Origin of the sequence: Clostridium pacaense, from assembly GCF_020709765.2 — a bacterium.
Taxonomy (GTDB): domain Bacteria; phylum Bacillota; class Clostridia; order Lachnospirales; family Lachnospiraceae; genus Enterocloster; species Enterocloster hominis.
Map to the genome: position 1 here is coordinate 57,672 of NZ_JAJFEB020000005.1, position 57,671 is coordinate 115,342.

At 51.0% G+C, this 57,671-nt stretch carries 50 protein-coding genes and 1 other RNA gene (2 of these 51 cut by a window edge); 13 read left to right on the forward strand and 38 right to left on the reverse strand.

Translation table 11 applies throughout. The features are described from left to right. From ssrS to ybaK, 5 genes are all read right to left on the reverse strand, one after another. Positions 1–89, reverse strand: a non-coding RNA gene (gene ssrS, locus LK536_RS40230) — 6S RNA (it extends 88 nt beyond the left edge of the window). A gap of 93 nt (positions 90–182) precedes the next feature. Then, the gene (locus tag LK536_RS40235; RefSeq protein WP_227796010.1) at positions 183–1,508 is read right to left on the reverse strand and encodes a pyrimidine-nucleoside phosphorylase; all 1,326 of its coding nucleotides are present in this window, start codon (positions 1,506–1,508) and stop codon (positions 183–185) included. A gap of 30 nt (positions 1,509–1,538) precedes the next feature. After that, positions 1,539–1,952, reverse strand: a complete 414-nt coding sequence (gene cdd / locus LK536_RS40240; RefSeq protein ID WP_008716771.1) for a cytidine deaminase — start codon at positions 1,950–1,952, stop codon at positions 1,539–1,541. Beyond that, positions 1,918–2,613, reverse strand: a complete 696-nt coding sequence (deoC, locus tag LK536_RS40245) for a deoxyribose-phosphate aldolase (RefSeq protein WP_227796009.1) — start codon at positions 2,611–2,613, stop codon at positions 1,918–1,920. The genes cdd and deoC overlap by 35 nt, the downstream gene beginning before the upstream one ends. A gap of 98 nt (positions 2,614–2,711) precedes the next feature. Then, on the reverse strand, positions 2,712–3,179 hold the full coding sequence (ybaK, locus tag LK536_RS40250; RefSeq protein WP_040379488.1) for a Cys-tRNA(Pro) deacylase: 468 nt from the start codon (positions 3,177–3,179) through the stop codon (positions 2,712–2,714). 200 nt (positions 3,180–3,379) lie between these two features. Between ybaK and LK536_RS40255 the strand changes: the two genes are divergently transcribed. Continuing rightward, positions 3,380–4,474: a DUF362 domain-containing protein gene (locus LK536_RS40255; RefSeq protein ID WP_227796008.1), complete on the forward strand. Its 1,095-nt coding sequence runs from the start codon at positions 3,380–3,382 to the stop codon at positions 4,472–4,474. Positions 4,475–4,525: 51 nt separating this feature from the next. On the opposite strand, the gene LK536_RS40260 is transcribed toward LK536_RS40255, so the two are convergent. The 10 genes from LK536_RS40260 to LK536_RS40305 form a co-directional block, all read right to left on the reverse strand. Further along, positions 4,526–5,272: an alpha/beta fold hydrolase gene (locus tag LK536_RS40260; RefSeq protein ID WP_227796007.1), complete on the reverse strand. Its 747-nt coding sequence runs from the start codon at positions 5,270–5,272 to the stop codon at positions 4,526–4,528. Between the two features lie 89 nt (positions 5,273–5,361). Next, positions 5,362–7,080, reverse strand: coding sequence for a DEAD/DEAH box helicase (locus tag LK536_RS40265; protein ID WP_025487004.1), 1,719 nt, complete (start codon positions 7,078–7,080; stop codon positions 5,362–5,364). 365 nt (positions 7,081–7,445) lie between these two features. Continuing rightward, on the reverse strand, positions 7,446–7,949 hold the full coding sequence (locus LK536_RS40270; protein WP_227796006.1) for an L-2-amino-thiazoline-4-carboxylic acid hydrolase: 504 nt from the start codon (positions 7,947–7,949) through the stop codon (positions 7,446–7,448). Between the two features lie 4 nt (positions 7,950–7,953). After that, complete coding sequence (locus LK536_RS40275; RefSeq protein WP_227796005.1) at positions 7,954–9,201, reverse strand: Zn-dependent hydrolase; 1,248 nt, start codon at positions 9,199–9,201, stop codon at positions 7,954–7,956. Then, positions 9,194–10,135: a nucleoside hydrolase gene (locus LK536_RS40280; protein WP_120058067.1), complete on the reverse strand. Its 942-nt coding sequence runs from the start codon at positions 10,133–10,135 to the stop codon at positions 9,194–9,196. Before LK536_RS40280 ends, LK536_RS40275 begins: the two co-directional genes overlap by 8 nt. Further along, a complete protein-coding gene (locus LK536_RS40285) occupies positions 10,107–10,733 on the reverse strand; it encodes a nucleoside hydrolase (protein ID WP_008716787.1) in 627 nt (208 codons plus the stop codon). Before LK536_RS40285 ends, LK536_RS40280 begins: the two co-directional genes overlap by 29 nt. 17 nt (positions 10,734–10,750) lie before the next feature. After that, entirely contained in the window at positions 10,751–11,680 is a 930-nt protein-coding gene (locus LK536_RS40290; protein ID WP_227796004.1) for an ABC transporter permease, read from the reverse strand. Positions 11,681–11,682: 2 nt separating this feature from the next. Beyond that, a complete protein-coding gene (locus LK536_RS40295) occupies positions 11,683–12,744 on the reverse strand; it encodes an ABC transporter permease (RefSeq protein ID WP_008716790.1) in 1,062 nt (353 codons plus the stop codon). Then, positions 12,744–14,252 carry an ABC transporter ATP-binding protein gene (locus tag LK536_RS40300; protein ID WP_227796039.1) on the reverse strand — a complete coding sequence of 503 codons (1,509 nt, stop codon included), beginning with the start codon at positions 14,250–14,252 and terminating at the stop codon, positions 12,744–12,746. Before LK536_RS40300 ends, LK536_RS40295 begins: the two co-directional genes overlap by 1 nt. Before the next feature lie 66 nt (positions 14,253–14,318). Next, positions 14,319–15,494, reverse strand: coding sequence for a BMP family ABC transporter substrate-binding protein (locus tag LK536_RS40305; protein WP_227796003.1), 1,176 nt, complete (start codon positions 15,492–15,494; stop codon positions 14,319–14,321). Positions 15,495–15,782: 288 nt separating this feature from the next. On the opposite strand from LK536_RS40305, the gene LK536_RS40310 reads away from it, so the two are divergent. Further along, the gene (locus tag LK536_RS40310) at positions 15,783–16,580 is read left to right on the forward strand and encodes an IclR family transcriptional regulator (protein ID WP_227796002.1); all 798 of its coding nucleotides are present in this window, start codon (positions 15,783–15,785) and stop codon (positions 16,578–16,580) included. A gap of 98 nt (positions 16,581–16,678) precedes the next feature. Here the strand turns inward: LK536_RS40310 and LK536_RS40315 are convergent, their stop codons facing one another. Next, positions 16,679–17,569, reverse strand: coding sequence for a DMT family transporter (locus LK536_RS40315; protein ID WP_227796001.1), 891 nt, complete (start codon positions 17,567–17,569; stop codon positions 16,679–16,681). A 122-nt stretch (positions 17,570–17,691) separates the two neighbouring features. Between LK536_RS40315 and LK536_RS40320 the strand changes: the two genes are divergently transcribed. Next, positions 17,692–18,363, forward strand: a complete 672-nt coding sequence (locus tag LK536_RS40320; protein ID WP_227796000.1) for a cyclic nucleotide-binding domain-containing protein — start codon at positions 17,692–17,694, stop codon at positions 18,361–18,363. Between the two features lie 74 nt (positions 18,364–18,437). On the opposite strand, the gene LK536_RS40325 is transcribed toward LK536_RS40320, so the two are convergent. From LK536_RS40325 to LK536_RS40375, 11 genes are all read right to left on the reverse strand, one after another. Further along, the gene (locus tag LK536_RS40325) at positions 18,438–19,394 is read right to left on the reverse strand and encodes a TIGR03943 family putative permease subunit (RefSeq protein WP_008716801.1); all 957 of its coding nucleotides are present in this window, start codon (positions 19,392–19,394) and stop codon (positions 18,438–18,440) included. Between the two features lie 10 nt (positions 19,395–19,404). Beyond that, a complete protein-coding gene (locus LK536_RS40330) occupies positions 19,405–20,595 on the reverse strand; it encodes a GTP-binding protein (RefSeq protein WP_506092125.1) in 1,191 nt (396 codons plus the stop codon). A 636-nt stretch (positions 20,596–21,231) separates the two neighbouring features. Next, on the reverse strand, positions 21,232–22,818 hold the full coding sequence (locus LK536_RS40335) for an endonuclease NucS domain-containing protein (RefSeq protein WP_227795998.1): 1,587 nt from the start codon (positions 22,816–22,818) through the stop codon (positions 21,232–21,234). Positions 22,819–23,555: 737 nt separating this feature from the next. After that, on the reverse strand, positions 23,556–24,593 hold the full coding sequence (locus LK536_RS40340) for an NAD(P)H-dependent amine dehydrogenase family protein (protein WP_474912777.1): 1,038 nt from the start codon (positions 24,591–24,593) through the stop codon (positions 23,556–23,558). Between the two features lie 98 nt (positions 24,594–24,691). Beyond that, positions 24,692–25,531, reverse strand: a complete 840-nt coding sequence (locus LK536_RS40345; RefSeq protein WP_008716809.1) for a MerR family transcriptional regulator — start codon at positions 25,529–25,531, stop codon at positions 24,692–24,694. A gap of 382 nt (positions 25,532–25,913) precedes the next feature. Further along, positions 25,914–26,570, reverse strand: a complete 657-nt coding sequence (locus tag LK536_RS40350; RefSeq protein WP_008716811.1) for a potassium channel family protein — start codon at positions 26,568–26,570, stop codon at positions 25,914–25,916. A 35-nt stretch (positions 26,571–26,605) separates the two neighbouring features. Further along, a complete protein-coding gene (locus LK536_RS40355; RefSeq protein WP_120058061.1) occupies positions 26,606–27,973 on the reverse strand; it encodes a TrkH family potassium uptake protein in 1,368 nt (455 codons plus the stop codon). Between the two features lie 191 nt (positions 27,974–28,164). Continuing rightward, positions 28,165–28,986, reverse strand: coding sequence for a metal ABC transporter permease (locus LK536_RS40360; protein WP_008716815.1), 822 nt, complete (start codon positions 28,984–28,986; stop codon positions 28,165–28,167). Beyond that, positions 28,983–29,771, reverse strand: a complete 789-nt coding sequence (locus LK536_RS40365; protein WP_227795997.1) for a metal ABC transporter ATP-binding protein — start codon at positions 29,769–29,771, stop codon at positions 28,983–28,985. Before LK536_RS40365 ends, LK536_RS40360 begins: the two co-directional genes overlap by 4 nt. A gap of 32 nt (positions 29,772–29,803) precedes the next feature. Further along, positions 29,804–30,973: a metal ABC transporter substrate-binding protein gene (locus LK536_RS40370; protein ID WP_331472172.1), complete on the reverse strand. Its 1,170-nt coding sequence runs from the start codon at positions 30,971–30,973 to the stop codon at positions 29,804–29,806. After that, on the reverse strand, positions 30,966–31,838 hold the full coding sequence (locus LK536_RS40375) for an HAD family hydrolase (protein ID WP_488473297.1): 873 nt from the start codon (positions 31,836–31,838) through the stop codon (positions 30,966–30,968). Before LK536_RS40375 ends, LK536_RS40370 begins: the two co-directional genes overlap by 8 nt. Position 31,839: 1 nt before the next feature. Here LK536_RS40375 and LK536_RS40380 point away from each other — a divergent pair, with 1 nt between their 5' ends. Beyond that, entirely contained in the window at positions 31,840–32,730 is an 891-nt protein-coding gene (locus LK536_RS40380; RefSeq protein WP_227795995.1) for a DegV family protein, read from the forward strand. A gap of 3 nt (positions 32,731–32,733) precedes the next feature. On the opposite strand, the gene LK536_RS40385 is transcribed toward LK536_RS40380, so the two are convergent. Together LK536_RS40385 and LK536_RS40390 are read right to left on the reverse strand one after the other, a co-directional pair. Continuing rightward, on the reverse strand, positions 32,734–33,546 hold the full coding sequence (locus LK536_RS40385) for a DUF368 domain-containing protein (RefSeq protein WP_227795994.1): 813 nt from the start codon (positions 33,544–33,546) through the stop codon (positions 32,734–32,736). Positions 33,547–33,605: 59 nt separating this feature from the next. Further along, on the reverse strand, positions 33,606–33,773 hold the full coding sequence (locus tag LK536_RS40390) for a DUF6783 domain-containing protein (protein ID WP_329602233.1): 168 nt from the start codon (positions 33,771–33,773) through the stop codon (positions 33,606–33,608). Here LK536_RS40390 and LK536_RS40395 point away from each other — a divergent pair. Beyond that, complete coding sequence (locus LK536_RS40395; protein ID WP_329602226.1) at positions 33,711–33,899, forward strand: DUF6783 domain-containing protein; 189 nt, start codon at positions 33,711–33,713, stop codon at positions 33,897–33,899. The two genes, LK536_RS40390 and LK536_RS40395, sit on opposite strands and share 63 nt — an antisense overlap. A gap of 29 nt (positions 33,900–33,928) precedes the next feature. On the opposite strand, the gene LK536_RS40400 is transcribed toward LK536_RS40395, so the two are convergent. Continuing rightward, the gene (locus LK536_RS40400; RefSeq protein ID WP_025486985.1) at positions 33,929–34,237 is read right to left on the reverse strand and encodes a hypothetical protein; all 309 of its coding nucleotides are present in this window, start codon (positions 34,235–34,237) and stop codon (positions 33,929–33,931) included. A 254-nt stretch (positions 34,238–34,491) separates the two neighbouring features. Here LK536_RS40400 and LK536_RS40405 point away from each other — a divergent pair, with 254 nt between their 5' ends. After that, positions 34,492–35,739: a diguanylate cyclase gene (locus LK536_RS40405; protein ID WP_227795993.1), complete on the forward strand. Its 1,248-nt coding sequence runs from the start codon at positions 34,492–34,494 to the stop codon at positions 35,737–35,739. Positions 35,740–35,741: 2 nt separating this feature from the next. On the opposite strand, the gene LK536_RS40410 is transcribed toward LK536_RS40405, so the two are convergent. The 6 genes from LK536_RS40410 to ileS all read right to left on the reverse strand — a co-directional run bounded on the left by LK536_RS40410 (position 35,742) and on the right by ileS (position 46,553). Beyond that, positions 35,742–38,159, reverse strand: a complete 2,418-nt coding sequence (locus tag LK536_RS40410; RefSeq protein WP_227795992.1) for a homocysteine S-methyltransferase family protein — start codon at positions 38,157–38,159, stop codon at positions 35,742–35,744. A 2-nt stretch (positions 38,160–38,161) separates the two neighbouring features. Then, positions 38,162–39,202, reverse strand: coding sequence for a threonine aldolase family protein (locus LK536_RS40415; RefSeq protein ID WP_227795991.1), 1,041 nt, complete (start codon positions 39,200–39,202; stop codon positions 38,162–38,164). 38 nt (positions 39,203–39,240) lie between these two features. Further along, complete coding sequence (locus tag LK536_RS40420; RefSeq protein WP_227795990.1) at positions 39,241–39,891, reverse strand: vitamin B12 dependent-methionine synthase activation domain-containing protein; 651 nt, start codon at positions 39,889–39,891, stop codon at positions 39,241–39,243. 9 nt (positions 39,892–39,900) lie between these two features. Beyond that, a complete protein-coding gene (metF, locus tag LK536_RS40425) occupies positions 39,901–40,779 on the reverse strand; it encodes a methylenetetrahydrofolate reductase [NAD(P)H] (protein ID WP_227795989.1) in 879 nt (292 codons plus the stop codon). A 123-nt stretch (positions 40,780–40,902) separates the two neighbouring features. Further along, on the reverse strand, positions 40,903–43,356 hold the full coding sequence (locus LK536_RS40430; protein WP_227795988.1) for a glycogen/starch/alpha-glucan phosphorylase: 2,454 nt from the start codon (positions 43,354–43,356) through the stop codon (positions 40,903–40,905). Positions 43,357–43,418: 62 nt separating this feature from the next. Then, a complete protein-coding gene (ileS, locus tag LK536_RS40435) occupies positions 43,419–46,553 on the reverse strand; it encodes an isoleucine--tRNA ligase (protein ID WP_120058055.1) in 3,135 nt (1,044 codons plus the stop codon). 547 nt (positions 46,554–47,100) lie between these two features. On the opposite strand from ileS, the gene LK536_RS40440 reads away from it, so the two are divergent. The 7 genes from LK536_RS40440 (at position 47,101) to LK536_RS40470 (ending at position 55,365) form a co-directional block, all read left to right on the forward strand. After that, entirely contained in the window at positions 47,101–47,601 is a 501-nt protein-coding gene (locus LK536_RS40440; protein WP_025486981.1) for a MarR family winged helix-turn-helix transcriptional regulator, read from the forward strand. Beyond that, the gene (locus tag LK536_RS40445; protein WP_025486980.1) at positions 47,598–48,224 is read left to right on the forward strand and encodes a cytidylate kinase-like family protein; all 627 of its coding nucleotides are present in this window, start codon (positions 47,598–47,600) and stop codon (positions 48,222–48,224) included. The genes LK536_RS40440 and LK536_RS40445 overlap by 4 nt, the downstream gene beginning before the upstream one ends. Before the next feature lies 1 nt (position 48,225). Then, the gene (locus tag LK536_RS40450; RefSeq protein ID WP_227795987.1) at positions 48,226–49,953 is read left to right on the forward strand and encodes an ABC transporter ATP-binding protein; all 1,728 of its coding nucleotides are present in this window, start codon (positions 48,226–48,228) and stop codon (positions 49,951–49,953) included. Continuing rightward, complete coding sequence (locus tag LK536_RS40455) at positions 49,950–51,794, forward strand: ABC transporter ATP-binding protein (protein ID WP_227795986.1); 1,845 nt, start codon at positions 49,950–49,952, stop codon at positions 51,792–51,794. The genes LK536_RS40450 and LK536_RS40455 overlap by 4 nt, the downstream gene beginning before the upstream one ends. Positions 51,795–51,860: 66 nt before the next feature. After that, a complete protein-coding gene (locus LK536_RS40460; RefSeq protein ID WP_025486977.1) occupies positions 51,861–52,541 on the forward strand; it encodes an HlyD family secretion protein in 681 nt (226 codons plus the stop codon). 21 nt (positions 52,542–52,562) lie between these two features. Next, entirely contained in the window at positions 52,563–53,735 is a 1,173-nt protein-coding gene (locus tag LK536_RS40465) for an efflux RND transporter periplasmic adaptor subunit (RefSeq protein ID WP_227795985.1), read from the forward strand. 172 nt (positions 53,736–53,907) lie between these two features. Beyond that, positions 53,908–55,365 carry a nicotinate phosphoribosyltransferase gene (locus tag LK536_RS40470; protein WP_227795984.1) on the forward strand — a complete coding sequence of 486 codons (1,458 nt, stop codon included), beginning with the start codon at positions 53,908–53,910 and terminating at the stop codon, positions 55,363–55,365. Between the two features lie 931 nt (positions 55,366–56,296). Here the strand turns inward: LK536_RS40470 and LK536_RS40475 are convergent. Next, entirely contained in the window at positions 56,297–57,052 is a 756-nt protein-coding gene (locus LK536_RS40475) for an SIR2 family NAD-dependent protein deacylase (RefSeq protein ID WP_227795983.1), read from the reverse strand. Positions 57,053–57,177: 125 nt separating this feature from the next. Then, on the reverse strand, positions 57,178–57,671 hold the final stretch of the coding sequence (locus LK536_RS40480; RefSeq protein ID WP_025486974.1) for a galactokinase. 802 nt of this gene lie beyond the right edge of the window; only the last 494 of its 1,296 coding nucleotides appear in the window; the start codon falls outside the window, past its right edge; the stop codon is at positions 57,178–57,180.

A 57,671-nucleotide genomic window follows, 5' to 3' on the forward strand; every position in this document is an offset into this window, starting at 1 on the left:
GAGGCCTGACATCCGTTTAAAAATATTGGAATCCCTTGTGTCTAATGTAGGTTCAAAATTGGTAAGAGTGTCGAACATTCCAGGTAATTACAGACGTTCATCATTTATCTTGGTGTTATTATACCCCAAACATCAGCGTTTTTCAAGCTGATTTTTCTGAACATTTATGGAAGTTTTTCCAATCACCCAAACCTTTCCACCCCATATTCAGAAACTCTTGCGTATATAAGGGTTTCCGGCCCCGGCGCATCCTGGCTGATGGTACAGGATGAGAGGAATTTATCCGCGCCCGCCTGTATCCGCTCCTGGCTGTCCGCGTAAAGGACCGCAAGGACATCCCCGGGCATTACCTTTTCGCCGTACTTTTTCTTTAAAATGATTCCGGCCCCATAGTCAATGGCGTCTTCCTTTGTATTGCGTCCGGCTCCCAAAAGCACGGAGGCGATTCCGATGCCTTCTGTGTCCATATGGGAGATATAGCCTTCCTCCGGCGCTTTTACCTCATATGCACAGGATGGGGATTCAAACTGTTCCGGCTTCCATATGAAGCTTTCATCGCCGCCCTGGGCCTTTACCATTGAAGCCAGGCACTTAAGGGCACTGCCGTCATGGATGGATTCCTCCGCCATCCCCCGGCATTCCTCCACGGTCCCCTTGCCGGCCATATGAAGCATGTTGGCCGCCAGCTCCAGGCATACCCTGGTTAAATCCTCTGGTCCCTCTCCCTTTAATGTGCGGATGGCCTCGGTCATCTCCAGGGAATTGCCGATGGCGTATCCCAGGGGGATATCCATATTGGTAATCAGGGCGCAGCACCTGCGGCCTGCCAGGCATCCGATGGAAACCATCTTCTGCGCCAGGCTGATGGACTCCTCCAGGGTCTTCATGAATGCGCCGCTGCCCGTCTTCACATCCAGCACGATGCTGTCGCTTCCGGCAGCCAGTTTCTTGCTCATGATGGAGGACGCGATAAGCGGTATGCTGTCCACCGTGGCAGTCACGTCCCGCAGCGCATACAGCTTCTTATCCGCAGGCACCATGTTGCCGGACTGTCCAATCACGGCAATGCCGTTCCTGTTCACGATATCAAAGAATTCTTCCCTTGGGATGGCCGTCTTAAATCCAGGTATGCTCTCCAGCTTATCCACGGTCCCTCCCGTGTGTCCCAGGCCCCGGCCGCTCATCTTGGCCACCTTCACGCCCAGGGAAGCCACCATGGGACCTGCAACCAGCGTTGTCTTGTCACCCACGCCGCCGGTACTGTGCTTATCCACCTTGATTCCCTCAATGGGAGACAGGTCCACCATGTCCCCGGAATGGGCCATCTCTAATGTAAGATATGTGATTTCCTGGTCATTCATTCCCTGAAAATAAATTGCCATCAGCATGGCTGACATCTGGTAGTCCAAAATCCCTCCATCCACGAATCCCCTGACCATATAGGCAATCTCATCCTTTGTAAGGGCGCCGCCCCGCTTCTTGGTCTCAATTAAGTCATACATCCTCACAGTATCCACCGCCTTTCACAGCACCAATCCTTATTTCTCCAGGTCATCCGGTCCAAAGCTGTCCGGCAGAAGCTGTTCCAGGGTATATTCCCTGTAATCCTCCGCGCTTTTTGCCACCAGGATCCGGAAGGTGGACGGATTACAGAATTCCCTCATCACCTGCCTGCACACGCCGCAGGGCGTACAGTAATCCTTTATCACCCCATCCGGCCCGCCGCAGATTGCGATGGCCGCAAAATCCCTTCTGCCCTCGCTCACCGCCTTAAAAAATGCACACCGTTCAGCGCATACGCTGGGCGTATAGGACGCATTCTCAATGTTATTCCCTGTAAAGACCGTTCCGTCCCCGCAGAGCAGGGCCGCAGAGACATGAAAATGCGAATAAGGGGCATAGGATCTGGGCAGCCCGTCAATAGCTGCCTGTATCAGCTTCTTTCTGTCCATCCGCGCTCCCCCTTTCCGCCTTGGCCAGCTTGACAATCCGGCTGGTTCCCAGACGTTCTGCGCCCAGGTTGATGAATTCCTCCGCATCCTCAAAGGACTTAATCCCTCCGGCAGCCTTCATGCGCACGCATTCCCCGATATGCCCAGAGAACAGCCTGATATCTGCAAACGTAGCCCCTGCCTTGGAAAACCCGGTGGATGTCTTGATGAAATCCGCCCCTGCCTGGGTGACGATTCCGCACATCTTGACCTTTTCCTCGTCCGTAAGGAGACAGGTCTCAATGATTACCTTCAGGATACGGCTGCCGCAGGCAGCCTTCAGCTGGGTAATCTCCTCTTTTATCCGGTCATATGCCTTGTCCTTTAAGTCACCGATATTGATGACCATGTCAATCTCATCCGCGCCGTTGGCAATGGCATCCTTTGTCTCAAAGACCTTGACCGCCGTTGTATTATAGCCATTGGGGAATCCGATGACCGTACATACCGCCATCCGGTCCCCCATATATTCCTTTGCCCGCTTCACATAGGACGGCGGTATGCATACGCTGGCCGTTCCATACGCCATGGCGTCGTCGCAGATTTCCTTAATCTGGCTCCATGTGGCGTCCTGCCCCAATAATGTGTGGTCTACCCTGCTGTAAATCTCTTTTCTGTCCATAGGTTCCTTCTCCTTTTTACATTAACTTTAATCGGCTGTTTCCTGTTAAACAGCCTGATTTTGTCTTAGATATTTCCATTATAATACAATCCGCATTCCTAAACAAGGGAAACAAACGTCCCCTCCACATACGCCCTCAGCGCCTCCGGTTCCAGCGTGACCTGGACGCCCCGCTGTCCCGCGCTCACCATGACGGTATCATATAGCTGCGCCATCTCTTCTATATAAGTAGGGAAATGCTTCTTCATCCCAATGGGGGAACAGCCGCCCCTGATGTAGCCGGTCACTGCCAGCATATCCCTGACGTGGATCAATTCCACCTTCTTTTCCCCTGCTGCCCTGGCCGCCTTCTTTAGGTCCAGCTCCTCATCCACAGGGATGCAGCATACAAGGTAACCCTTTTTCTCGCCCTTTAACACCAGGGTTTTATACATCCTGTCATGTTCCACTCCCAAAAGGTCCGCTGCATGGCTGCCCGACAGGTCGTTTTCATCCACCTCATAGGTTCCTGTCCCATAGGCAATCCCAGCCGCATCCAAAAGCCTCATCACATTTGTCTTAACCATCAAGCCCACTCCTGTCCTTCATTTACATTCCAACCCATCATAACCCTTTTTTGTATATCAGTCAATGCAGTCCGTCATATACAAGGCATATCCCCACATTCGCATTCCGCCTATTCACAAAATGGGATGTAACATTTATAATAGGAGAAGAAACGTCTGTGTTACATCAAAACAAGCGCAACCAGAAAGGACCTTAACATATGGAAAGAAACGATATCATCATCATTCATGGCAAGGATTATAAAAATATGGCAAAGAAGGTGCTGGAACAGGCCGATGTGGCCGGGGATATCGGTAGCAGGGATAAGAAGGTGGCATTAAAGCCCAACCTGGTCACGGCCAAGGCCCCGTCCAGCGGAGCCACCACCCACAGCGAACTCCTGGCCGGGGTCATTGAATACCTTCAGGAGCACGGATTCAAGGATATCACTGTGATGGAAGGCTCCTGGGTAGGCGACCGTACGGGAGAGGCGTTCCGGGCAGCCGGATATGACCGGGTATGCCGCCATTACAATGTTCCCTTTGAGGACCTGCAAAAGGATACCTGGAAGGAGTATGACGCTGCCGGAATGAAGATCAAGCTCTGCGACAAGGCTGCTGTGGTAGACTATATGATTAACATGCCGGTACTCAAGGGCCATTGCCAGACCACGGTTACCTGCGCCCTCAAGAACAACAAAGGAATCATCCCTAATTCGGAAAAACGCCGTTTCCACACCCTGGGCCTTCATAAACCCATTGCCCATCTGAACACCATCGTCCCCGGCGGCTTCATCCTGGTGGACAATATCTGCGGGGACCTGGATTTTGAGGAAGGCGGCAATCCGGTTGTGATGAACCGTGTGCTGGGCTTTAAGGACCCGGTGCTCTGTGATGCGTTTGTATGCGGCTGTATGGGATATCCGGTGGAAACAGTGCCTTACATCACCCTGGCGGAGCGCCTGGGTGTCGGAAGCACGGATGTTGCCCACGCCAACACGGTCTACTTAAACCAGGCGTCTGAGGCGGACGGCCAGTTCCGTATGACCCGGCGGGTTGAAAACCTGGCTTCCTACGCCAGGCCATCCGATGCCTGCAGCGCCTGTTACGGTTCCCTGATTTACGCCCTGGACCGTTTAAATGACAGCGGATACCTGAGGAAGGGCCTTGCGCCCATCTGCATCGGCCAGGGATATAAAGGAAAAGAAGGCGCCATCGGCATCGGCCAATGCACCTCCTGCTTTGCAAAAACCCTGGGCGGATGTCCGCCAAAGGCAGCTGATATCGTGGACTTCTTAAGTGAGAACTGGAAATAAGGACCGGGAATAAGCATCGGGAATAAGCACTGGAAATAAGCGTTCCCTGACCTACAGTCCCTTTTCCCGCAGCCATCCGACAATATGGCCTGCATAGGCCCTTTCCTTTTTCAGCAGTGTAAAATGGTCCGCTCCCTTGACAAACACCACCTTTGCATCCGGGATCTGTTCCCCCATCCACAGGGTATGGCGGGGACGTATCATGTCGCGGCGTCCGGTAAGGAGCAGTACAGGGGCCTGGATCAGGGACAGTTCCGCTGCCGTAAGATGGGGCCAGTTGGCCATCAGTCCATTTAACTGACGGCCTGATACTGCACGTTCCTTCACCCTCCGGGGCATGGGCAGCTTCTCCACCACACGCCAGAACTTATAACCGGCCTTTACCTGGGCATAGGAGACAGCCGTCATGCCCTTTGGCAGCGCATTGCCGCTGACAGCCACCACGGCCAGCACCTTATCCGGATACCGGCTTGCTGCCTCCAGGGCCACGTTGGCGCCGTCGCTAAAGCCCAGGATGACTGCCTTTGGCACATGGAGCACATCCATCACCTGCATCACGTCATCTGCCATACCGGAAGTGGTAAGCTCCTGGGTCCGGACCGTATCCTTCAGTTTCGAAGCCCCATGCCCGCGGCTGTCCATAAGGATGACCCGGTAATACCGGCTCATAAGCTCTGCCAGCCGCCCGAATATCTGGTGGCTTTCACCATTTCCATGAAGCATCACAAGAGGCACTCCCTGCCCCAGCTCCTTATAATATAATGAAGCAAAGCGGTTGTCCGCGTAACCTTCCTTCATCTGCATGACCTCCAAAAATTAATATTTCCAAAAGCAGATAAGGCAGAGACTGTGTAACCTCACACAGCGCTCCGCCTTTATCTTATGGTCTATCTTCTATTACTGTTCGCTTTTTCCACATGCACATTCCTGCCTTTAATCTTAGCATGGGACATGGCCTTCAGCACTTCGTCCGCATACTGTCCAGGCACATCCACAAATGTGTATCCGTCATACATGTCAATGCTTCCCACCATACGGCCCGGGATTCCTGATTCGCCTGCAACAGCGCCCAGGATATCTCCTGGCGTGACCCTCTGGGCCTTGCCGATGTTGATGAAAAGCCTTGCCATCTGACCATCGCCCTCGCCCAGGACATAATCGATGGCAGCCCTGTCGGTTGCCCCCCTGCGGCCCCGTCCGTAAGCAGAGGAACTGCCTCTCTCACGTCCGCGTCCGCGGCCCATGCCTCTTCCAAAGCTGTCCAGGTCATCCAGTGAACGGGCCGGCATGGTGCAGTCAATGACATCTTCATTGTCATCGCCCATATTCATCTTGAGAAGGGCTGCAGCCAGGTCCATGGAAGTGTAATCCTCTTCTATCAGCTTTTTCTCAATGATGTTCACCATCTTGGTCAGGTCATTATCGTTCAGTATATCCATTACCTGGTCCAGTACCTTCTCCACCTTGATTTCCGTAATATCATTCAGGGACGGGATGGCCTGGGGAATGATCTTGGTCTTACAGTAGCGCTGGATGTCACGCAGCTTATACACTTCCTTGCCCACAACCAGGCTGAACGCCTTGCCTTCGCGTCCCGCCCTTCCGGTACGGCCGATCCTGTGCACATAGTACTCGTCATCCTGTGGCACATCATAGTTGAATACCGCTTCCACGTCGCCTACGTCAATACCCCGGGCCGCCACATCCGTTGCTACCAGGATATCGGTGCGTCCATTGCGGAAACTGCCCATGACGCGGTCACGCTGCACCTGCTTTAAATCCCCGTGAAGGCCTTCTGCAAAATATCCCCTGCCCTGAAGCGCCTGCACCAGTTCATCTACCTGCCTCTTTGTATTACAGAACACAATGGAAAGCTTTGGCGCATACATGTCTAACAGCCTGCACATGACCTCCACCTTGTTCTTTGGCTTTACTTCATAATAATACTGGGTCACTTTGGGAACGGTCAGTTCCTTTTTGATGACCCGGACCGTTACGGGATCATCCTGGAACTTCCTGGCAATATCCGCAATGGCCTGAGGCATGGTTGCTGAAAACATCAGGGTCTGCCTCTCTTCGGGAAGCTGGCTTAAGATGGTTTCCATATCCTCTAAAAATCCCATATTCAGCATCTCGTCCGCTTCATCCAGCACAACGGTGTGCACATGGTCCATCTTTACGGTCTTACGGCGCATATGGTCCATCACACGGCCAGGTGTTCCCACCACAATCTGTGTGCCGTCCTTTAAGGAACGTATCTGCTTTACAATATCCTGCCCTCCGTAAATGGGAAGCACCTTTGTGCCATGCATGAACTTGGCCAGACGGCGCATTTCCTCCGCCACCTGGATTGCCAGCTCCCTTGTGGGAAGCAGTATGATGGCCTGGAGCTTTTTCACCTTTGGGTCCACCTTCTGAAGAAGGGGGATTCCGAATGCCGCCGTCTTGCCGGTACCGGTCTGGGCCTGGCCAATCATGTCACGGCCCTCCATGGCTACCGGGATGGCCTGGGCCTGGATAGGTGAAGCCTCCTCAAATCCCATTTCCGTAATAGCACGGATAATTCTTTCGTCTAATTGTAACTCGTCAAACTTAACTGTCTCCATATAACTGATTATGTCCTTTCTTCCTCTGTCCCTCTCCCTCATGGAAAGCAGACAGGCCGCCTTGTGCATTTCCCCCACATTACCGCCAGAACCATATCTCCCGGTGTGGCGCCGTATAACCTTATACAGCCCCATACCCGCACCCCTGCTCAGGAAATATGACATGTGATGCACCGCAATATTAAGAGCGTTTCTTCACGAAACGAACATCCTTTTCACACAAAAAACGAGAGGTAATACAGGCACGTCGCGGCCTTTCATCCTCTCGCTTCCTACAATAGTTAACTATAACAGATATTGGTGCAGCTGTCAATGTTTTTACTTATTTTTTTCCTGATGCCGTACATAGGACAGATATACTTAAATCATCTCATCTTAAAACAGAAGGTACATTTATGGTCATCATACATCATCTTATCATGCACACACTCAAGCCTTTCATTATATCCGCGCGCAATGGAGGGATCTATGTTTTCGCAATAAATGCGGCCATAACGTTCCTGCCCTTCCTTCATCCAGGTCTCAGCAAATATGCACCTGTCAAATTCCTGGCGCACCTCTTCTTTCCCATATGTATTCTCATAGCCAAACAGGCCGCTCCGCTCCATATCGTAATTCACAAGATAATTCTGAAGGTCGTTTTCATTTCCCCTCTGCCTGGCCCTTCTGGCAATATCCTTTCCCCGCCCTTCACCAAATTCCTGTACGGATTGGGCCATGAGTTCACGTCCCTCATCCCCCAGCCTCTCTTCTACGCGCCTGGCTATAATAGAAAACATTCTTGCAAACAGAATATACATGGACACCGGTTCATCTATTTCCTGGCTGTGATCTTGTGTACCATCTGTTTTTTTCTTATCTGACTCCATTTCCTTAAATCTCCTTATCCAATCTTATTATCGTACGTATCAAGGCCTCCGTTACCTTTTCCAGGGCTTGCTCAGATACATATTCCTCCACATTATGGCTGACGCCCCCGGCACACGGGGAAAATATCATGGCCGTTGGGCATATGGATGCAAAGTTCATGGAATCATGGCCCGCTCCGCTGTCCATAAGCAGGTAATCCTCGTCCATGTCCAGACAGGACTTCCTGATTGCGTCAATTATCTTTTCATCTAACGGCGCAGGAGACTTTCTTGTAAATGATTTTATTTCCACGGATAATCCCCTTTTGCCGGCAGCCTCATCCAGATACCTGTGGACCTGCCTTTCAATCGTTTCCCCGATGTCCTGGCGGCTGAAGCGTATGTCCACCGAGAATATGGTTTCCTGTACAATGCTGTTGCCGGACCCGGGAAGCAGTTTCATCTTCCCAATCGTGATGGTGGCCTCGTCATTATATTCCTGCTCCACAAAACGGCTGGCCTTCAGACAGACCTCATAGGCGGAAAGGCTGCTGTCCCTTCTTAAACTCATGGGCACCGTACCGGGATGTCCGCCTTTTCCCTTCAGCCTTACTTCAAAATTGATGATTCCCCTTATCTTCCTGACAATACCGATTTCAATCCCCTTTTGTTCCAGGACAGGCCCCTGCTCATCATGGACTTCTATGAATGCAGCCGGAGGTTCCTTAAGCGCCCTGTGACGGGCCACCTTGACCCTCTCTTCCTCCCTATACTGTCTCAGCATCTCATCCAGGGCTACGCCATCCTTATCCTTATAATACGGAATTTCCTCATCTTCCAGCGACCTGCATAAGTAGGAGCTTCCCGTGAGCACATTGCCGGTGCGGGTGCCTTCCTCCTCTACCATACCTATGATTTCCAATGAATGGCTTAGCTTTATCTGGTTGTCCATCAGGAATCTGGCTGCCTCTATGGCGCAGGCAACCCCTTGTATCCCGTCATATGCGCCAGAGCAGATGACCGTGTCCAGATGGGATCCGGTTACAATGACCCCCTTTCCGGTACTCCCCTCCATAAGCCCGCACACATTGCCCAGCTCATCTTCCCATACCTGCAGCCCTGTTTCCTCCATACGCTGTTTGATATAATCGGTTCCCTTTGCGTATTCCCTGGTCCAGCTGATTCTGGTGATTCCCTGTTCAGCGGGTGTGGAGGAAATCCGGCTCAGGGTTTCAATATCCTTCTGTATCCTTTCCGAGCTTACCTTACACACTGATTTCTTCCTCTTTCCGGTAATATTCCATCATGTCCATGCAAAGATTGACATACATGTCCATGTCAATATCCATTCCAACCAGGACACGGTCCTCATCCCCATGGTAAACAAGCGTCCTGCCATCTTCCAGCGTTCCCTGGGTTTCCACTTTGACGCTGGCTTTCATCCAGCAGAACATGGACGGATCAATGACAGCTGCCACAGCTACCGCATCATGGATTACAATTCCAGGGATATTCATTTTCCTGAAATATTCCTCATAATAATAAAATACATCTTCAACCGCCCTGCTTATCCTGCTTTTTATCCTGTAAAGCTCCCCCATCCTGTTAAATGGGATGGCTGAGCGGTTTGTCACATTCAGGCCCAGCATACGCACGGGGATACCGGAATCAAATACAATCCTGGCGCTGTGGGGATCTGCCCAGATGTTAAACTCGGCATACGCAGAACGGTTGCCATAGTCTGCTGACCCTCCCATCATCACGATTTCTTTAATAAGGGATTCCATATCCGGATATTTTATGATAGCTGCAGCCAGGTTCGTAAGTGGTCCCAAAGCAATGATTACAAGATTTCCCCTGCATCTGACGGCCTCATCATGGATAAAGTCCCAGGAAGGCTGTTTTAAGGCGCTGCCTGTGGGTTTGGGGATATCAAATTTCCCAAGTCCCCTGTCGCCATGAAGGAAGGACCCAACCCTCTGTTCAATGCACATCGGTCCCTCAGCCCCAAAAGCGACCTTGGTATTCATACCTGCAAATTCCTTGATGGCAAGTCCATTTTCAAAGGTCAGTTCCGCCTTCATATTACCTGCAACCACGGACAATCCCCTGATATCCAGCCGGCTGCTGCTGTTTGCAAGGAAGATGGCAAAAATATCGTCACTGCCAGGATCCGTATCAATGATTACCGGGATTTTTTCCATCATAATATCCTCCAATCAACACTGCGTTCGGTTTCTTCTTACAGATATCCAGCCTGTCAATATATAAAGACCCATAGGTACATCCCAGGTCCAGGATGACCGTGGCAGACACAGACGGCTTTACATCCACGGGTTCCTGCCCGGATATACAGCGCTTCATGGTTTCATATTGGGCCTGCTGTGTTTCTTCAGCCATTATGACTTTTGTCACATCTGCATCCATGACAATCCTGGCAGCAACAGGATCAGACAGGATATGTTCTTCTGATACAGGGCAATTCCTGTCCTTATTCTGTTCTCCTGGACATATCAGGATTCTTTTTATATCCGCCTTCACCTCCGGATGTGTAAACATCAGGCATCCCAATGTGGTCATCTGGCCCAGACAGACATAATACACTTTCTCCCCGGCCATTTTTATCTTGTCATACAACAAATCCAGCGCATTCCTGCCATCTGCCTCAGGAAATCCCCGCCGCTCCATAAGCGGCTTCCAGGGTCCCATGAATATGGAATCCTCCTGCCTGTAATTCGCTGCCTTTACATGGGCAGACGTAAAATCAGGGCAGATTTTATCCCCATAATCCATCACAACAAACATTTTAATTATCCTTTCTGCTATTTTGCCAGCTTTTTAAGCCGCCTTATCCTTTTTGCATTTACGGAGTAGAAAACCAGCCCCAGCAGGGTGGCTGCATAGGGAATCATCTGGACAAATTCAGCCGGGACCCGCAGGCTTTGAAGTACATTGGCCAGTGCGTCCGCAGTGCCGAACACCAGGGAAGCCATCAACGTCCCCCCTGCATTGGCCCTGCCCAGGTATTGGGCCGCAACTGCTGTAAATCCCCGTCCGGCCGTCATATCCCTTGAAAACCAGGACACATATCCCATGGAAAGATACATCCCCCCAAGGGATGCCAGGAATCCGCATATCAGCAGCGCCGTTACCTGGGTTTTGATGATATTGATACCCACGCTTTCCGCTGCCTTCGGATTCTCTCCCACCGCCCGTATCCGGATTCCCAGCTTGGTCCTGTTTATGAAAAACCATACCAGGGCAACTGACAGGAATGCCAGATAGGTCAGGATGTTATGGTTGGATACCACTTCACCCACAAAGGGGATGTCCTTAATCAGAGGCAGGGGTACCTGGGGGAAAACCAGGCTTTTGAACTTGGTGGTAGTGCCCTTATCTTTTGTGAGCATATACATGATGAACACGGTTGCCCCGGAGGCAATCATATTCATCATCAGTCCAGTAAGAAAAATCTCCGCCTTCAGCTTAATGGCAAAATACGCCAGAAGCCCTGAAATCAAAAGCCCTGTTGCAATGCCGCACAAGGCGCCTATGAGCAGGCTCTGGGTATAAGCGCTTCCCACCACCCCTGCAAGGGCGCTGGCAAGCATGGTTCCCTCAAGACCGATATTCGTCACCCCTGCCTTCTTTGCCACTGCTCCTCCAAGGGCCGCAAACAGGATGGGCGTTGTCACACGCAGTGCGGAATATAAAAATGCAGCTGAAAAAACTCCACGGATTACTGCTTCCATACCTATGCCTCCTTTGTCTTTGCTGCTCTAACAATGGCCCACTGTTTATACTTATTCAGGAACAATTTGGATGCCACGAATAAGACAGCAATTGCCTGTACCACGCTGACAATCTCCACTGGTACATCCGTGGTCCTGGACAGGATGTCTGACCCAATCCTTATGTAGGCCAGGAACAGGGCCGCCACCGGAATCATCTGCGGCTTGTAATCTGCCAGGGTGGCAATGATGATGCCGTCAAAGCCATACTGCGGTGATGCCGTGTACTGGAACCTCCGGTACATGCCAAGGATTTCAATGCTTCCCGCCATGCCCCCGATAAATCCGCCGATGGCCTGGGATGCAAAGATTACAGTCAGCACGCTGATTCCCGTGTACCTGGCAAAATTCTCATTCTTTCCGGCCATCCGTATTGCATACCCCAGTCTGGTCCGGTACATGACAAGATAGATGAATATGACGCAAAGGACTGCAATCACAATCCCGAAATGGATTCTTGTATGCGGCACAATGGGAGGCAGCTTGGAGGATCTGCTGATGGAATAGGATGCAAAATATCCTGCCTGTGAATCAACCAGGAACCGGTTCACGATAAACAGGCCTGAATATAATACGATGTAGTTTAACATCAGGGAGGATACCAGTTCATTTGCCTGGAATTTCACCTTCAGGATTGCCGGAACCAGGCATATGAGGCCGCCGATTACCCCGCTGGCCAGGAATATGACAAGCTGGTGGATTCCAAAAGGCAGCGGCAGGAACACGGAAACAGCGGTCGCAATCACTGCGCCCATGAAGAAGCTTCCCTCTACCGCACAGTTAATCTGGTTTGCCTCAAACATGATACAGATTGCCAGTCCTGTAAATGTAAGGGGAATGGCCAGTTCAATTATATTTCCGATCCTGGATACGCTCTGAAACGGTCCGAACAGAAAGGTTCCCAGCGAAGCCATGGGACTGCCGCTTACAGCCGTAATCACAATCAACATGAAAAGGATAGAGATGGCAATGGCAACCAGCAGACGCAGACCGTCAAATGTTTTTTCAATCTTTTTAATCTCCATTACATTCCCTCCTGTTTCTTAAGGCCAAGCATATACTCGCCCAGTTCATTTTCCGTGACCTGGCCCACGTCTTTTATATCTGCCGTGATCCTGCCGTCAAACATAACCATCAGACGGTCACTGAGTTCGAACAGTTCATTCAAATCTGCAGATACCAGCAGCACGGCGCTTCCCCTGCTTCTGAGTTCTAAAACCTTCTGCCGCACAAACTCGGTAGCGCCCACGTCGATGCCCCTGGTGGGCTGGTTCAGTATGATAAGCTGGGGATTGGTGGAAAATTCCCTGGCCACCACCACCTTCTGCATGTTCCCTCCGCTGAGCATACGGACCGCCTCTGTCCCGTCCTTGGATTTTACAAGGAATTTTTCCCGTAAATCCCTGGCATAGCCTGCAATCTTCTTCCTGTCTAAAAGGCCATGGGATGAATACTCTTTTTTATCATAAACATAAGTGATAAGGTTGTCGCTGACACTGGCATCCCCCACCAGGCCCACAGCCACCCTGTCTTCCGGCACATGGGAGACCCCCATGCCGCGGATTTCCTTTATTGTCTTATTTTTAATCGAGGTTCCTGAGACAGTGATATCACCTTCCGAAAAGCCTTCCAGTCCTGCGGTTATCTCAGACAGTTCCTTCTGTCCATTGCCCTCCACGGCTGCAATCCCAACAATCTCACCCGCCCTGATCTGAAAATTAATGTCGTGTAAAACCTGTCTGCCAGATTCATTTTCCTTATTCAGATTCCTGACATCAAGGACAATCCGGCCTGGTTCAACCGGGTCTTTCTGTGTGTTCACCTCCAGATTCCTGCCCACCATCAGGCTGGAAATCTTCTGTTCCGAAACATCCTTTACATCATAGACCCCTACGTCCTTCCCATCCCTTAATATGGTAATACGGTCGCACAGTTCCTTGACCTCATTCAGCTTGTGGGATATGAATACAATCGTATGTCCCTTGTCCCTGAGCCCCTTCAGCTCTGCAAATAATTCCTTTGTCTCCTGCGGGGTGAGCACGGCTGTGGGTTCATCCAGGATTAATATGTCTGCTCCTTTATGCAGTGCTTTTAAAATCTCCACTTTCTGGCGGATACCCACCGGTAAATCAGCCACCACATCTTCCGGATCCACATTCATGTTATATTTCTGTCCGATGGTCCTTGCCATCTCGCTGGCCATGCGGTTATCCAGCACACCATATTTCCCCGGCTCATCCCCCAGCACGATATTCTCCGCCACGGTCAGGGACGGTATCAGCATAAAATGCTGGTGCACCATACCAATACCCTTGTGGATGGCGTCAATGGGATTATGGATGGACACAGATGCGCCGCTTAGGATGATTTCCCCTTCATCCGGTTTTTCCAAACCAAACAGTACTTTCATCAGGGTTGTCTTACCTGCGCCATTTTCCCCTGCCAGCGCATGGATTTCCCCCTTCCTGAGGGAGAAATCCACATGATTGTTGGCCACAAGTCCGGTAGGGTAAACCTTTGTGATATTTCTCATTTCCAAAATATTCGTATTATCCACGTTTCTACCTTCTCCTGAAAAATGGTTCATGTCTTAGGGTAATCACGGCTTTACGGAATTACGGATTTCGCTTACTTCCTCTGTGGTCATTCCCAATGCGGTTGATACCTTTATGGTCCCATCCACAATAGCCTTTTCAGCCTGCTCCTCGCTTGCCACAATTTCGTCCGGCACGATGGTTTTATAATTATCATTAACCGCTATCCCGGTTACATTTTCCTTAACACCAACCAGTTCAAAGGAACCATAGGGAAGAGTTCCGTCAATGGCCATCCCAACCGCGCGCTCAATGGAGACTCCCACACGTTTCATGACAGAGGTCGCAATCACATCTGCCAGCGGATCATCCATTGATTTTAATACTTCATATTGGTCCGCATCACAGCCGATTGCAAGGACTCCTTTTTCGGAAGCAGCTTCAAACACACCGGTCCCCGCTCCGCCTGCGCACTGGAAGATGACATCAGCTCCCTGCTGTATCTGTGTCAGGGCCAGTTCCTTTCCTTTACCGGTGTTGACATAATCTCCCACATAGGAGGTTATGACCTTGATGTCGCTGTCCACGGACTTTGCCCCTTCTATGAATCCAATCAGGAAATCATTGATTACCGTCACATCCTGTCCGCCAACAAAGCCGATTACCTTTTCTTCATTCATGCCCTCTGCCTTAGAGGTTGTAAGTCCGGCTGCCACCACTCCGGCCAGATAGGCGCCTTCATTGGCAAGGTAATCAACCGTGTACACGTTGGACATATTGAAGTTCTCATAGTCAGCCCTTGCCCCAAATAATATGTATTTCTGGTCCGGGTAATCCTGTGCGATTTCCTGGAGGATTTCCTTTAAAGTGTTGGTACAGAGTATAATGATATCCCAGTCCCCGGACTCAGAGTATTCGGTAATGGTAGGTTCGTATTTTGTTGCATCGCTTCCCATCTCAACTATCTTTGTCTCACACCCGTAACTTTCCTTAATTGCCTCCATCCCGGCGGCGGCAGAATCATAATAAGACTGGTCGCCTAAAACACCGTTAATCAGAAGCGCAACCTTAAGTCCTTTTTCTTCTGTTTTATCCCCTGCTGCCGGGGTGTCTGCCGCTGACGGCGCCGAGGAACCGACTGCCGTGCTGTCCGCTTTTGTTCCTGCCGTGTTCTGGCACCCGGTTAACAGTGAAAGTGCCATCATACCCGCTAATATTCTTGCATACATTCTTCTCTTCATTGTAATACCCGTCCCTTTCATACGAAATTCAGCTTAATACGTCATTCAAACATGTGTTTCACTGCTTACATTGCTTTCTCAATTTATTCTCCGAAAAATATCCTCCCTTCCAATTTCGTATTTTCCATCGTTTTGTATTGAAATATCAACGATTATTAATTATAATAGCATATACAGACGATAATGCAACGATATAGACGACAATATCGTCATTAAATGTTTTTTCTCACATTATACTCAAAACAGATAAGGATAATTTGTGCATATCAAACGAAGGGGGTTTTAAAGATGGAAGGAGATATTAAAAAAATCCAATCAGTGCAGAGGGCACTTGATATCATCAATTGTGTTGCCAATTCGAATTCCAGGATTACGCTAAAAGAAATAACGGAGCTGCTGGGCCTGAACATCAACACAGCGAGAGGGCTGGCCCAGACCCTGGTGCTGAATGGGTACCTGGCAAAGGACGTGGAGCGCGGGACCTACTCATTGGGATATCAGTTCTATACAAAATCCACACAGCTTTATGAGTTTCAGCTTAAAAGCATCCGCGATGCATCCTATGCAGAAATGCTGAACATATCCAAAAAGTTCAGGGCGACCACCTGCCTGCAGATCAGTTTCTACAGCGACATCTATACATTAGAGACAGTGGTCCCTCCCCAAAGCCCCTATGCCTATGTCCCCAATTCTGCCACTAACCTCCCCTTGCATGCATCTGCCTCAGGGAAACTTTTAATTGCACATATGTCCTCAAAAGAACAGAAGAAACTGATTGAGAATAGTGACTTACAATCTTTAACCCCATACACCATAACCAATAAAGAAGAACTTTGGAATTGCATCAAGGAAATCATCCGCCAGGGGTATGCGGTTGAGTTAAGCGAATTAAGTGTGGGCGTCGGAAGTATTGCAGTACCGATTTTTGATTTGAGGGGAACGCTCCGGGCAACCATCAGTCTGGTAGGTTCCACTGAAATGCTCCGGTCAAACATGAACCGGATGGTTGCGGAGTTACAACGGGCAGGGGAACGCATCACAAACAAAATTTCTTATCCCAGTACCGCATTACATAAATTTCAGTAAAAAGGAATAAATGTGTTCATGAGATGTTCTCCATCCTATACACAAAAGCAGGCATACGCTGATCATCCCAGCTTATGCCTGCTTTTGCGCCGCAATATTCAGTTAAGTTTTTTCCCGGCAATGTCTATTCTCTCCAATCCCATGTTGACAGCAATTCCCGCCGCAATCATCAGCCCTCCTGCAAATGATGCATCCACCCTGCCCTTTCCTGCCGCCACATCCAGGAGGACTCCGGTAAATATCTGCCCCACGAATGTAAGCATGGTAAGCCGGAAGGCCGGAAGCCTGGGAACCGTAAGGTTACACAGCATAACCACAATGACGCCCATCATGCCGCCCGTATAAATAAAGGGGTGGGCGGCCAGCCCGCTGCCGGATACAGGCTTCATGGTTTCCCCGGCCAGCACACAGATGACCACTGTAACGGGAAGTCCTGCCATATGATTAACCAGTGACCCTGAAAGCGCGCCCACTTTCCCGGACAGCCGTGCATTGACAGTCCTTGACAGGACTACCGTGACCCCTGCGGCCAGGGACAGCAGGACCGCATATGCGGCTTTGCCAACCGTGGCATCCAGCATGACAAAAATCCCTGTCAGGGAAAATGCCAGCCCCACCAGGTTATATCTGCAAAACGGACACCGCTTCATCCCAAACAGCCCAAGGCAGTCAATCACCAGGGACATGAGGGCCTGCCCTAAAAGCCCCAACGCCACTATGCTGGTCATGCTTATATGGCCAAAGGCCAGATTGTTAAACACAGTGGTAAATGCGCCTATGGCACCGCCCAGATAAATCCAGGCAGGAGCGTGTCCTGTCAGTTTCCTGTTTTCCTTCCTCACAGCACACAGCAGGTATGCAAAGAGGATACCCACCACATGGATGATGACGGATGCCCGGAATACGCCGTATGATCCTGACAGGATTCCATTAACCGAAACCATGACGGATAGTACCAAACCGGTCAAAAGAGCCAGCAGTCCATACATCCTTCCACCTCCCTTAAGATTCATGCACTGATTATAACCGCATTCCCCCAACAGGGCATAGGACATTTGTCCTACTGTTTTGTGGCATTACCTGTTATAATGGAGGCAGAGGTGATATTGAGATGAAAGAACTGCCCATGTCAGATAAACACAGGGAAAAACTATCGGAATACGGCCTTCAGGATATGTACCCTGACTCCTGCAGGCTTGTGTCTTATAAGGCCGGGGAAACCCTTCTCCGGGAGGGGATGCCCCTTACCTGGCTTGGCGTCATCATGTGCGGCAAAGCCAAAATATGCTCTACTGCCCCCAACGGCAGGAACCTGGTCCTCTGCTACTATGTATCGGAGGGCATCATTGGCGACCTGGAACTTATGACCGGCCTGAGGAGCGCAACCACCACCATTGTGGCAATCACGGATTTTGAATGTATCACTATCTCCCTCAGTATACACAGTGCGGCCCTTAAATCCAATACCGTATTCTTGAACAGGGTGGGAAATGAACTGGCCTTAAAGCTGCTGCGAAGCTCAGCCAATTTTGTGTCCTCCTCCCTGTACTCCGGCGAGGAACGGCTCTGCTCCTACATCCTGCAGACATCCCACAACCGCATGTTCAGTGATATCCTGTCCGATGTCTCCTGTTCCGTGGGAATGAGTTACCGCCATATGTTCCGGCTGTTAAACCAGCTCTGCGCGGAAGGGATACTGGAGAAACACGGATATGGCTATCTTATCCTGGACCGGGATGCCTTAATCCGGCGTTCAGAGTCCTCACACCACAAAACAGTCTGATGACAGGTATGCAAGACGGCACGCCAAAGGGGCATGGATTCCATGCCCCTTCATCCTATCCCAACCGATACTGGTTAAAATTGTACTACATCCTTTATCTCTTCCGCCCGCTCCACGTTCTCTGCATACAGCACAGGACCTTCACCGTGGTAATCCTTCTGGTATTCAATCCCCACTTTGGCCCGTACCTTAACCCACTGCTTGGTCTTATACTCTTCTGCGCCTTCCCATTTGCACATAAAGCCAAGGAAGGTCATATCTGCTTCACAGCAGGTCATGGCCATACGGCCGGGCACGAACTGTCCCTTGGGGAATTTGGGGGACTTTAACACCATGGCGGTAAATTCCACCACTTTGTCCTTGTACCGTTCCGGCTGGTCCATACAGTCAATATACCAGATGCCGTAATCTTCTGGTTTGATTTCAATCACATCCGCGCTCAGGTCATAGGGAAGGTCCTCCTCCAGGGTGGCCTGCTCAATCTCACCGTCCTTATCTTCCAGCACGATCTCGCTGTCCCGGCTCATGGCCCGGATGGTACGGCGGTAGGCTGTCAGCTTCTCATCCGGGATGCCGTCGCACCGGTTCATGATGACAAGCTCAGACCCGCGCAGCATGGCGCCTAAAAGGGGCTTCATATTCTGCACGTAAAGGTCAAAGGTGGAGCCGTCAATGATGGTAATCTGCTGGTATATGGTCCAGTCATCAGGCAGCTTAAGTTCATCCTGGTTCCACATGCCGTTCCATTCCATAAGGACACGTTCCGGACGGTATACCACTTCCAGCTCATTCAGATACTGGGGTGTCAGCTTCTCAAATGAATCCACATATACCACAGCTGTCCTGTTCTTTTTAAGCTTTTTCTCATCATATTCCGTATCCCCTTCCTCACACACAATAAGAAGGGTCTTGCCGTCTGCCTTAAAATAATCCTGCTGCATGGTAAAGTCCAGGAACTGGGTCTTACCCGCCTCAAGGAAACCGTTGATTAAAAACAACGGCATGATATCGTCTTCAATTTCATATGCCATAATATTATCCTCAGCTTCTTCCGAAAACGCTGTTTAACGCTTCTTCTTCAAGGCTTGCACCGATTACGCACACCTTTCCGGTATAATCAGGCCTTCCCCCGCGGATTTCATACTGCTCGGGCACTAAGTCAAAGTACAGCCACTCCCCTGGATTCTCCGTGGGCAGCATCCCCTTCGCCCTCAGTACCTGTCCAAATTCCTCCGTGTAAGCCAGACGTTTCAGTATATCCTCCAGCTGGTCATGGGTTACCGGAACAATTGTCTCCATGCCCCAGCTTGTGAATACCTCATCCGCATGATGGTGTCCGTGGTCATGGCCGCAGCATCCATGGTCGTGGTGATGGTGGTCATGGCATTCTTCCCCGTCATGATGGTGATGTTCATGGCCTTCCTCTCCATCATGGTGATGCTCATGACACTCTTCCCCGTCATGGTGATGATGCCCATGGCACTCTTCCCCATGATGGTGATGTTCATGGCACTCTTCCCCTTCATGGTGATGATGCTCATGGCACCCTTCCCCTTCATGATGGTGCTCATGGCATTCTTCCTCATGATGCTGACGGCTTTCCCTCACCTCTGCCAGAAGGTCATCCAGCATGGTATCATGCTTCTCAATGATTTCAAGCAGCTGCGCCCCGGACAGCTCCGCCAGGGGTGTTGTTATGATGGCTGCGTCGCGGTTCTTCTCACGAAGCATGTCCACATCCTTCTGCACCTTTACAGCATCTGTTATATCGGTACGGCTGAGCACAATGGTGCCTGCATTTTCAATCTGGTTGTTAAAAAACTCGCCGAAATTCTTCATATACATCTTGCACTTTGCAGCATCCACAATAGTCACGGCGCTGTTCAGTTCCACTTCCATGTCTGCGGATACGTCCACCACTGCCTTCACCACGTCTGACAGCTTGCCAACGCCTGAGGGTTCAATGATGATGCGCTCCGGTTTATACTTTGTGATGACTTCTGCCAGGGATGCGCCAAAATCGCCTACCAATGAACAGCAGATACAGCCTGAGTTCATCTCACGGATTTCTATTCCGGCATCCTTTAAGAAGCCTCCGTCAATTCCAATCTCGCCAAATTCGTTTTCAATCAGTACGACCTGTTCTCCGGCAATCGCCTCTTCCAAAAGCTTTTTGATGAACGTTGTCTTCCCCGCACCAAGAAAACCGGAAATAATATCAATTTTCGTCATTTTACTCTTTCCTTCTTTCTGAATATCCGACTCCCTGCGCCGCCTTGCCGCAACAGGGCATTATTATAACCTGTCAATTGACTATTTTGGCACATCAGCCACATAAAGTCAAGATATAGACGCCTTTATCTTTTACCGGCAGCACTGGTTAATCATTTTAAAACATGGATAAAACGATTCTTCATGTAGATGACATGATTATATTATATAATCACTTTATAAAATCAAACATCCTACGTAATAATGAATTTTCATGCTCTCCTACATTACATGTTTGCTCAATTAGATAGCTATATCCATTATTACAATATTGGCCCATTTCTTTTTTTCCATAAAGCCATCCACTTGGAACGCCTAGAGGAAAGGCCTTACAATACACTCTATTCTCCTCATTATCTTCTAATCGGTTCAAACAAAAATCGCAGTCTGGCAGCCGAAGCATGATATACCTCCAAAAAGAATTCTTTGATACAACAATTATTGCTTTCTTACATAGCGCTAAAGTAAATCTTTATTAACATTATTCCCAAAAGAAGCATCACCTAAAAAATAGCTATCTCATTTCTTTTAGTCAAGACCATACTCAAAAGACCTATTTTCACACTGTATAATATAATATCCTCTTTTAATTAACCCTTAAAAGACTTCACTATAAGATATACTATATTCAAATAGACGGACTCTTTTATCTTCCCTAATTCTATTTTTCAGTTCAATTGAAGGATTGTTTAAACAAATAATTCCATATACTTTTTTATTCTTTTTTATTTTATTTTGGATAAACCACTCTATATATGAAACTATTTGACTATAAGCATCATCATAACCACTATCCTTCTTTAGTTCAATTATATATAAGTTCTCATCCTTATCTTCTGCCAACAAATCCAATCTTCCTATTGGGATGATAAACTGTCGACCATATTCTCCTTTCCTTCTGTAAATTTTCAATGGTATTCCGAATATATCATTCCACGAATCAAGCCGTATGGCAAGTTCATCTTCCAATAACTTTTCATTGGAAAATTGGCATTTTTTCTTACCTATTGAAATTTTTGTTTTAGCAATAGATTCATCAGTCTTATTTTCATTTACTGACAAATTTTCATCTGATTCCTGCTCCCCATTTATAGTTATCAAATCAGATTCTGATTCTGTATAATACAAAATATCTTTTTTAAAACTTTCTCTTTTTAACTTAGTATTTAGATTGGGGACTGCATTGACTTTATCTATTATATATTTAGGAAATTTATGCTTACTCTTTTTAATAAACTGCTTTGCATCTTTATATCTGCCTAATGAAAGCAATGTTTTAACATAATTTCTTATTGAATATGAGAAATCACGTTCCTCATCAACACATTTTTTGAATATAAACAATGCCTTATTAAATTGTTTATTAAGATAATAAGCGTAACCTAGATTATTCAATGCATTAGGATACATATCATTTTTACCCAAACACTTCCTATAAAATAAAATCTCATTCACGTTATCCTTGATTTTTCCATATGACCATGCCATAAAAAAATATAAATCATAATCATAGAATAGGTTCGTCTCATTTAACTGTTCAAAATAGGCAAGCGCATTATTCCACATTCCCATAGAATAATATGTATATCCTAATAGTTCTTTTGCAATCATGCTTTGGGGATTAATATGCAAAACATTAATAAGAACATCAATAATAGTTTCGTTATTATCCGAATAATAGCATTCATTCACTGCAGTACATAACGCCAAAACACTAGGTTCTGTTTTTACCTTTTTAAGTATTTCTCTTAATTCCAACCAAAATACTTCTGTTGCATTTTTATATGGGATTATAAATGAATATATTAAATCTTCCTCAGTAAATAACATATCCTGCTTAACCCAACCATTAATGATATCCTCTCTTATATACTCTAAACAAGCATCTATATCTCCTCCGAAAAACGCTTTTATAGCTTTTAGCGCATCACTGTCCAAAGATAATTTTTCAGTAAGAATAAAAAACTTTTTCAAAAAGTAATTTTCTACATGAATAATATTGTCGGCATATTTATAAGTTCCATATATATATTCCAAATAATACCTTTCGCACAGACTTAATTTAAACTCAAAGTCGAATGAGTCATCCTCTATTATATTTAATACTCGAACCCAAAATTCATCCTCAGTTAATTCTTCAGGGAAAATACTATTAAAAATCTGTACAAAATCAATATCACTCATCTATCTCCCCCCTAACAAGTATTCTTTCCATACATATATTCCAATTTCATCTCAAATAAGCATGAATATAATTATTCATTATGCTTCTTCACTACATCATAGACAATTATATCATAATTCTATATTATACTATTTCCACATTATAAAAGCCATATTATTATCCCTAATGGACTGAATCCTGTTAAGAAATGCTCAATAGCTGATTAAACTATCAAGGGTTAGCTATAGGCATATTCCTAAAAATGGATTCTACCTCAAAAAACTATCAAAATTAAATAAATAGCTCTTTAAGCATTATCAAAAACTGCTTCTTGATTTTCTGTAAACATGTTAATATCCATCACTATTGATGCAAACGAAAATGATAACAAAATGCATAACCTGAAAACAAAAAATCTTTTACATACTATATCTTTCCTTCCTTTTGTGCAAATATTTTTTACTTTTACAGTCTCGATTATATGTTCTATATCTGCATTTCATTTTTTGTAACCATCCTTTTACATTACCTCTTTAACATGTTATGAACCTATTCCATACCAACTTTCTAATCATCAATTTTTGCGAACTTTAAGCTGATATGTATAAATCATAATCCCCCTCCCCAAACCATTCCTTCACACACGGACAGGGCAGACAAAGCTTATCCAAAGCTTCATCTGCCCTGCCTCATTGCACAGTGATTCACCTACAAATCAAACTAATATCACAACCTTACAGTTTTCTCCCCGTCCCCATCAGAAATCCAGATACATATGCATTGGATAGGAAAGGTATTCCACGTCATCCAGCTTCTCCACCGTGATATATCCGGCCGGTGCATTGAGGATGGTCGGGATACGGTTAACGATGGTCGCACATGTATGCTCCACGGTAGCCGGTTTCCTGACAAAGAAGGTGGTATCCGGTTCACCTATGATCTTCCAGTCGCATAAATCGCCGTCATCCGGTCCATAAACCTTACCGATACACTGGGTTTCAATCACCGGTCCCTGAAAAGTCTCGGTGGTCACCACCGCGCTCATGCCGATGCAGTTGCCCTTGGGAATCGTATATCCCATGGTCTCGGAATACAGGTCCGAATCATAGAAATATGGAACACACTTCTGTGTCTGGGACTTGATGGTCCAGCCCATCTTATTGCACAGGGCCTCATTGGAGTTCCACACATAGCATGGCTCCAGTGTCTCAGGATGGGCAATCTTTGCCTCAAATTCCTCCGGCGTAAGCCCGACCCCATGGGCCTCTGCCAGGGCCAGTCCGTAGTCCTCCACATTGTAGCTGGTGGCCCCCTCAATCCGGTCAATGCGGTGTACGCCTCCCGCCACACAGCCAATCATGTTTACCCAGTAAATATCCTGCATGCCTGCGCCCACGATGGTGCAGTTATTATCCTTAGCCAGCTTATCCAGCTTATTGGTGATGGCGCTTGCCGTGGTCCACGGATAGATTGCCTCCTCGCAGGTGGTTACCACATTAATCCCCCTGGACACGCACTTCTCAAAATGGGGATACACGTCCTCCATGAAGCTGAACAGGGTCACCACTGCAATATCTGCGTCACATTCATCTAAAACAGCATCTGCGTCATCGCGGATTGTCACGCCAATCTTAAATCCCAGGCCTGCGAACTCTCCCACGTCCATTCCGACCACGGCAGGATTTACATCAATTGCACCTACAATCTCAGCACCTTTTTCATACAGATAGCGCAGGATATATTTGCCCATCTTTCCACAGCCATACTGTACCACACGGATTTTTTCGCAATTCATCATGATTCTTAACCCCTTTCCTGTATCGTTGCTTTGTACATTGATAGTTCCTGATATAAGTATAAGGCTTATACAAGGTATGGAGTCAAGGGCTTTTTTTATGCATTTCCCCGCAGGGAGACAGGTATCTGGAGACGGAGGAACATGCCCCTTTCCTGCATGTCCATGGGCACCTCCGCCACCACCTCACAGATATAATCGCCGGTAATCCTGTAGTGTTTTTCCTGGATTTCCTTCAGAAGGCGGCCGATGTATTCCTTCTCCTTATCAAAACTGTTACAGTAAATACACAGGTAGGTACTGGCCGGTATGGGGGTAATCAGGCTTTCCTTCACAAACCCCTTGTCCACCAGCACGAATATCTGTGTGGAACAGAACTCCCCTTTTATCAGGGACTCCTTCTTCATGACGGTTCCCGCATTATAGAAATATATGGGGGACAGCTGGTTGGCAATCAGGTTCTTCTTCAAATCACGCAGGATCTGCTCATACACGTCAATCCCGTAATCATAGAAATTCACACCTGAATCCGTCATATAAGTCAGGCGCCCCGGGATGTACTCCAGCACAATGGCGCCGTCCGGAGGGGCATTTTCATACCATTCATAGCTTTCCAGGGTGCGCTCAATAGCCTTTCTCTGGTACATCAGTTCCCTGGACCTGTCATCAATCTCATCCAGGTTGCGGTACAGGATATCCTTGAGCATGTCCGGGTCAAAGTGCTTTAGCTGTTTCTTGATATCCTTAAGCGACATCCCCAGGGCCTTCATGCGCTGGATCATATCCAGCTGCGCGCTTTGGCGTATATCATAATAACGGTATCCATTCTCCGCATCCCGGTGCAAGGGTGAGAACAATCCCTCTTTATCATAAAGACGCAGCGCCTGCTCCGACACACCGTTCAGCCTTGCCATCTGTCCAATTGACAGTTTTTTCACAGCACACCCCTCCCGAATATTATGTATTTTATATAATCACGCGCCTGTATCTGCTCTGAATATGGAATAATTATACCAAAAAAACCTTATACCAGCAATAAGGTTTTGCCCCTCCTATTTCATTTACTGTAGATTATTTATCAATTGTATCTCCCTTAAAATGGAAATTTTCACAAAACGCTTATCATAGTATGTTTATCACAGTACGCTTATCACAGCACCTCCCTCCAAAAAATAATGCCTGCGGCCCACCCCGCCGGTCCCGCCACCTTAAGGGGGCGTCCCGGTCCGGCGTGTGCCGCAGGCATTTCCGCTCATATTAATTCCGCTCATATTGTTTCTTTTTGCCAGGAATGGAAAACCTTTACCATCTCCTCGCTGCTTAGCTCAGCTTCTTCACAATCTTCTCCGCATCCTCCTGGTTGCCGATTACCATCAGGTGGATATCGCTCTCTACGACATAATCCGCGCCCGGCATGAATTTCATATGCCCGCCCTTATTTTTAAGGGCAATGATGGAAATGCCGTATACCCGGCGGATATTCAGGTCCTTGATGGATTTCCCTACCCAGGAATCCAGGGGACGGATCTCAAAAATGGAAATGCCGTCAGCCAGCTCCGTATAGTCAAACACATTGTTGCCGCTGTAGCGCACCGCTGCCTTCTCTGCCACGTCCCGGTCCGGATAGACCACCTGGTCCGCCCCGTTCTTTAACAGAAGACGCGCATGGATGTTGCGGTTGGCCTTGCTGACAACGTACTTGGCCCCCATCTCCTTAATCATGCTGGTAACCTCCAGGCTGTTCTGGAAGTTATTGCCAATGCAGATGAAGCAGATATCAAAATTCCCCACCCCAAGGCTTTTTAATACAGCCTCATTGGTGCAGTCGCCAATCTTGGCGCTGACCACATAGGGAAGGATAGGCTCCAGCTTTTCTTCCGATATATCCACTGCCATGATCTGATTGTCATGCTTTGCCAGATTCTCACACAGGTGCTGTCCAAACCTTCCGATTCCGATTACAAGAATTGATTTCATGTATAAGATACCCCTCTCTTTTTTCTTAGACCCTTTTATCCAATGGTAATCCTCTCAGCCGGCAGCTGCACATGAGGCTTGCGGCTGGACCTGGTGAATGCAAGCGCAAAGGACAGGCTGCCGATACGTCCGCAGTACATCAGGATAATGATTACAATCCTCGAAAGCGGATTCAGGCTTCTGGTCACGCCCGTACTCATGCCGGATGTGCCGATGGCCGAACACGTCTCAAAAAACACATCTGACATAGGCAGGTTCTGGAACACCATGATCAGGATGGTTGCCGTGAGCATCAGGCTCAGGTTGATGGTCAGGATACAGGCTGACTGGCGGATGGATTCATCCTGAAGCCTCCTGCCGAATATCTCCACGCCATAGGTCTGGCGGATATTGGAATGGACATACAGAAGCAGCACGGCCAGCGTGGTGGTCTTGATGCCTCCTGCCGTGGAGCCGGGGCTGCCGCCAATGAACATCAGCATGGCCGACAGGAACTTGCTCCCGTCCGTCAGGGCCGCCGTGTCCACATTGTTGAATCCGGCTGTCCTTGGCGTCACCGCGCTGAAAAAGCAGGCCAGGAACTTCTGCGAACCGTTCATCCCCACCAGGATGTTGTCCCGCTCCATCAGATAAAACAGGACGGTCCCACCTGCCAGCAGCACTGCCGTGGTGACCAGCACTATCTTGGTGTGGAGAAGGTAATGGCGGACATCCCACCGTTTCCTGTACAGGTCGTCCCACACAATGAATCCGATACCGCCGATGATTATCAGGGTGGAAATGGTCCCAATCACCACCCAGTCCCCTGCATAGGAGCACAGGGAGCTGTACTGCTCCGTATGTCCCATCAGATCAAATCCTGCATTACAGAACGCGGATATGGAATGGAATATGCCATACCAGGTGCCGCGGAACAGTCCGTACTGCGGAATGAAACGGAGGGACAATATGATGGCGCCAGCCCCCTCAAAAATCGCAGTTCCTATGATGATCCGTTTTGCCAGCTTCACCATGCCGCCAATCTGCAGCGTGTTGACGCTCTCTTCCATAAGTCCCCGTTCCTTTAACCCGATTTTGCGCCTCAGCACAATGGAGAGGAATATACCGATACTGATGAAGCCCAGCCCGCCCAGCTGGATCATGATCAGCAAAAGCGCCTGTCCAAACAGGCTCCACTGGGTCCAGGTGTCCGCCACCACCAGCCCGGTCACGCAGGTGGCGCTGGTAGCCGTAAACAGGCAGTTGAGGAACGGCTCGCCCTGTCCGTCCCTGCTGGATACCGGCAGCATCAGCAGCAGGGTTCCTGTCATGATTATCAGGAAGAATCCATATGCAATGAATTGTGTCTGTGATATATGTTTTTTTAAATGCTTCTGTTTAAAATCATACAGCTTCTCTTTCATGTTCCCCTCACTTAACCCTTTTGCGGGATATGGCACAGATTGATATCCCAAATCCCAGGGGCATTTTTATGGAAATCCTTCCCACGAACTGCATTGTATCACTTGTTTCACGGTATGTCTACCAGCAAATGACCGGTCCGGCTAAATTCCCGGAAATGTCCGGCTGAATCGTGCAGTCCAATCCTCCTGCCTCATGTCCGGAGCCGCCCTAAGGACTGCCATGCCATGAACAGGATGAACACCAGGAGGTTTACCACCACCACACTGGCCCCGGCCGGTGTTGAGAACTGATAGGAGGCCGTCATTCCTATTATGAAGCACAGGACGGACAATATACCCGCGGACACCACAACACTGCCAAAGCTTTTAAATACCCGCATGGAGGAAAGGCATGGGAAGATAATCAGGCTGGAAATCAGCATGGCGCCCATCATGCGCATGCCCAGCACGATGGTCACTGCCGTGAGCACGGCAATCACCACATTATAGAAGCCCACATTGACCCCGGTTGCCTTTGCAAAATTCTCGTCAAATGTAACTGCGAATATCTTATTGTAGCACACCAGGAACAGGATAAGCACCACCACCGACAGCACGGCAGACAGCGCCACATCCTCACGGCTCATGGCCAGGATGCTGCCGAACATATAACTGCTCACATCCGTGGTCAGCCCCGTGGTCAGGGAGGTGACTATGATGCCGATGGCCAGTGCGCTGGCAGATATCAGCGCAATGGCCGCATCGCTTTTTATCCTGCTGTTCTCCGTAATCCTCAGCAGGAAAAATGCCGCCAGGACCACCACCGGGATGGATACCTTCAGCGGGGACCAGCCCATGGCCAGGGCAACGGATAACGCTCCGAAGGATACATGGGAAAGCCCGTCCCCAATCATGGAATACCGTTTTAACACCAGGCTTACCCCCAGGAGCGAGGCGCACAGGGATACCAGCATCCCGCCCACAAGCGCCCTTACAAGGAAGGGGTATGATAACATTTCGCCGATGATATTCATTGTCTCTCCTCCTTCTTCTCAGCCGGATGTACGTGGAGCTTTGGCACATGGCAGCCTGCCGTGGGCTTGCACCGGCCCTGTTCCTTCTCATGGAAGAAATGGCCTGCCGCCTTGCTGTTCATATAGTCATGGGCAGGTCCGTAGAACATGACCCGCTTCTGTAAATGAAGGATTTTGTTGGCCTCCTCCACCGCATTCCTCAAATCATGGGAAACCATCAGGATGGCCACCCCGTCTTCCCGGTTCAGGCGCCGGAGCATGGCATAGAATTCCTGGATTGCCATCGGATCCAGGCCTGTAATGGGTTCATCCAGGATCAGCAGCTGTGTGGTGGCACACAAGGCCCTGGCAATCAGCACCCTCTGCTGCTGTCCACCTGACAGTTCACGGTAGCATAAATCCTTAAGGGGGGTGATGCCCAGCTTCTCCATGTTCGTTCCTGCAATCTCCTTTTCAACCCTGGAATAAAAGGGGTTCCACCCCCGCCTGCTGAGGCATCCGCTTAACACTACCTCCAGCACCGTGGCCGGAAAATCCTTCTGGGCAGCCGTCTGCTGGGGCAGGTATCCGATTCCCGAACCCTTCAGCTCATCGGATACCGTCAGCCTCCCTGCCGTGGGCTTTAAAAGGCCAAGAAGGCCCTTCATGAGCGTACTCTTGCCTGAACCATTTTCCCCAACGATACACAGGTAATCGCCGGGATTGACCTCCATGTCCACATCCACCACCGCGTCCTGGTTATCGTATCCAAAATCAACATGTTCACATTTAATTAAAGGTGTCATCTCATACCTCATCTTTTTCATTACTGCCAATACTACTCAAGGCCCTTCCTAAGGTTCTCCACATTCTGGTTCATCAGCTGAAGGTAGGTAACCCCTTCGTCAAACTGTTTCCTTGTCACATTATGGCAGGAATGGAGAAGGAGCGGAACCGCCCCGGTCTCCTCGCTGATGATTTCCGCCGTGCGGTGGCTGGACAGCTCCAGGTAATACACCCCGTGGATCTGTTCCTCCTTCACCTTGTCAATCAGGTAGGCGATGGTTTTGGCGCTTGGCTCCGTATCCGTGCTGCAGCCGGAAAATGCGGCCCTGTAGGAAAGCCCGTACTCGTCCGCAAAGTACCGGAACGGGAACTTGTCCGCAACCACGATCATATGGTTCCTTCCCTGCGCCACCACCTGCCTGAACCGTCCGTCCAGGTCCTTCAGTTCCTCAATGTAGGCATCCGCATTGGCCTTGAACCGGCCGCTGTCCTCTGGGGCGGCTTCCATCAGGGTCTGGCTGATGATCCTCACAATGGCCTGGGCGTTCACAGGTGAGGTCCAGATATGCTCATCATATTCAATATCCATCTCATGCCCGTCCCTGTCATCGTATGCATGCAGTTCCGGCACGCCTTCATGGTCCCCGTAAGCACTAGTGTCTTCCATGTATCCATGGCCGTCTTCCATGTGTCCGTGGGCGTCTTCACCAGGTTCATGGGCATTTCCCCCATGTACGTGGGCGTCTTCCCCATGCTCATGGGCATCCTCCATGCCCTCCACATGCTCCTCCTCCACCGCGTCCACGTAATCCATCATGGTGAGTATCTTCATATGGCTGGTATCCAGTGAATCCAGCACCTGTCCGACCCAGTGTTCCATCTCCCCGCCGTTGAGCACCAGCACGTCCGCCTCCTGCATGGCAATCATGTCCGCAGGCGTTGGCTCAAAGGAATGGCTGTCCATCCCGGCCGGGACAATCAGCTTCAGCTTCACCCTGTCCCCTGCAATCTGGCGCACAAAATCATAATAGGGGAAAATCGTGGTGACAACGCACAGACGGTCATCCGCCCCATCCCGGACCTCACCCCCATGGCTGCCGCCCCCAGGCCCTGTCCCCGGCCTGGCGCCGCACCCCCACGCGCCAAGGATGGTCCCGGCTGTCACAAGCAGCGCCATCAGCCAGGCCATCCTTTTTAGTTTCGTATTCTTTTCCCTATTCAATTCCATTCACATCCTTTATATACCGCACCACATCCACGGGATGGTCCGCTATCAGTTCCGGGTTAAATGCCTCCAGCTCTTCCCTGTCCCTGAAGCCCCATGTGACACCCACCGTATCCACCTGGGCGTTCTTACCGGTGCGCATGTCCGTATTGGTGTCCCCCAGATACAGCACCTCTTCCCGGTCCACACCCAGTTCCTCCATCAGTGCCCACACGCCGTCCGGGGACGGTTTTTTCCTGATTCCCTTGTCCTCGCGCTCCCCATAGACCAGGTCGAACCTGCCCTTTCCGAATACGCCCTCCACATTGTCCAGGGTCCTTGGATGGGGCTTGTTGGACAGCACCGCTGTTTTTATATGGTTCTCCTTCAGGAAATCCAGCAGTTCCATGATTCCGTCATACGCCTTTACACGGTACATACAGCACCCTTTGAAAATCTCCGGATACAGATTCACTGCCTCCCCGTAATGTTCAAGCTTACTGTCCCCGCAGGCCTCCAGGGCGCGCTCCAGCAGCTTCTTATATCCATCGCCCACGAAAACACGGCACTCATCCACTGAAACCTGCCTCATCCCCCACTTCTCCAGGGACAGGTTCACAGACCTCTGGATTGCATATATGGAATTAACAAGTGTCCCGTCCAAATCAAAAATACAGCATTTATACATTATGGTTTCCATCCCTTTCCATTCATATACTCCGGTTTTCAGCACAAAGTACATCATAGCACAATTCCCTCTGTTTGACCAGTACCACCCATATACAGGTCTGCCCGCGGGCATGCATTTGACACCCATCCGTCCCCATGCTATACTTTTCCCATAACAAACACACCAGCAGTTTACAAATTTAAAGGAGCACATTATGAGTAACCCTTATGTAATAACCTGTTGTTCCACTGCAGACATGCCCGGGCACTACCTGGCAGAACGGGAAATCCCTTATGCCTGCTTCCATTTCAGGATGGAAGATAAAGAATATGATGATGATTTAGGCAAATCCATTTCACTTGAGGAATTTTATCAAAGAATCCGTGACGGCGCCATGCCCACCACGTCCCAGGTGAATCCCGAACAGTATGAGGCCATGTTTGAGCCAATATTAAAAGAAGGAAAGGATATCATCCACCTGACCCTGTCCACCGGTATATCCGGAACCTATAATTCCGCTGTCATTGCCAGGGACGAGATGTTGGAGCGCTATCCTGAACGCCGCATCGAGATAATCGACTCCCTGACAGCTTCCGTGGGATACGGTCTTTTGCTGGATACGGCCTGGGAGAGGATGCAGGCCGGAGCGGATTATGAAGAACTGGTTTCCTGGATCAAGGAACATAAGTTACAGCTGCACGGATGGTTCTTCACAACCGACTTAAGCCACCTGAGGAGAGGCGGCAGGATATCGGCCTCCGCGGCCTTTTTCGGCAACATGCTGAACATATGTCCGCTGATGAATATCAATCATGAGGGAAAACTGATTCCCCGGGACAAATTCCGGGGCAGGAAGAAGGTAATAAGAGAACTGGCCGAACGGATGAAGCTCCATGCCCTGGACGGCACCGGATATTCCGGCAGATGTTTTATCTGCCACTCCTCCTGCCCCGAGGACGCCGCGGCCGTGGCATCCCTGATTGAGGAGAACTTTCCCAATCTGGACCAGAAGCCGTTCCTGGCGGAAATAGGAACCGTAATCGGCTCCCACACAGGTCCCGGCACAGTGGGTATATTCTTCTGGGGCGATAAGAGGACGGATTAAGTCTTACCCTTCCTTCCCGGCCATGACATACAGGGCCGCGAATCCCAGGGCTGCGGCAATCACGCCGTACACAACATCAATGCCCTGGGGTATGCCTGGAAACAGTTCGGGAAGGGAACCGAACATAAAGCCCAGGATGATAAGGTAAGTGGGCTGGGGATGGCGCTGCATCAGCCCCTCCAGCACCTTGGCCGTAAGGAATATGCCGCCCAGCACGCCTGCGCCAAGTGGAATCAGGGGCAGGATGTTCAGGGTGCTTATGTTCTTTATGATGCCCTCATAGATTCCCAGCATATATAACATCTGGGACACGCTGATTCCCGGAAGCACCAGGCCCACCGCGATGATCACGCCGCCTGCAAGCTGAATCAGGACAGCGCCGGGGCCAAAGCTTCCGTCCGGTGCAAACAGCCCGGCCGGGAGCAGGGCCAGGATGACCACCCCAAGGATCCCTATAATAGGATAGGCAACCGCTCCAAGGCTGATCCTCCTGATACCGGCCTCCCTGTATATCATGGGCACACCCCCGGCCACTGCACCCAGGAAGAAGAAGCGGAGGGGCACATCTGCCCTGGTGGTGAACAGGAAGCTTATGAACCTGGAAAACAGCACCATACCCACTCCCGCCCCCAGGACGAAACGCACCAGGAAGGACATGCTCTTTCCCGGATTCCTGAAAAATGAACTGACCGAGGAAATCAGCCGGTCATAGACCCCCAGTATCATTGCCATGGAACCGCCGCTGACGCCCGGCACGGTCATGGTGCCGCCAATCCACATTCCTTTTAATATCGTAATCAGATTATCCCTATCCATTCTCAAGCTCCTTTTTCCGTTATCTGGTCCATTGTACCCTATTGAATACAAAATGGGAATTAATTTTCTGTATATATTATGCCTGAAAATGCCCTCTTATTGCTGCTTTTCCAAACTGTCTGCGCCGCAGACCGCAAAAAGCCCCGGAACATGTAGGTTCCAGGGTGTGTTTGAAAATTGCTTTCCGTCAGCTGTGCGTCCCACTTCGTGGGAGATTTGGTCCCGATGAGGGAGGCGTAGCGGGCTACGTTGACCTAATTGGGACCAAATATGCCGCGAAGTGGGGCGTGCAGATGGCGGGAATGAATTTTCAAACACACCCTGGGGCATTTTCAGGGAATATGATTATATAGGAATGATGGTTATGTACGGATGGTCCTGTTTAGAATCCCATTCCGTAGGAAAATCCGTTGCTGCAGGACCCGGTGCTGCAGCCGCTGCCCTGGCAAGTACTGCCTGTGCAGTTACCGCCCGCACAGCCTGGATTCAGGCCGCACTGTGAACCGCCTGCGCTTACGCCCATACGGCTTAAGATGGCATCCAGCTCCTGTCCGCCGTTCTGATAGCAGACAGCTTGGGGGCAGTTGGCGGTGTCATAGAGCGCTGCGTTGTACTGATTCATATTTGCCATATTGGTGCCGCATACATTGCCTAACAGGGCTGCTGCGGCCATGGTTGAAACTGGTAACATAGTTTTGTCCTCACTTTCCCATTTTAAAATGTTACAAATATATTTCTTTTTTGTTACAAAACTATATTACCACAATTAGGATTCCTTGTGTCAGGGAGTAATTGGGGGATTTCCCAGAATATGGGAGACAAGATTCGATTTATTTTTAGTTATATTTGTCCCACTGCGTGAATATATTTTTACTATTATGTAACCGACCCTGTATCAAGGCAGGCTGCAGGCGGTTACTATTATATGACAGGGGATTTTACATTATGCTAAATAACGTCAAGAAAAACGTAAGTACATCATTTCCATTTCTCAGGTCCGACCGCCACTTTGCCCATACGCAGGAAATATTCGATACCGTCCAGACCATGAACATAAGCCAGACACTGAATTTTTCCATCCTGCTCATCCTCATGGAGCTGGGCAACCTGATCAGCTACTGGGCCGTGGACATAAGAAGCCGTCTTATCTCCCCCACCAGCTTCGCCATACTCATATTCCTCCTGTACATGGGCTTTAATATATTTTACTGCGATTATCTGCTGGGACTGGAGCGCAATGGGCGGACCAGGAAGCTGCTCCAGTGCCACACCTATTCCTTTACCATCATGTTCAGCCTGTTCTGTCTCTGCATGAACTACCTCTGCCTGAAGGGCAGGATGAGTGCGGAAAGCGTGCTCCTGTTCTATATTTACCTGGCGGCAGGCCCTATCTATACGTACAAGGAAGCCCTGGCAGCCATTGTCACCACCGGTGCGCTGGCCCTTCCTTCTTTTGTTGCCCAGAAAGCGCCTGTGTCCATGTACTCCAACATGTTCCTGTACAGCTTCACCAGCCTGTTCCTGTCACAGATGCGCTGCCGCATCACGGGAAACAACCTGAGGCTTTTAAGGGAAGCCTGGGACGAACAGGTATATCTCCAGGACCGGGCTGACAACGACCCCCTGACCCAGGTCCTTAACCGCAGCGGTTTTTCCGTGCGGCTGGAACAGCTGATTCCCGCTGCCATCCAGCTCTATGTGCCCATCGCCGTCATCATGGTGGACATCGACTATTTCAAGCAGTACAACGACACCTTCGGCCATATGGCCGGGGATGAATGCCTGAAAAAGGTGGCTGCTGCCCTGGCTTCCCGCATCCACCAGGGCAGGGATTTAATCTGCCGTTTCGGCGGGGAGGAATTCCAGATCCTTCTGTATGGGATTAAGCCCGAGGACGCCCTCCACGCTGCCGACCGCCTCCGCCAGGCCGTGGCCGACCTGAAGCTGCCCGCCGCCGACAGACGCACGGCTCCCTATGTCACCATCAGCGTAGGCGTCTCCAGCGCGGTCCCTTCCTCCATGGAGACATATAACGGCATGATAAAGGCAGCCGACGATGAACTGTATTACGCCAAGAATCACGGCAAGAACATGGTGTCCTTCCGGGAACTGCCGCCCGAAAAGGAATCCGTCCCAAGTTCCGTATCCGTAACCCGGTGCATGGCCGTATCATGTGAGCTGCCCAGATCATGATATTATTTTACAAAAATGCTCTCCGCATAGTTGACGGAAGCCATTGCGTCCCTGCAGTACATGTCCGCATCAATGGTCCTGGCATATTCTTCCGTTAGGACCGCCCCTCCGACCATGACCCTGGCCCATGGCGCGGCTGTCCTCAGCCTGCGTATGGTCTCCTCCATGCTTGGGACCGTGGTGGTCATCAGGGCGCTGAGTCCCACAAGCTGAACCTTCCTGCCCATGGTTTCCTCCACTATCCGCTCCGGAGGCACGTCCTTGCCCAGGTCCACCACCTCATATCCGTAGTTGTCTAACAGTACCTTCACGATATTCTTGCCAATGTCATGGATATCGCCTTTTACCGTTGCAAGTACGATGGTTCCCTTTTTCTCCTGTACCTGGCCCTTGGCGTCCATCTTTGTCTTGATGACCTCAAAGGCTGCTTTTGCCGCTTCCGCGCTCATGAGAAGCTGCGGGAGGAAGATGGTTCCCTTCTCAAATCCCTTTCCCACCCGGTCCAGGGCCGGGATCATCTGTTCATTGATGATTCCCAGGGGTTCCTTTTCCTCCAAAAGCGCGGTGACCGCCTGATGGGCCGCATCCTTCAGCCCCCGCTCAATGGCCGCGGACAGGGAGCAGTCCGTGCTTTCCCCTGCTGCGGCAGTCCCGCCTTTTCCTATGGTCTGTCCCAGACCGGCGGACTGGCCGCTGTATACGCCGATGTACTGGCTGCACTGGGCATCCCTGTCCATAAGGGCATTGAAGCTGTAGAATGCCCGCATCATGGCTTCCGAATTAGGATTGATGATGGCTGCGTTTAAGCCCGCCTCCATGGCCATGGTAAAGAATGCGGCGTTGATGATTTCCCGTTGAGGCAGTCCGAAGGAAATGTTGGAAACTCCCAGGATGGATCTGCCTCCCAGTTCATCCCGGATACGGCGGAGCGTGTCCAGGGTGGTCAGGGCGCCTTTGCTGTCTGAACTTACCGTCATGCAGAGGCCGTCCAGTATGATATCCTCGGCCCCGATGCCATAGGACGCGGCCGTGTCTATAATCTTGCGCCCCACTTCAATCCGCCCTCCGGCTGTCTCCGGGATCCCGCCTTCATCCAGGCACAGGCCCACCACCACGCCGCCGTACTTTGCCACCAGCGGGAATACCTGGTGCATGACCTCTTCCTTGCCATTGACCGAATTAATCAGGGGCTTTCCATTATATACCCGCATGGCCCGCTCCATGGCTTCTATATCCGACGTGTCAATCTGAAGCGGCAGGTCTATGATGCTCTGAAGCTCCTTCACCACTTCCTCCATCATGGATGGTTCGTCAATCCCCGGCAGGCCCACATTTACATCCAGCACATCCGCGCCATTATCCTGCTGGCTTACGCCCTCCCTCAGGATGTATTCCAGGTCATGGTCCCTCAGGGCCTGTTTGAACTTGGATTTACCCGTGGGATTGATGCGTTCCCCGATGATTACGGTTTTCCCGCCGATTACCACTGCCTGGGCATAGGAAGAAATGACGGTGCGCTTCTTAGGCTTTGGCAGGCGGACAGGAATATCCCTGCAGCGTTTAACGGTTTCCCGTATGTGCGCCGGGGTGGTACCGCAGCATCCGCCCACCACGGCGGCCCCCAATTGAGCGATTTCCTCCATGGCAAGGGCAAACTGCTTCTCATCAATATCATAGACCGTCCTGCCCTCCTCGCTTCTTGGGAGGCCCGCATTGGGGTTCACCAGCACGGGAAGGGAGGTCACCTTCATGATGTCCCTGAGGATTTCCTTCATCTGCACAGGGCCAAGGCCGCAGTTGATTCCCAGGGCATCCACCCTCAGTCCCTCCAGCAGGGCCACGGTGGACTCCACATTGCCCCCGGTCAGAAGTTTTCCCTTCTCATCGTATATGACCGTTGCAAACACAGGAAGGGGTTCCCCATCCTCCCGGCTTATGCCTGCTTCCTTTGCAGCCAGCACAGCCGCCTTTAATTCATAGCTGTCGCTCATGGTCTCAATCAGGATAAGGTCAGCGCCTGCCTTTGCACCCGCGGTGACAACCTCTTTATAAAGGCTGACCGCTGCCTCAAACTCCAGGTCCCCCAGCGGTTTCAGCAGCTTTCCCGTGGGGCCCAGGTCCAGCGCCACATATCCGTGTCCTGCCTCCTCCACCGCTGCCCTGGCATGGCCCACTGCCGCTGCCACGATTTCCTCCAGGTTATCCCTGTACTTCAGCCCATTAGCCCCAAATGTATTGGTGGTCATGATATCGGCCCCTGCCGCCAGGTACTGTCTGTGGATGTCCCTGAGCACCTCGGGGTGTGTCAGGTTCCACAGCTCCGGCAGTTCCCCTGCCTTAAGGCCCTGGGCCTGAAGCAGGCTTCCCATGCCGCCGTCACAGAACAGGCGGCGCACTTTCATTTCCTCTAATATTCTCATTGTCAGTCCTCGCAAGCTAATATATCCTGTACCAGGATGTCCACATGCTCCTCACTGGTAATCCAGCTGGTGCAGAGGCGTATGGCCGTGTGGCTGTCATCCACGCGTCCCTGATGGGTGTAGCTGAACCTTCCCTCCCACTGCTTAAGCACCTTGTCCGGCATGATGGGGAATACCTGGTTCGTGGTATTGTATACCAGGAACGGGTATCCCTTATCCGTACAGGCCTTTCTGATCCTGTCCGCCAGACGGTCCGCGTGCCTGCCCAACTCCATGTACAAACCGTCCCTTAGAAGTTCTGAGAACTGGATTCCCAGAAGGCGTCCTTTGGCCAGCATTCCGCCTCTCTGCTTGATATGATAGCGGAAATCTGACTTAAGCTCCTGGTTCAGGATGACCACCGCCTCGCCGAACAGGGCGCCCACCTTGGTGCCTCCGATATAAAACACATCGCAGTTGGCAGCCAGCACCGGAAGGTCCACGTCATTGCCCTCGGCCATAAGGCCGTAGGCCAGGCGCGCCCCGTCCACAAACAGGTACAGCCCGTACTTCCTGCATACACCGTAAAGCGCTTCCAGCTCCGCCCTTGTGTAAATGGTCCCCAGCTCCGTGGGGTTGGATATATACACCATCTTGGGCTGTACCATGTGCTCAAAGCTCTCGTCGTGGATGTGTTCCAGGTAAAGCGTCTCCACCTGGCCGGCGCTTATCTTGCCATCCTCCGACGCAAGGGCCAGGACCTTGTGTCCGGTTGCCTCAATGGAACCTGTCTCATGGACATTAATATGGGCGGACACAGCGCCCACAACGCCCTGATGGGGCCTGAGGGCAGATGCAATCACCGTCATGTTGGCCTGGGTCCCGCCCACCAGGAAGTGCACGTCAGCATCTTCCCGTTTACAGAGTCCCCGGATGATGGAGGCAGCCTCCTCACAATAGTGGTCCTCCCCGTATCCGGGCGTCTGTTCCAGGTTTGTCTCCATCAGTTTCCTGAGGATGCGCTCATGGGCGCCCTCACTGTAATCGCAGTTAAAACGAATCATTTTCTTTCCTCTCCTTTTCCCTTTCATGGTACAGGTCCCTACCGCCTGTACGCGCAGTCCTTCTTCCCACATGCCTCGCAGCCCTTCACATCACAGCGGTACGGCTTCCTGCTGGCGCCTATCACGGCCGTGACGGATTTGGAAGGCATCATGAGAAGGCTGTCCGTAAGCTTGATGCCGATGCGCTTGCCTGCCTCCAGACAGTCTAACAGCCGGCTCTGGCAGTCCAGCGGGAAATCTCCGTAGCCCGGACTGAACCTTGGGCGCAGATACCAGCCGTCCGCCTCGTAATCCTCCTTCAGGCCGGCGCAGACCTGGTCGCAGTATTCCTCTATCATGGCAGTGGCAGCGGCCTGCATGATAACGGCCTTGCTTATCTGGAGACGGTTATACTTCCCAATCAGATGGTCCGCCCCCGTGCCCAGGGTGGCTGCGAATACAAGGATCCTGCCGCAGTCCGCCAGGTTTCTTGCCAGGTTCCTGCTCCTTGTAAGGAAGACCCCGGCATCCACCAGGCCGTCCTGCCCCAGGGCCAGGGGATAATCCCGGCACAGATGCAGGGGCCTGGCTTCCCGGCCAAGTTCCCCGATGCACTGTTCCACCAGGTCCATCACCCGTTCATCCGCTTCATGCCTTCCATATCCCAGATACCGCAGTACTTCCCCCCTGTCAATATCCCGTATCTCCATCCAATCCTCCTATGGCGTGCATGTGTACTCATTTCCAAGTATTTCTGAAAGATTCTCCTTGATTTTCCCGGCCACATCCGGCTTGTTCATGGAATAGATGTGGATTCCGTTGACCCCGTTGGCAATCAGGTCGATGATCTGGTCCGTTGCATAGGCAATACCCGCCTGCTTCATGGCAGCCGGATAATCCCCGAACCGGTCCACGATGGACATGAACCTGGACGGCAGGTACGTGCCGGACATCTGTGTGATACGCTTGATCTGTTTCGCATTGGTAACCGGCATGATCCCGGCAATGACAGGGACCGTGATTCCCTTTTCCCGGATGCGGTACAGATAGCTGTACAGGATGCTGTTATCAAAAAACATCTGGGTGGTCACGAAATCGCAGCCAGCCTCCACCTTCTGTTTCAGATAGTCCATGTCCACCGACTTGTTGGCGGATTCCACATGGCCCTCCGGATAGCAGGCAGCGCCGATGCAGAAATCCCCCGACTGTTTGATTTCCCGGATCAGTTCGGACGCATAGTGGTAAACCTTGGGGGTCTGTCCGTTTTCAGGGATATCCCCCCTGAGGGCCAGTACATTCTCAATCCCATGTGCCTTCAGCTCCTTAAGCACCCCCTGTACCTTCTCCCTGGTGGATGACACACAGGTCAGATGGGCCAGGGGCGTCACGCCGTACTCCTTGATGTCCGAGGCAATGCCCACCGTATAATCGCTGGTGCCCCCGCCTGCGCCGTATGTAACACTCATAAATGCCGGCTTAAGCTTGGCAATCTCTTTTGCCGCCTTCTCCACCGTATTATAGTTATCTTCTGTCTTAGGAGGAAATACCTCAAAAGACAGGGTGGGCTTCCCCTGTGCCAGTATATCCCGAATCTTCATAATCGCTCTGCCTCTCTTTACTCAAAATGCCCCGGCCCCCTTTTCTGATTCAGGATTACCGGAGCATGGATACACAGTGCATGTGCGCTGCTGCATGATACAGCAGCCACGTGCACTTACTATTTACATCTCAACCGTCACTTTTTTCAGGTGCCAGATATCCCTTACATACTCCTCAATGGTCCTGTCGGATGTAAACTTACCGCTGTCAGCCACATTGAGGATGGCTGCCTTGGCCCACCAGTTCTCATCCCTGTATGCCTTATCCACCTTGGCATGGGCCTCTGCATAGGAACGGAAATCCTTCAGGATGAAGTAGGTATCCGCCTTATCGCTGCTCTTGGTATTCAGCAGGGAGTTATAGATATCCCGGAACAGCTCAGGGTTATCCGGCGCATAGTAGCCGTTAATCAGCTGCATCAGCACCCTGCGGATTTCCTGGTCATTGTTAAAGATATCCATTGGATAATATCCGCCGTTATTCTCATAATTAATGACCTCATCCGATGACATGCCGAAGATGAAGGCATATTCGCTGCCCACTTCCTCAACAATCTCCACATTGGCCCCGTCCATGGTGCCCAGTGTCAGGGCGCCGTTAAGCATGAACTTCATGTTGCCCGTGCCCGAAGCCTCCTTGCTGGCCGTGGAAATCTGCTCACTCACATCAGCAGCCGCAAAGATAAGCTCTGCGTTGCTTACCCTGTAATCCTCAATGAATACCACCTTAATCTTGCCTCCGATGGACTTGTCATTGTTGATTACATCCGCCACGGAATTGATTAACTTGATGGTCAGCTTGGCGCGCTTATAACCGGCCGCCGCCTTGGCGCCGAAAATGAATGTCCTGGGCACCATATCCATGTCCGGATTATCCTTTAACTGGTTATACAGATACATCACATGCAGGATGTTCATCAGCTGGCGCTTATATTCGTGAAGCCTCTTTACCTGTACGTCAAAGATGGAACGGGGGTCCACCTCAATCCCGTTGTGCTCCTTGATATATCTGGCCAGTCGGATCTTGTTCTGGTACTTGATGTTCATGAATTCCTGCTGGCACTTTTCATCGTCCGCATAAATCTCCAGCTTCTTGATATGGGGAAGGTTGGTAATCCACTCATCCCCAATCTTGGAGGTCACCCAGTCAGCAAGCAGGGGATTGCCGTGGAGCAGGAACCTTCTCTGGGTAATGCCGTTGGTCTTGTTGTTGAACTTCTCCGGCATCATCTGATAGAAATCCTTTAATTCCTGGTTCTTAAGGATCTCGGTGTGCAGCCTGGCAACGCCGTTGACGGAAAAGCTGGCTGCAATAGCCATATAAGCCATCTTCACCTGTCCGTCGTAGATGATGGACATCTTGCGCAGCTTCTCCTGGTTGCCCGGATACATGGACTGGATCTGGTTCTGGAACCTGCGGTTGATTTCCTCCACGATCTGGTAAATCCTTGGAAGCAGCCGTGAGAACAGCTCTATGGGCCATTTCTCCAGGGCCTCTGACATGATGGTGTGGTTGGTGTACGCACATGTCTTGGTGGTCACCTCCCATGCCTCATCCCAGTTAAGGCCTTCCTCATCCAAAAGGATACGCATCAGCTCAGGGATTGCAACCGTGGGGTGGGTATCGTTCAGCTGGAACGCCACCTTCTCATGGAACCTGCGGATATCGTCATGTTTTTCCTTATACTTTGTGATTGCCCTCTGCACGCTGGCGGAGATGAAGAAATACTGCTGTTTCAGGCGCAGTTCCTTGCCCGCATAGTGGTTGTCGTTGGGATACAGCACTTCCACGATGGTCTTGGCAAGGTTCTCCTGCTCCACTGCCTTCTGGTAATCGCCCCGGTCAAAGGAATCCAGGTTAAATGTATTCACCGGCTCCGCATCCCAGATACGCAGGGTATTCACCACGTTATTGCCGTAACCGATTACCGGCAGGTCGTAGGGCACGGCGCGGACCGTCTGATAGCCGTCCTGCACGAAATGGTTGGCGCCGTTCACATTCTCAATGCGCACATAGCCGCCGAACTTAACTTCCTGCGCATACTCCGGGCGGCGGATTTCAAATGGGTTGCCGTCCTTCAGCCATTCATCCGGCACCTCAATCTGGTAGCCGTTCTCAATCTTCTGTTTGAACATACCGTAGCGGTAGCGGATGCCGCAGCCGTAAGCAGGATATCCCAGCGTCGCAAGGGAATCCAGGAAACACGCGGCCAGACGTCCCAGACCGCCGTTGCCAAGGGCAGCGTCCGGTTCCTGGTCCTCAATCAGGTTTAAATCAAATCCCAGTTCATCCAGCACTTCCTTAATCTCATCATGGGCGCATATGTTGATGATGTTGTTGCCCAGGGCGCGGCCCATCAGGAATTCCATGGACAGGTAGTATACTGTCTTTGTATCTTTCTTTTCATACTCTTTGTGGGTTGCTATCCACTCGTCGATGATAACATCCTTTACCGCATAGGCAACCGCCTGGAATACCTGCTGGGGCGTAGCCTCGTCAATGGTACGGCGGAACATGTTCTTCACGTTGTCTATCACGCTGCGCTTGAATGTGACTTTATCAAATCCTTTATTCATCGGCACAATCCTCCCTATCCTCATATAGGCGGGGTTTTTTAACCCCGCCTCCCATATTAACATTATTTCATGGTCTTTTCAACACCAAGCATGACTTTTTCGCCGTTGATGCCCCACTCCTTGGCATAGCCGCCCATCCTTCCAAGGAAGATGGTATCAGCCATTACCTCGGCCTTAATCTGGTCTGCATTGGCCTTCAGAAGCTCTGCAATCCTGTCATTGTCATCCTGGTAAACAGCGATATGGTCCATGACCTCAAAACCTGCTTCCTTACGCATGGTCTGGATCTTGCTGATGATCTCGCGGACAAAGCCTTCCTCAACCAGCTCCGGTGTCAGGTTGGTATCCAGCACCACGGTCAGGTAGTTGTCCTCTTCCGTCACATATCCGTCCTTCTGTGATACGTCAATCAGAAGGTCGTCCTTTGTCAGCACCACTTCCTGCCCTGCGAAGTCAAAGGTCAGGGCGCCGCTTTCATTCAGCGTATCCATGGCGGCGCTGCCGTCAATATCCGTAAGGGCCTGGCGGATCTGTCCCAGGAGCTTCCCGTACTTGGGTCCCACCGTCTTAAGCTGGGGCTTAAAGGTATAGGAGGTAAATTCCCTCACATCATCGGAGAAGGCCACTTTCTTCACATTCAGCTCATCCTCAATGATCTTCACATAGAACTCGGACAGGGCGTGGTCAGCCTTGATATACATCTGGGCAATGGGCTGGCGGTTCTTGATGTTGGCGGCATTCCTTGCGGCGCGGCCCATGACCACGGCCTTTAAGACCTCATCCATGTCCTGCTCCAGGCTGGTGTCAATCCAGGCTTCCTGCACCTCAGGGAAGTCGCACAGGTGAACGCTTTCAGGCGCATCCGCATCAATCTTCCTGACAATGTTCTGGTAAATCTGCTCTGTCATGAACGGGATCATGGGCGCCGCTGCCTTGGCAACCGTCACAAGGGCGGTATAGAGGGTCATGTAAGCATTAACCTTATCCTGCTCCATGCCCTTGGCCCAGAAACGCTCGCGGCTTCTGCGCACATACCAGTTGCTCATGTCGTCCACAAACTCCTGCAGTGACCTTGCGGCCTCGGGAATCTGGTAATTCATCAGGTTATCATCCACACATTTAACCATGGAGTTCATCTTGGAAAGCAGCCACTTATCCATGACAGGAAGCTTATCGTACTCCAGGGTGTGCTTTGTGGCGTCGAAATTATCAATATTGGCATAGAGTACCCAGAATGCATAGGTATTCCACAGGGTGCCCATGAACTTGCGCTGTCCTTCGGTCACGGCCTTGTCCTGGTATCTCTTGGGAAGCCAGGGCGCGCTGCAGGTATAGAAGAACCAGCGGATGGCATCCGCGCCATGGGCTGCCAGGGTATCAAAGGGATCTACCGCATTGCCCTTGGACTTGCTCATCTTCTGTCCGTTCTCATCCAGTACCAGGCCCATGACAACAACATTTTCATAAGGCGCCTTGTTAAAGAGCAGGGTGGATTCAGCCAGCAGGGAATAGAACCATCCGCGGGTCTGGTCCACTGCCTCGGAGATGAACTGTGCCGGGAACTGTGATTCAAACAGTTCCTTATTCTCAAATGGATAGTGGTGCTGTGCAAATGGCATGGCGCCGGAGTCAAACCAGCAGTCAATGACCTCGGGAACGCGCTTCATAAGCCCGCCGCACTTGGGACACTTGATATTCACATTGTCGATATACGGACGGTGAAGCTCGATATCCTCCGGACAGTTGTCGGACATGCTCTTTAACTCTTCAATGCTTCCGATGGAATGCTGGTGTCCGCACCCGCACTCCCAGATATTAAGAGGCGTTCCCCAATACCGGTTCCTGGAAATGCCCCAGTCCTGGATATTCTCCAGCCAGTCGCCGAAACGGCCCTTGCCGATGGCGTCAGGCACCCAGTTAATGGTATTGTTGTTGCGGATCAGATCCTCCTTCACGGCAGTCATCTTGATGAACCAGGATTCCCTTGCATAGTAAATCAGCGGTGTGCCGCATCTCCAGCAGTGGGGATAGCTGTGTTCAAAAGCAGGGGCTGAGAACAGAAGCCCCCTTGACTTCAGGTCCTTTAACACCAGCGGGTCCGCGTCCTTGACAAAGGTGCCTGCAAATGGTGTCTCGCTTGTCATATCACCCTTTGCGTCCACCAGCTGTACAAAGGGAAGGTCGTATCTGCGTCCCACATTGGCATCGTCCTCACCGAATGCAGGGGCGATGTGTACGATTCCCGTACCGTCCGTCAGTGTTACGTAGGTGTCGCACACCACGTAATATGCTTTCTTGTGCTGCTTCTCAGCAAGGGGCACGGAGCACCCGTACAGAGGCTCGTATTCCTTATATTCCAGGTCCTTGCCCTTGTAACTCTCAAGCACTTCGTAATCCTCGCCCAGCACAGTGGCGGCCAGGGCCTGGGCAATATAATAGGTATAGCCGTCCCCGGTCCTTACCTTCACATAATCCTCCACCGGGTTCACGCAGAGGGCCAGGTTGCTTGGAAGGGTCCAGGGCGTGGTGGTCCATGCCAGGATATAGGCATCCTCGTCCTTTACCTTAAACCGCGCAATGGCGGAACGTTCTTTTACATCCTTGTAACCCTGGGCAACCTCATGGGAGGAAAGGGGGGTCCCGCAACGCGGACAGTAGGGAACCACCTTAAAGCCCTTGTATAAAAGGCCCTTGTCCCAGATCTGCTTCAACGCCCACCACTCAGATTCAATGAAATCATTCTCATAAGTCACATATGGGTCATCCATATCAGCCCAGAAACCGACGGTGTTAGAGAAATCCTCCCACATGCCTTTGTATTTCCAGACGCTTTCCTTACACTCCCTGATGAACGGCTCCAGCCCGTACTGTTCAATCTGGTCCTTGCCGTCCAGTCCCAGTTTCTTCTCCACTTCCAGCTCCACGGGGAGTCCGTGGGTATCCCATCCCGCCTTACGCGGCACCATGTAGCCTTTCATGGCCCGGTATCTCGGGATCATGTCCTTGATGACACGGGTTTCCACGTGGCCGATATGGGGCTTGCCGTTGGCGGTGGGCGGTCCGTCATAGAACACGTAAGGCTTGCAGCCCTCGCGCATCTTGATGCTCTTCTCGAAGATGTGCTCATCTTCCCAGAATTTTTCCACTTCTTTTTCTCTTTCCACAAACTTAAGGTCTGTGGAGACTTTGTCATACATCCTTGGATTCCTCCATTCCTAGTTTTATATACTCTGGTATGTGCTGTGTTATATGGATTCATATAAAAAAGGCTTCCGTCCCGAACAGGACGAAAGCCGTAAATAACTCCTTCGTTTAACCACCTATTACTGCATACCATCATATGAGTCCCTTTAACGCAGGAATTGCGTCCCGGCTTACCATGCGGCGTGTCCATGCATCCCCTGGATGCCTGCGGACCTTGTCCCATCTTCTCAGCCGGACAGCTCCGGAGTGATATTCAGTCCTGCATTACTGGCACCGGGCTTCCACCATCCCCGGCTCTCTGAGGCGTTCCTGCAGACCTACTGTCTCCTTCACAGCTTTTACCATTTAACTTCTTTATTATAATAATGCCTTGGGGAAATGTCAACCTTAACCGCAATTTTAATCACACACAGCCCTTGTCCGGTGTAATTATTCTGTTACAATCCATCATATACTGTTGACAAATACAACTGACGGCGTTAATATTATACACTATAAATATTTAACATTGTTAACTATTTTTCCAAAAGGAGGAAAAACATGTCGGATGAACGGAATGAGAAAATACTTCAGTCAGAGCTGATGCAGATCATGCAAAGGATGAAGAAAATCAGGCTGAATATCTTATCCGAGCAGGTGATTTATTCGGAATATTATGCATTGGAACAGATTGACCGGTATGTGAAGGAACATCCGGGTTCCATCGGCATCTATGTGTCGGAGCTGGCCGAAAGCATGAAGATTGTGCCCTCTTCCGCCTCCCGCCTGCTTAACACCATGGAGGGAAAAGGACTTATAACAAGAAAAGTCGACACCGGAAGCAGGAGGAATATTTTCGTATGCCTGACGCCTGCGGGCAGGGATATCCTGACCAGCACGGCCCGGGATATGGATCTTCTGAAATCACAGATCATACGGAGGATGGGACCGGAGGATATATCCCGGCTCATCGGACTCTGGGGAAAGCTGGCCGATATCATGGAGGACGAGATGCACCAGCTTCTGGAGCGCAGGAAAAAGAGAACGGAGGAACGGCCATGAGACGCAGCTGCATTACCATTGAACGTCAATATGGAAGCGGAGGACGGGAAGTTGGACGGATCCTGTCCCATAAGCTCGGAATCCCTTTTTATGACGGGGAACTGCTGCTTCTGGCAGCGGAGCGGTTCGGGCTGAATCCCGGGGTCCTGAAGGAAAAGGATGAAAAACGCAGCGGAAGCCTGCTCCACGACATTGCCGTGTTTGCGGGCAGCATGCAGGATTACGGGCGGATGTTTGAGCCTTACCAGCAGTTTGAGGCGGTCAGTGAGACCATACGGCGGCTGGCCATGGAAGGTCCCGGGATCTTCATCGGAAGGTGTGCGGACACAGTCCTGAAAAATGTGTGCGGTTCCCTGAACATTTTCATCTATGCGTCCTCCATGGAGGAACGGATACAGCGGATCCATCATACGGACCATGTGCCCTTAAAGAACATCGAAGCCTATATCCGGCGCAAGGACCAGCAGAGAAGGGAATATTATAAGATGTTTGCTGAAAAGGAATGGGGCAGGATGGAAAACCATGACATCTGCCTGAATACCAGTTCCTTCGGATATGAAGGATGTGCCGATATTATAGCTGCCATGGCTGACAGAGCATCCGGCAGCAGGAAGAAGGAATAAGTTGAGTGTACTTTTTCGATATTTCAAACCATATACACTGTACATACTGCTGGCCATCGTGCTCCTCTTTGGCCAGGCATCATGCGACCTGGCGCTGCCGGACCTGATGTCCGATATTGTAAATGACGGCATCACCACGGGCAACACCTCCTATATCGTGGGCACCGGCTTCAAGATGCTGGGAGTCGCCCTGATCAGCGCGTGCTGCACCGTCACGGTGGGTTTCTTAGGAGCCAGGGCAGCTGCAGGCGTCTGCCGCGGACTGCGCCGGGATGTATTCATATCCGTGGAAGGGTTCTCCAATGCGGAGCTGGACCGTTTCTCCACCTCCTCCCTCATTACCAGGACCACCAATGACATCACCCAGATACAGATGCTGATTGTCATGATGATACGCATGGTGTTCTATGCGCCCATCATGGCTGTGGGCGGCATCCTCCACGCCCTGGCCAAGGATAAATCCATGTCGTGGATCATCGCCCTGGCCGTGGTCCTGCTGTTTACCGTGGTGTTCTCCATGTTCAGCCTTGTGATGCCAAAATTCCAGGTGGTACAAAAGCTCATCGACCGCTTAAACCTGGTGGTCCGCGAGAACCTTGAAGGAATGCTGGTGGTCAGGGCCTTTGATACCCAGGAATTTGAGGAAAACAGGTTCGACACGGTAAACCGGGACCTGACCAAGACCAACCTGTTCGTGAACCGGACCATGTCAGGAATGATGCCTGCCATGATGCTCATCATGAACCTCATAACCTTGCTGGTCATATGGGTCGGCTCCAACCAGGTCTCCGGCTTCCAGATGGAGGTGGGCGACATGATGGCCTACATGCAGTACGTGATGCAGATCATCATGGCCTTCCTGATGATGTCCATGATGTTCATCATGATCCCAAGGGCCATTGTATCCATCAACCGTGTGGTGGAGGTCCTTCAGACTAAATCAAGTATTACCGACCCCAGGCATCCATCATGCCCGGATAAGGTCCGCGGCGTGGTGGAATACCGCAATGTGTCCTTCCACTATCCCAGCGGGGACGGGGATGTCCTTTCAGATATCAGCTTCACCGCCCTTCCCGGACAGATAACCGCCTTCATCGGCGCCACGGGCAGCGGCAAGAGCACCCTGGTCAACCTGCTCCCACGTTTCTATGATGTAACCGGGGGCGAAATCCTCATTGACGGTGTCAACATCAAAGACTGGCCCCTTCACAAGCTTCGCCAGAGCCTTGGGTTCGTGCCCCAGAAAGGAATCCTGTTCTCAGGCACCATCCGCTCCAACCTGGCTTACGGCGACCGGACAGCCAGCGGGGAACAGATTGAACGTTCCGCCCGCATCGCCCAGGCCATGGAGTTCATTGAGTCCAAACCAGACCTTTTTGACACCATGATTGCCCAGGGCGGAGGCAATGTGTCCGGCGGTCAGAAGCAGCGGCTGTCCATTGCCAGGGCTTTGGTGAAGGATGCGCCCATCAATATATTTGACGACAGTTTTTCCGCCCTGGATTTTAAGACGGATGCAAAGCTGAGGGCGGCCCTCAGGGAAGAAACCGGTGACACGACCCAGTTCCTGGTGGCACAGCGTATCAGCACCATCATGAACGCGGACCAGATCATCGTACTGGACCACGGGAAGATGGTGGGCAGGGGCACCCACCGCGAGCTTATGGCAGGCTGTAAGGTCTACCGTGAGATTGCACTGTCCCAGCTCAGCGAGGAGGAATTGCAATGACAGAACAAAAACAATCATCCGCTCCCCGGATGGGCGGCGGCCGCGGCATCCGCGCGGCTGGTGAGAAGGCAAAGGATTTCAAGGGCACCATGCTCCATCTCCTACAATACCTGATGGTGTACAAAGCCTCGGTTGCCGTGGTCATCCTGTTTGCCGCATGTTCCTCCGTCTTCTCCATCATAGGACCCAAGGTCCTTGGCAAGGCCACCACCAAGCTGTTTGAAGGCATGATGGCCTGGATGATGGGCACCGGACTTCTCACCGATTTCCGCTACATAAGGAACTGTCTCCTGCTGCTGGTGGTGCTGTACCTGATATCGGCTGTATTTTCCTATCTGCAGAGCTATATCATGTCGGGTGTCAGCATGAAGGTCACTTACCAGTTCCGCAAGGACATATCAATGAAAATGAACCGGCTGCCCTTAAGCTACTACGACACCAGGACCCACGGCGAGGTGCTGTCCCGCATCACCAATGACGTGGATACGGTGAGCCAGACCCTGAACCAGAGCCTTACGCAGATCATCACCTCGGTCGCGACCCTGGTGGGCGTCCTGATCATGATGATATCCATCAGCATCCGGATGACCCTGGTGGCCGTCATGGTACTGCCCCTCTCCATGGGCCTGATCATGGGCGTTGTGAAGAAATCCCAGCGCTATTTCAAGGGCCAGCAGAAAAGCCTTGGAATGCTCAACGGACACATCGAGGAAATATACGGCGGCCATAATGTGGTCCAGGTCTTTAACGGCGAGGCCGAGGCCATTGAAAAATTCACGGAAATCAACGATGAGCTTTACAAATCAGCGTGGAAATCCCAGTTCCTGTCCGGCATGATGATGCCCATCATGTCATTCGTCAGCAACCTGGGCTATGTGTTCGTATGTCTGTTAGGCGGATATCTGACCGTAAAAAAGGTAATTGACATCGGCGATATCCAGGCCTTCATACAATACATGCGCTCCTTTACCCAGCCCATCACCCAGATTGCCAATATCTCCAACACGCTCCAGTCCACGGCGGCTGCGGCGGAGCGTGTGTTTGAATTCCTGGATGAGCAGGAGGAGGTTCCTGAGACTCAGACGCCCATACAGCCGGAACAGGTGCGGGGGGATGTGGAATTTTCCCATGTGCATTTTGGCTACCGTTCCGACAAACTGATCATCCATGACTTTTCCTCGGTCATCCACGCGGGCCAGACCATCGCCATCGTAGGCCCCACCGGCGCGGGCAAGACAACGGTGGTAAAGCTGCTTATGCGGTTCTACGAACTGAACAGCGGCAGCATATTCATCGACGGGCACAACATCCTGGATTTCACCAGGAACGGCCTGCGCTCCGTGTTCGGCATGGTACTCCAGGAAACCTGGCTCTACAGCGCCAGCATCATGGACAATATCCGGTACGGGAATTTTGATAAAACCGATGAGGAAGTCATGGCAGCCGCAAGGACCGCCCACTGTGATGAATTCATCCGGTCCATGCCGGGCGGCTATCATATGATGATTAATGAGGAGGCCAGCAACCTGTCCCAGGGCCAGAAACAGCTTTTAACCATTGCCAGGACCATCCTGGCAGACCCGCGGATCCTTATCCTGGATGAAGCCACCAGCTCCATTGACACCAGGACCGAGGTTCTGATCCAGAATGCCATGAACAACCTGATGCAGAACAGGACCAGCTTTGTCATTGCCCACCGCCTGTCCACTATCCGGGACGCTGATTTGATCCTGGTCATGAAGGACGGCGACATCATCGAACAGGGCAACCACCAGGAACTGCTGGAGAAGAAGGGCTTCTACGCCGACTTATATCAAAGCCAGTTCGCACTGAACACTTAGCGCCATCCCGCACGCCCGATGGCGGAAGGCCTGAGGCTTCATGAAAGAAAATGAAAGGTGAATGAAATGAACGATAAAATCCAGAACAATATAGATGGGGAAGAAACCAGCGGCAGGAAGGGAAAACTCAAAAAAATCCTCTACCCCCTGCTCTTCGCCGTGGTCATCATCGGATGCTGCACCGGTTATTACCTGTTCAGCGTAAGCACGAACTATTTCAGCACGGATAACGCCAAGGTTACGGCAAAGCTCTATTCCGTCATGCCAGTTACCAGCGGGAAACTGATATCCTGGGATGTGGAGAACGGCGACCTGGTGGAACAGGACCAGGTGCTGGGCCGTCAGGAAGTGCTTCCGTATATCACGTCCCCCATAACAGGAACCGTTGTCAAGAATGACGGCGCGGCCAACCAGACCGTGGCCGCAGGCACGCCCCTGGCAGTGATTGCCGACACCTCCAACCTGTATATCGGTGTCAATGTGGAGGAAACAGATATCATGAAAATCCATCTGGGCCAGCTGGTGGATGTCAGGCTGGACGCATATCCCCACAGGACATTTAAGGGACAGGTAACTGAAATCGACCCGGCAACCCAGACTTATTTCACCAACACCACCAGCTTTTCCACCAGCGGGACCTACACCAAGGTCACACAGCTGATTCCCATCAAGGTCACCATCGAGAACAAGGAAAACCTGCCTCTGGTGTTCGGAATGAACGCATCTGTAAAGGTACATTTGAAATAAGGAAAAACGGGAGGAATCATAATGAAGAAATTAATAGGAATCGGAGCCGGCCTTATGCTGGCCGCCAGCCTTATCACCGGATGCTCCGGTAACAGCAGCCAGACCGAAGTGACAACCGCCATTGCAAAATCAGGCAGGGACCTGTCCTCCATGGTATGGCAGGGAACCGTGGAGGCCATGAGCACCATTGACATCATGCCGGAAACCAGCGGCAAGGTAACTGCAATCATTGCTTCCGAAGGACAGCATGTGAACAAGGGGGATGTGATATTCCAGGTGGATGACACCAATGCCGCCCTCTCCCTGCAGCAGGCCCAGGCCGGATACGATGCTGCCCAGGCAGCATTCGGCATTGCAAAAAAGGCAAGCGAACAGAATACAAACGTGGCCCCGGCAGAAATCGAGTACACGGACGCCAAAAATAATTTCGCCCGTATGCAGGCCCTTTACGCCGCCAATGCAATCTCCCAGGTGGATTTTGAAAATGCAAGATCCAGGATGGATTCAGCCGAGGCAAAGCTTCAGGCAGCCAGGAACGGCCAGGACGGCAATTACGATTCAGCCAAGGCCCAGCTGGACAGCGCCAAGGCAGCCCTTGACATTGCCCAGAAAAAATACGATGACTGTGCCGTCACCTCTCCCATCACCGGAATGATAACCAAAATCAATGTGGAAACCGGCCAGACCGTGTCCCCCCAGGATACAGGCGCAACCGTCATGGATGACAGCGGGGAAAAGGTGGAAATCCAGGTAGCTGACACGGATATCGGCCAGCTGGCAAAGGGCATGCCCATGGATATAAGCCTCCAGTCCGCCGGAAAGACCTGCCGCGGCAGCATATCTGAAATCTCTGCTGTCTGCGATTCCAAAACAGGCATGTATACCGTCAAAATCCTGCTGGACGCCGATGACAGCCTGCACGACACCGGTCTTATGGCAGATGTCCGCGCCTCTGTCAATGAACCTTCCGCATCCGTATATATTCCATCCAAATGCATCTTTACCGATGATGGTGGGGATTATGTATATGTGGTGTCCGGGGACCAGGCTGAGAAAACGCCTGTCACCAAGGGCAGGAAGAAAAACGCCTACATGGAAATAACCCAGGGTCTTACCCAGGGCAATGAGGTAATCCTGCAAAGCAGCCATTCCCTGGAGGACGGCATGAAGGTGCGGGTACTGACCGTCAAATAGGCCGGAAACAGCGAACGGTGCCGCAGTAAGGATTGTTATATTTTTAACATTTCCTTTGCCTTTTGTAAAATCTGTGCTATACTACTTAGCAACATACAAGCGCAGCCGTCAAAATACAGCGATTCCGCATATCCGCGGACAGCTCCCGGCCACGCACCAGGGAGGAACCTATATGGAACAGAGAAATCTTACGTTACTGACAGACCTGTATGAACTGACCATGATGCAGGGATATTTTAAGGAAAAAGACGCCAACGAGACAGTCATCTTTGACATGTTCTACCGCACCAATCCCCACGGCAATGGCTTTGCCATCTGCGCCGGGCTGGAGCAGGTGATTGAATACATCAGGGACCTGCATTTTGACGAAAGCGACATTGAGTACCTGGGAAGCCTGGGAATATTCGAGGAGGACTTCTTAAAATATCTCCGCGGCTTCCGCTTTACCGGGGACATCTACGCAATCCCGGAGGGGACCATCGTCTTCCCAAGGGAACCGCTGGTCAAGGTCATCGCCCCCATCATGCAGGCGCAGCTGGTGGAGACGGCCCTGCTCAATATCATCAACCACCAGAGCCTGATAGCCACCAAGACCGAGCGCATCGTGTATGCGGCCAAGGGCGACGGCGTCATGGAATTCGGTCTGCGCCGCGCGCAGGGACCGGACGCAGGCGTTTACGGCGCAAGGGCCGCCATGATTGCGGGCTGTATCGGCACCTCCAATGTGCTCTGCGGCAAGATGTTCGATGTTCCGGTCAAGGGTACCCATGCACACAGCTGGATCATGAGTTTCCCGGATGAGCTTACGGCCTTCCGCACCTACGCCAAGCTGTATCCGTCCGCATGCATCCTGCTGGTAGACACCTATGACACCCTGGACTCCGGCGTCCCCAATGCCATCAAGGTATTTAAGGAGATGCGTGAAGCCGGAATCCCCCTTACCTTTTACGGTATCCGCCTGGACAGCGGCGACCTGGCCTACCTGTCCAAGAAGGCCAAGAAAATGCTGGACGACGCCGGATTCCCGGACGCAGTCATCTCCGCTTCCAATGACCTGGATGAAAACCTGATTAACTCCCTGAAGATGCAGGGCGCAACCATCAACTCCTGGGGCGTCGGCACTAACCTGATTACAGCCAAGGACTGCCCGTCCTTTGGCGGAGTGTACAAGCTGGCGGCCGTAAAGGACAAGGCCACCGGACAGTTCATCCCCAAGATCAAGCTTTCAGAAAACGCAGAGAAGATCACCAACCCCTGCAACAAGACCATACAGCGCATTTACGACAAGGCCACCGGCAAGATCATCGCCGATTTAATCTGCCTGGTAGGCGAGGAGTTCAACACGGAAAACTCCCTGCTGCTCTTCGACCCCATTGAAACCTGGAAAAAGACCATGCTGGCCCCTGGCAGCTATACCTTAAGGGAACTGCTTGTACCCATCTTCCTGAACGGTCAGTGCGTATACGATTCCCCTAAGGTAATGGATATCCAGGCCTACTGCAGGAAGGAACTGGACACACTCTGGGACGAGTCCAAACGTCTGATTAACCCGCACACGGTCCATGTGGATCTGTCCAATGAATTGTGGCATATTAAGAATCAGCTGTTGGATTCGTTCCATAGGAATTAAAGTTGGATTTAAGGGGTGGGCGGAGGGGTGAGGTTGTTCCGTCCGTGAGTGGAATGGGGATAGGGACGGTGGAGACGGCTGCGGGGCTAGCAGCTCTAAGCCTCCGGGAACCGGCGCTGGACAAGAGACTGGCGCCCAAACTCGCAGTGAGGTGCTGCCATGGATTTCGGTATCGGGCTCAGACAAAGGACGCCAGTCTCTTAGCACCGCTTCCCGGAGACTAAGACCTGCACGCCCCTGTAGATGCCTCCACCGCCCCCATCCCCATTCCACTCACCCACTACGCTTTTCCTCTTTCCCTTTCCCATCTCTTAAATCCGGGAATAAGAATAAATAAACCAAGCCGAAATATCTCCATATTTTTATAGACTGGACAGGGTAAGTTCTTAATCTTTCTGAATAAGTTCTTATCTATCTCGGGCCTATATGATATGGAAATATTGGGGCTTGGTTTATTTTGTGTATCTTATCTTTTATATCTTTTTTTCCTTTATTTTTTATCCCTTATCTTCATCTCTTATCTCCGACCTGACGGACTTAGCATATGGAATACGATATGTTAACGCCTGCGAGTCTCTCTTTACTCCCGGGTTGGGTGTTTATGTAGTGATAGGAATACACAGCAACCTCTTCATAGCCTTAGCAGGAGGCAGGGGTGGGAGGCGGACGGGGTGGCGGGAGCTTGTGGAGGGGGGATGGTTTGCTTGCTCAGGCAGGCGGCGGAAACGGGGCCGAGCGAGGGCCTCAAAGCCCGAGCGCAGAGTCTCCACGGATGAAAAATCATCAAGATTTTTCGGTAGTTGAGACGGTGCCCCGTTTCCGGTGCCTGCCTGAGTTAGCAAACCATGTCCCCGGAACCAGCCCCCGCCACCCCGTCCGCCTCCCACCCCTGCCTCCGGGGATGCATCAGAATCAGAGGTTGCATCCCTCTTCAAAAATCATAAACCCCCATCCCCACCAACAACGGCAGCACATTCTGGGGCAGATCATATATCACCATATCCGCCTTCTCATCCAAAGGCCTGGGCGCCCTGTGGATGATTATCATCTTCTTTCCCTGGAAATACCGGATGTAATGACTGTATACATCGGAGCGCAGGCTTGTTCCAAGAACAAGGAGTACGTCGGCTTTGGATATCTCCTGGGTGGTGCGGCTTACCATCTGGCTGTCCACCATTTCCCCGTACAGGAACGTGCCTGGGCGGATGATGTGGCCGCAGTCCTCACACAGGGGGACGTGCCTGGAATTCCTTATGTAGTCCATGGAGTAATGCTTTCCACAGTGGGTGCATGTATTTTCATATATCCCGCCGTGGAGGTATATCACATTCTTTGTCTCAGCGGACCTTGGCAGGTCGTAAATGCTGGTGGTCACCATGCACTGGAGCATACCGCGCCTCTCCATCTCTGTCAGCGCCTCCACGGACGGGGTCATCCTTGGTATCTTCTCCAGTATCTCACGCCTGTAAAAATCATAGAACAGTTCCGGTCTCCTGGAAAAACAGGATATGTGGAACAGCTCCTCCGGGGACTGCCCATATTCCTGCTCAATCTCATAGGCACGTCCCTCCTGTTTAAGTCCTAAGATACCGCCTTCCTCCAGCATTCCGGAACCGCAGACAGCTACCGTATAACGGCTCTCAGCCAATGCCTCTTTCAGGAGTTTCAATGTTTCCTCACCTATCATACTGATTCTCCTCCCTATCTCATTTCTGAGTCCCATTATACCGCAATGTCCCCTTGATGACCACTGGATTTCACAATATTTACCGCCCTTTCATCGACAAAACACGCAGGCAGTACTGCCCTGTTTTATTTTATGTACCCGTTGACACAGATGGCTCCGTAGGGACGGATGCTCATCCTGAAGGCGCTTCCCTTGCCTGTGCAGTTTTCAATGTAGGTGATGTATTCATCCACCAGTTCGTTGGGCAGCATGGCCATGATGACACCGGCGAACCCGCCTCCGTGGACACGGCAGGCGCCTTTCTGCTTCCCGGCAATGAACAGTTCCGTGAGGGCCAGGGTCACGGTGATTCCCTGTTCCTGATAATTGCTGTTGGTAAAGCAGTTCTGGAGCCATTTCCAGGAGGAATTGCCGGAAGCTGTGATATTGGCTAAGAAGTCTTCAAAACGGTTCTCCTTTAAGGCTGCCACCTCTGCTTCCACCCTCTTGTTCTCCTCAAAGAAATGCAGGGCGCGCAGCACGGAACGGTCGCCTGCAAACTGGCGCACTTCTGCCAGGTTACTGATTACCTCCTCCTCTGTCACCTGTGACAGAACTTCCTTGCCAAAGAACTGGGCCA

Bases quoted from the DNA above. Each gene is read 5' to 3' on its own strand.
- cdd (WP_008716771.1), bottom strand. From the start codon at position 1,952: ATGGACAGAAAGAAGCTGATACAGGCAGCTATTGACGGGCTGCCCAGA.
- deoC (WP_227796009.1), bottom strand. From the start codon at position 2,613: ATGGACAGAAAAGAGATTTACAGCAGGGTAGACCACACATTATTGGGG.
- ybaK (WP_040379488.1), bottom strand. From the start codon at position 3,179: ATGGTTAAGACAAATGTGATGAGGCTTTTGGATGCGGCTGGGATTGCC.
- LK536_RS40255 (WP_227796008.1), top strand. From the start codon at position 3,380: ATGGAAAGAAACGATATCATCATCATTCATGGCAAGGATTATAAAAAT.
- LK536_RS40260 (WP_227796007.1), bottom strand. From the start codon at position 5,272: ATGAAGGAAGGTTACGCGGACAACCGCTTTGCTTCATTATATTATAAG.
- LK536_RS40265 (WP_025487004.1), bottom strand. From the start codon at position 7,080: ATGGAGACAGTTAAGTTTGACGAGTTACAATTAGACGAAAGAATTATC.
- LK536_RS40270 (WP_227796006.1), bottom strand. From the start codon at position 7,949: ATGGAGTCAGATAAGAAAAAAACAGATGGTACACAAGATCACAGCCAG.
- LK536_RS40280 (WP_120058067.1), bottom strand. From the start codon at position 10,135: ATGATGGAAAAAATCCCGGTAATCATTGATACGGATCCTGGCAGTGAC.
- LK536_RS40285 (WP_008716787.1), bottom strand. From the start codon at position 10,733: ATGTTTGTTGTGATGGATTATGGGGATAAAATCTGCCCTGATTTTACG.
- LK536_RS40290 (WP_227796004.1), bottom strand. From the start codon at position 11,680: ATGGAAGCAGTAATCCGTGGAGTTTTTTCAGCTGCATTTTTATATTCC.
- LK536_RS40295 (WP_008716790.1), bottom strand. From the start codon at position 12,744: ATGGAGATTAAAAAGATTGAAAAAACATTTGACGGTCTGCGTCTGCTG.
- LK536_RS40300 (WP_227796039.1), bottom strand. From the start codon at position 14,252: ATGAGAAATATCACAAAGGTTTACCCTACCGGACTTGTGGCCAACAAT.
- LK536_RS40305 (WP_227796003.1), bottom strand. From the start codon at position 15,494: ATGAAGAGAAGAATGTATGCAAGAATATTAGCGGGTATGATGGCACTT.
- LK536_RS40310 (WP_227796002.1), top strand. From the start codon at position 15,783: ATGGAAGGAGATATTAAAAAAATCCAATCAGTGCAGAGGGCACTTGAT.
- LK536_RS40315 (WP_227796001.1), bottom strand. From the start codon at position 17,569: ATGTATGGACTGCTGGCTCTTTTGACCGGTTTGGTACTATCCGTCATG.
- LK536_RS40320 (WP_227796000.1), top strand. From the start codon at position 17,692: ATGAAAGAACTGCCCATGTCAGATAAACACAGGGAAAAACTATCGGAA.
- LK536_RS40325 (WP_008716801.1), bottom strand. From the start codon at position 19,394: ATGGCATATGAAATTGAAGACGATATCATGCCGTTGTTTTTAATCAAC.
- LK536_RS40330 (WP_506092125.1), bottom strand. From the start codon at position 20,595: ATGACGAAAATTGATATTATTTCCGGTTTTCTTGGTGCGGGGAAGACA.
- LK536_RS40335 (WP_227795998.1), bottom strand. From the start codon at position 22,818: ATGAGTGATATTGATTTTGTACAGATTTTTAATAGTATTTTCCCTGAA.
- LK536_RS40340 (WP_474912777.1), bottom strand. From the start codon at position 24,593: ATGAATTGCGAAAAAATCCGTGTGGTACAGTATGGCTGTGGAAAGATG.
- LK536_RS40350 (WP_008716811.1), bottom strand. From the start codon at position 26,570: ATGAAATCAATTCTTGTAATCGGAATCGGAAGGTTTGGACAGCACCTG.
- LK536_RS40355 (WP_120058061.1), bottom strand. From the start codon at position 27,973: ATGAAAGAGAAGCTGTATGATTTTAAACAGAAGCATTTAAAAAAACAT.
- LK536_RS40360 (WP_008716815.1), bottom strand. From the start codon at position 28,986: ATGAATATCATCGGCGAAATGTTATCATACCCCTTCCTTGTAAGGGCG.
- LK536_RS40365 (WP_227795997.1), bottom strand. From the start codon at position 29,771: ATGACACCTTTAATTAAATGTGAACATGTTGATTTTGGATACGATAAC.
- LK536_RS40375 (WP_488473297.1), bottom strand. From the start codon at position 31,838: ATGTGCTCCTTTAAATTTGTAAACTGCTGGTGTGTTTGTTATGGGAAA.
- LK536_RS40380 (WP_227795995.1), top strand. From the start codon at position 31,840: ATGAGTAACCCTTATGTAATAACCTGTTGTTCCACTGCAGACATGCCC.
- LK536_RS40385 (WP_227795994.1), bottom strand. From the start codon at position 33,546: ATGGATAGGGATAATCTGATTACGATATTAAAAGGAATGTGGATTGGC.
- LK536_RS40400 (WP_025486985.1), bottom strand. From the start codon at position 34,237: ATGTTACCAGTTTCAACCATGGCCGCAGCAGCCCTGTTAGGCAATGTA.
- LK536_RS40405 (WP_227795993.1), top strand. From the start codon at position 34,492: ATGCTAAATAACGTCAAGAAAAACGTAAGTACATCATTTCCATTTCTC.
- LK536_RS40410 (WP_227795992.1), bottom strand. From the start codon at position 38,159: ATGAGAATATTAGAGGAAATGAAAGTGCGCCGCCTGTTCTGTGACGGC.
- LK536_RS40415 (WP_227795991.1), bottom strand. From the start codon at position 39,202: ATGATTCGTTTTAACTGCGATTACAGTGAGGGCGCCCATGAGCGCATC.
- LK536_RS40420 (WP_227795990.1), bottom strand. From the start codon at position 39,891: ATGGAGATACGGGATATTGACAGGGGGGAAGTACTGCGGTATCTGGGA.
- metF (WP_227795989.1), bottom strand. From the start codon at position 40,779: ATGAAGATTCGGGATATACTGGCACAGGGGAAGCCCACCCTGTCTTTT.
- LK536_RS40430 (WP_227795988.1), bottom strand. From the start codon at position 43,356: ATGAATAAAGGATTTGATAAAGTCACATTCAAGCGCAGCGTGATAGAC.
- ileS (WP_120058055.1), bottom strand. From the start codon at position 46,553: ATGTATGACAAAGTCTCCACAGACCTTAAGTTTGTGGAAAGAGAAAAA.
- LK536_RS40440 (WP_025486981.1), top strand. From the start codon at position 47,101: ATGTCGGATGAACGGAATGAGAAAATACTTCAGTCAGAGCTGATGCAG.
- LK536_RS40445 (WP_025486980.1), top strand. From the start codon at position 47,598: ATGAGACGCAGCTGCATTACCATTGAACGTCAATATGGAAGCGGAGGA.
- LK536_RS40455 (WP_227795986.1), top strand. From the start codon at position 49,950: ATGACAGAACAAAAACAATCATCCGCTCCCCGGATGGGCGGCGGCCGC.
- LK536_RS40460 (WP_025486977.1), top strand. From the start codon at position 51,861: ATGAACGATAAAATCCAGAACAATATAGATGGGGAAGAAACCAGCGGC.
- LK536_RS40465 (WP_227795985.1), top strand. From the start codon at position 52,563: ATGAAGAAATTAATAGGAATCGGAGCCGGCCTTATGCTGGCCGCCAGC.
- LK536_RS40470 (WP_227795984.1), top strand. From the start codon at position 53,908: ATGGAACAGAGAAATCTTACGTTACTGACAGACCTGTATGAACTGACC.
- LK536_RS40475 (WP_227795983.1), bottom strand. From the start codon at position 57,052: ATGATAGGTGAGGAAACATTGAAACTCCTGAAAGAGGCATTGGCTGAG.